Origin of the sequence: Leisingera coralii, assembly GCF_049056525.1 — a bacterium.
Classification (GTDB): Bacteria; Pseudomonadota; Alphaproteobacteria; order Rhodobacterales; family Rhodobacteraceae; genus Leisingera; species Leisingera coralii.
Map to the genome: position 1 here is coordinate 55,095 of NZ_JBHUPT010000023.1, position 53,875 is coordinate 108,969.

At 65.8% G+C, this 53,875-nt stretch carries 55 protein-coding genes, 4 tRNA genes and 1 riboswitch (2 of these 60 only partly in view); of the genes, 32 read left to right on the forward strand and 27 right to left on the reverse strand.

Annotated elements, in window-relative coordinates; all coding sequences use genetic code 11:
• Positions 1-1,690: the 3' portion of a flotillin family protein gene (locus ACFMBG_RS09480; protein ID WP_421054456.1), read on the forward strand. The gene continues 77 nt to the left of window position 1, outside the view; 1,690 of the gene's 1,767 nt are visible here — the last part of the coding sequence; its start codon lies off the left edge, out of view; the stop codon is at positions 1,688-1,690.
• A 139-nt stretch (positions 1,691-1,829) separates the two neighbouring features.
• Here ACFMBG_RS09480 and ACFMBG_RS09485 read toward each other — a convergent pair whose 3' ends face one another.
• The 7 genes from ACFMBG_RS09485 to ACFMBG_RS09515 form a co-directional block, all read right to left on the reverse strand.
• Positions 1,830-3,053: an MFS transporter gene (locus tag ACFMBG_RS09485; RefSeq protein WP_421054457.1), complete on the reverse strand. Its 1,224-nt coding sequence runs from the start codon at positions 3,051-3,053 to the stop codon at positions 1,830-1,832.
• Positions 3,054-3,157: 104 nt separating this feature from the next.
• Positions 3,158-3,778 (reverse strand): YceI family protein, encoded by a 621-nt coding sequence (locus tag ACFMBG_RS09490; RefSeq protein WP_421054458.1) that lies wholly within the window; start codon positions 3,776-3,778, stop codon positions 3,158-3,160.
• Positions 3,779-3,985: 207 nt separating this feature from the next.
• The gene (locus ACFMBG_RS09495; RefSeq protein WP_421054459.1) at positions 3,986-4,753 is read right to left on the reverse strand and encodes an ImuA family protein; all 768 of its coding nucleotides are present in this window, start codon (positions 4,751-4,753) and stop codon (positions 3,986-3,988) included.
• A gap of 205 nt (positions 4,754-4,958) precedes the next feature.
• Positions 4,959-5,234 carry a hypothetical protein gene (locus ACFMBG_RS09500; protein ID WP_421054460.1) on the reverse strand — a complete coding sequence of 92 codons (276 nt, stop codon included), beginning with the start codon at positions 5,232-5,234 and terminating at the stop codon, positions 4,959-4,961.
• A 96-nt stretch (positions 5,235-5,330) separates the two neighbouring features.
• On the reverse strand, positions 5,331-5,573 hold the full coding sequence (locus tag ACFMBG_RS09505; protein WP_421054461.1) for a hypothetical protein: 243 nt from the start codon (positions 5,571-5,573) through the stop codon (positions 5,331-5,333).
• A gap of 20 nt (positions 5,574-5,593) precedes the next feature.
• Positions 5,594-5,995 (reverse strand): rhodanese-like domain-containing protein, encoded by a 402-nt coding sequence (locus ACFMBG_RS09510; RefSeq protein WP_421054462.1) that lies wholly within the window; start codon positions 5,993-5,995, stop codon positions 5,594-5,596.
• 74 nt (positions 5,996-6,069) lie between these two features.
• A complete protein-coding gene (locus tag ACFMBG_RS09515) occupies positions 6,070-6,483 on the reverse strand; it encodes a rhodanese-like domain-containing protein (RefSeq protein ID WP_421054463.1) in 414 nt (137 codons plus the stop codon).
• Positions 6,484-6,658: 175 nt separating this feature from the next.
• Between ACFMBG_RS09515 and ACFMBG_RS09520 the strand changes: the two genes are divergently transcribed.
• The gene (locus ACFMBG_RS09520; RefSeq protein ID WP_421054464.1) at positions 6,659-7,702 is read left to right on the forward strand and encodes an aldo/keto reductase; all 1,044 of its coding nucleotides are present in this window, start codon (positions 6,659-6,661) and stop codon (positions 7,700-7,702) included.
• A gap of 94 nt (positions 7,703-7,796) precedes the next feature.
• Here ACFMBG_RS09520 and ACFMBG_RS09525 read toward each other — a convergent pair whose 3' ends face one another.
• Complete coding sequence (locus ACFMBG_RS09525) at positions 7,797-8,780, reverse strand: GlxA family transcriptional regulator (RefSeq protein ID WP_421054465.1); 984 nt, start codon at positions 8,778-8,780, stop codon at positions 7,797-7,799.
• Between the two features lie 133 nt (positions 8,781-8,913).
• Here ACFMBG_RS09525 and bcoG point away from each other — a divergent pair, with 133 nt between their 5' ends.
• From bcoG to ACFMBG_RS09540, 3 genes are all read left to right on the forward strand, one after another.
• Complete coding sequence (gene bcoG, locus ACFMBG_RS09530) at positions 8,914-9,831, forward strand: 3-dehydrocarnitine:acetyl-CoA trimethylamine transferase BcoG (protein ID WP_421054466.1); 918 nt, start codon at positions 8,914-8,916, stop codon at positions 9,829-9,831.
• A 180-nt stretch (positions 9,832-10,011) separates the two neighbouring features.
• Positions 10,012-11,487: a carnitine 3-dehydrogenase gene (locus tag ACFMBG_RS09535; RefSeq protein ID WP_421054518.1), complete on the forward strand. Its 1,476-nt coding sequence runs from the start codon at positions 10,012-10,014 to the stop codon at positions 11,485-11,487.
• Positions 11,484-12,242, forward strand: coding sequence for an SDR family oxidoreductase (locus ACFMBG_RS09540; RefSeq protein WP_421054467.1), 759 nt, complete (start codon positions 11,484-11,486; stop codon positions 12,240-12,242). The genes ACFMBG_RS09535 and ACFMBG_RS09540 overlap by 4 nt, the downstream gene beginning before the upstream one ends.
• A gap of 165 nt (positions 12,243-12,407) precedes the next feature.
• On the opposite strand, the gene ACFMBG_RS09545 is transcribed toward ACFMBG_RS09540, so the two are convergent.
• Entirely contained in the window at positions 12,408-13,268 is an 861-nt protein-coding gene (locus ACFMBG_RS09545) for a helix-turn-helix domain-containing protein (RefSeq protein ID WP_421054468.1), read from the reverse strand.
• A 114-nt stretch (positions 13,269-13,382) separates the two neighbouring features.
• Here ACFMBG_RS09545 and ACFMBG_RS09550 point away from each other — a divergent pair, with 114 nt between their 5' ends.
• Genes ACFMBG_RS09550 through ACFMBG_RS09560 form a run of 3 tightly spaced genes read left to right on the forward strand, consistent with a single transcriptional unit; the run spans position 13,383 to position 15,417 of the window.
• Positions 13,383-13,589: a DUF2061 domain-containing protein gene (locus ACFMBG_RS09550; RefSeq protein ID WP_027236867.1), complete on the forward strand. Its 207-nt coding sequence runs from the start codon at positions 13,383-13,385 to the stop codon at positions 13,587-13,589.
• Positions 13,590-13,605: 16 nt separating this feature from the next.
• A complete protein-coding gene (locus tag ACFMBG_RS09555; protein ID WP_421054469.1) occupies positions 13,606-14,496 on the forward strand; it encodes a fatty acid desaturase in 891 nt (296 codons plus the stop codon).
• A gap of 18 nt (positions 14,497-14,514) precedes the next feature.
• On the forward strand, positions 14,515-15,417 hold the full coding sequence (locus ACFMBG_RS09560; RefSeq protein WP_421054470.1) for an EamA family transporter: 903 nt from the start codon (positions 14,515-14,517) through the stop codon (positions 15,415-15,417).
• A 93-nt stretch (positions 15,418-15,510) separates the two neighbouring features.
• Here ACFMBG_RS09560 and ACFMBG_RS09565 read toward each other — a convergent pair whose 3' ends face one another.
• Together ACFMBG_RS09565 and ACFMBG_RS09570 are read right to left on the reverse strand one after the other, a co-directional pair.
• The gene (locus tag ACFMBG_RS09565) at positions 15,511-16,242 is read right to left on the reverse strand and encodes an NUDIX hydrolase (RefSeq protein ID WP_421054471.1); all 732 of its coding nucleotides are present in this window, start codon (positions 16,240-16,242) and stop codon (positions 15,511-15,513) included.
• 4 nt (positions 16,243-16,246) lie between these two features.
• Positions 16,247-16,669, reverse strand: a complete 423-nt coding sequence (locus ACFMBG_RS09570) for a DUF983 domain-containing protein (RefSeq protein ID WP_421054472.1) — start codon at positions 16,667-16,669, stop codon at positions 16,247-16,249.
• A gap of 201 nt (positions 16,670-16,870) precedes the next feature.
• Here ACFMBG_RS09570 and ACFMBG_RS09575 point away from each other — a divergent pair, with 201 nt between their 5' ends.
• The 5 genes from ACFMBG_RS09575 (at position 16,871) to ACFMBG_RS09595 (ending at position 19,614) form a co-directional block, all read left to right on the forward strand.
• Positions 16,871-17,347 (forward strand): EF-hand domain-containing protein, encoded by a 477-nt coding sequence (locus tag ACFMBG_RS09575; protein ID WP_421054473.1) that lies wholly within the window; start codon positions 16,871-16,873, stop codon positions 17,345-17,347.
• A gap of 67 nt (positions 17,348-17,414) precedes the next feature.
• Positions 17,415-17,996 carry an RNA polymerase sigma factor gene (locus ACFMBG_RS09580; protein WP_421054474.1) on the forward strand — a complete coding sequence of 194 codons (582 nt, stop codon included), beginning with the start codon at positions 17,415-17,417 and terminating at the stop codon, positions 17,994-17,996.
• Positions 17,989-18,363, forward strand: a complete 375-nt coding sequence (locus ACFMBG_RS09585; RefSeq protein ID WP_421054475.1) for a hypothetical protein — start codon at positions 17,989-17,991, stop codon at positions 18,361-18,363. Before ACFMBG_RS09580 ends, ACFMBG_RS09585 begins: the two co-directional genes overlap by 8 nt.
• Positions 18,364-18,383: 20 nt before the next feature.
• Positions 18,384-18,851 carry a periplasmic heavy metal sensor gene (locus ACFMBG_RS09590; RefSeq protein WP_421054476.1) on the forward strand — a complete coding sequence of 156 codons (468 nt, stop codon included), beginning with the start codon at positions 18,384-18,386 and terminating at the stop codon, positions 18,849-18,851.
• Between the two features lie 235 nt (positions 18,852-19,086).
• Positions 19,087-19,614, forward strand: a complete 528-nt coding sequence (locus ACFMBG_RS09595; protein ID WP_421054477.1) for a GAF domain-containing protein — start codon at positions 19,087-19,089, stop codon at positions 19,612-19,614.
• Here the strand turns inward: ACFMBG_RS09595 and ACFMBG_RS09600 are convergent.
• Positions 19,575-20,969 (reverse strand): diguanylate cyclase domain-containing protein, encoded by a 1,395-nt coding sequence (locus ACFMBG_RS09600; RefSeq protein WP_421054478.1) that lies wholly within the window; start codon positions 20,967-20,969, stop codon positions 19,575-19,577. The genes ACFMBG_RS09595 and ACFMBG_RS09600 overlap by 40 nt on opposite strands.
• A 115-nt stretch (positions 20,970-21,084) precedes the next feature.
• On the opposite strand from ACFMBG_RS09600, the gene ACFMBG_RS09605 reads away from it, so the two are divergent.
• The 6 genes from ACFMBG_RS09605 to ACFMBG_RS09630 all read left to right on the forward strand — a co-directional run bounded on the left by ACFMBG_RS09605 (position 21,085) and on the right by ACFMBG_RS09630 (position 26,844).
• Entirely contained in the window at positions 21,085-21,369 is a 285-nt protein-coding gene (locus ACFMBG_RS09605; RefSeq protein WP_421054479.1) for a DUF3572 domain-containing protein, read from the forward strand.
• A 58-nt stretch (positions 21,370-21,427) separates the two neighbouring features.
• The gene (locus ACFMBG_RS09610) at positions 21,428-22,117 is read left to right on the forward strand and encodes an HAD family hydrolase (protein WP_421054480.1); all 690 of its coding nucleotides are present in this window, start codon (positions 21,428-21,430) and stop codon (positions 22,115-22,117) included.
• Positions 22,118-22,353: 236 nt separating this feature from the next.
• Positions 22,354-23,913, forward strand: a complete 1,560-nt coding sequence (locus tag ACFMBG_RS09615; RefSeq protein WP_421054481.1) for a trimethylamine methyltransferase family protein — start codon at positions 22,354-22,356, stop codon at positions 23,911-23,913.
• 375 nt (positions 23,914-24,288) lie between these two features.
• Entirely contained in the window at positions 24,289-24,876 is a 588-nt protein-coding gene (locus tag ACFMBG_RS09620; RefSeq protein WP_421054482.1) for a heme NO-binding domain-containing protein, read from the forward strand.
• Complete coding sequence (locus tag ACFMBG_RS09625) at positions 24,873-25,931, forward strand: diguanylate cyclase domain-containing protein (RefSeq protein WP_421054483.1); 1,059 nt, start codon at positions 24,873-24,875, stop codon at positions 25,929-25,931. Before ACFMBG_RS09620 ends, ACFMBG_RS09625 begins: the two co-directional genes overlap by 4 nt.
• A gap of 262 nt (positions 25,932-26,193) precedes the next feature.
• Positions 26,194-26,401, forward strand: a riboswitch (cobalamin riboswitch).
• Positions 26,389-26,844, forward strand: coding sequence for a hypothetical protein (locus ACFMBG_RS09630; protein WP_421054484.1), 456 nt, complete (start codon positions 26,389-26,391; stop codon positions 26,842-26,844). (Overlaps the previous riboswitch by 13 nt.)
• A 754-nt stretch (positions 26,845-27,598) precedes the next feature.
• Here the strand turns inward: ACFMBG_RS09630 and ACFMBG_RS09635 are convergent.
• The 8 genes from ACFMBG_RS09635 to ACFMBG_RS09670 all read right to left on the reverse strand — a co-directional run bounded on the left by ACFMBG_RS09635 (position 27,599) and on the right by ACFMBG_RS09670 (position 33,164).
• Positions 27,599-27,673: transfer RNA gene (locus ACFMBG_RS09635), tRNA-Glu, on the reverse strand.
• A gap of 169 nt (positions 27,674-27,842) precedes the next feature.
• Positions 27,843-27,917: transfer RNA gene (locus ACFMBG_RS09640), tRNA-Glu, on the reverse strand.
• Between the two features lie 169 nt (positions 27,918-28,086).
• A tRNA-Glu gene (locus ACFMBG_RS09645) sits at positions 28,087-28,161 on the reverse strand.
• 169 nt (positions 28,162-28,330) lie between these two features.
• Positions 28,331-28,405, reverse strand: a tRNA-Glu gene (locus ACFMBG_RS09650).
• Between the two features lie 104 nt (positions 28,406-28,509).
• Entirely contained in the window at positions 28,510-30,249 is a 1,740-nt protein-coding gene (recJ, locus tag ACFMBG_RS09655; protein WP_421054485.1) for a single-stranded-DNA-specific exonuclease RecJ, read from the reverse strand.
• 116 nt (positions 30,250-30,365) lie between these two features.
• Entirely contained in the window at positions 30,366-31,352 is a 987-nt protein-coding gene (gene glpX, locus ACFMBG_RS09660; protein ID WP_421054486.1) for a class II fructose-bisphosphatase, read from the reverse strand.
• A 155-nt stretch (positions 31,353-31,507) separates the two neighbouring features.
• On the reverse strand, positions 31,508-32,794 hold the full coding sequence (locus ACFMBG_RS09665; protein WP_421054487.1) for a homoserine dehydrogenase: 1,287 nt from the start codon (positions 32,792-32,794) through the stop codon (positions 31,508-31,510).
• A 115-nt stretch (positions 32,795-32,909) separates the two neighbouring features.
• The gene (locus ACFMBG_RS09670) at positions 32,910-33,164 is read right to left on the reverse strand and encodes a hypothetical protein (protein WP_421054488.1); all 255 of its coding nucleotides are present in this window, start codon (positions 33,162-33,164) and stop codon (positions 32,910-32,912) included.
• A gap of 167 nt (positions 33,165-33,331) precedes the next feature.
• Here ACFMBG_RS09670 and ACFMBG_RS09675 point away from each other — a divergent pair, with 167 nt between their 5' ends.
• The gene (locus ACFMBG_RS09675; RefSeq protein ID WP_421054489.1) at positions 33,332-33,919 is read left to right on the forward strand and encodes a TetR/AcrR family transcriptional regulator; all 588 of its coding nucleotides are present in this window, start codon (positions 33,332-33,334) and stop codon (positions 33,917-33,919) included.
• Positions 33,916-34,395, forward strand: a complete 480-nt coding sequence (locus tag ACFMBG_RS09680; protein WP_421054490.1) for a GNAT family N-acetyltransferase — start codon at positions 33,916-33,918, stop codon at positions 34,393-34,395. The genes ACFMBG_RS09675 and ACFMBG_RS09680 overlap by 4 nt, the downstream gene beginning before the upstream one ends.
• Positions 34,396-34,415: 20 nt before the next feature.
• On the opposite strand, the gene ACFMBG_RS09685 is transcribed toward ACFMBG_RS09680, so the two are convergent.
• On the reverse strand, positions 34,416-34,730 hold the full coding sequence (locus tag ACFMBG_RS09685) for an antibiotic biosynthesis monooxygenase family protein (RefSeq protein ID WP_421054491.1): 315 nt from the start codon (positions 34,728-34,730) through the stop codon (positions 34,416-34,418).
• 60 nt (positions 34,731-34,790) lie between these two features.
• Complete coding sequence (locus ACFMBG_RS09690; protein ID WP_421054492.1) at positions 34,791-35,702, reverse strand: pirin family protein; 912 nt, start codon at positions 35,700-35,702, stop codon at positions 34,791-34,793.
• 214 nt (positions 35,703-35,916) lie between these two features.
• Between ACFMBG_RS09690 and ACFMBG_RS09695 the strand changes: the two genes are divergently transcribed.
• Positions 35,917-37,104: an adenylate/guanylate cyclase domain-containing protein gene (locus ACFMBG_RS09695; RefSeq protein WP_421054493.1), complete on the forward strand. Its 1,188-nt coding sequence runs from the start codon at positions 35,917-35,919 to the stop codon at positions 37,102-37,104.
• A 50-nt stretch (positions 37,105-37,154) separates the two neighbouring features.
• Here ACFMBG_RS09695 and ACFMBG_RS09700 read toward each other — a convergent pair whose 3' ends face one another.
• Positions 37,155-38,327 carry a 4Fe-4S double cluster binding domain-containing protein gene (locus ACFMBG_RS09700; protein WP_421054494.1) on the reverse strand — a complete coding sequence of 391 codons (1,173 nt, stop codon included), beginning with the start codon at positions 38,325-38,327 and terminating at the stop codon, positions 37,155-37,157.
• Positions 38,328-38,376: 49 nt separating this feature from the next.
• Positions 38,377-39,252: a LysR substrate-binding domain-containing protein gene (locus tag ACFMBG_RS09705; protein ID WP_421054495.1), complete on the reverse strand. Its 876-nt coding sequence runs from the start codon at positions 39,250-39,252 to the stop codon at positions 38,377-38,379.
• A 121-nt stretch (positions 39,253-39,373) separates the two neighbouring features.
• On the opposite strand from ACFMBG_RS09705, the gene ACFMBG_RS09710 reads away from it, so the two are divergent.
• Both ACFMBG_RS09710 and ACFMBG_RS09715 read left to right on the forward strand, forming a co-directional pair.
• Positions 39,374-40,330: an NAD(P)-dependent oxidoreductase gene (locus ACFMBG_RS09710; protein WP_421054519.1), complete on the forward strand. Its 957-nt coding sequence runs from the start codon at positions 39,374-39,376 to the stop codon at positions 40,328-40,330.
• Between the two features lie 100 nt (positions 40,331-40,430).
• Complete coding sequence (locus ACFMBG_RS09715; protein ID WP_421054496.1) at positions 40,431-40,904, forward strand: hypothetical protein; 474 nt, start codon at positions 40,431-40,433, stop codon at positions 40,902-40,904.
• A 14-nt stretch (positions 40,905-40,918) separates the two neighbouring features.
• Here the strand turns inward: ACFMBG_RS09715 and ACFMBG_RS09720 are convergent, their stop codons facing one another.
• From ACFMBG_RS09720 to ACFMBG_RS09730, 3 genes are read right to left on the reverse strand one after another with little or no spacing between them, the layout of a single operon-like run.
• Entirely contained in the window at positions 40,919-41,545 is a 627-nt protein-coding gene (locus ACFMBG_RS09720) for a TadE/TadG family type IV pilus assembly protein (RefSeq protein ID WP_421054497.1), read from the reverse strand.
• Between the two features lie 3 nt (positions 41,546-41,548).
• Positions 41,549-42,085 carry a TadE/TadG family type IV pilus assembly protein gene (locus ACFMBG_RS09725; RefSeq protein ID WP_421054498.1) on the reverse strand — a complete coding sequence of 179 codons (537 nt, stop codon included), beginning with the start codon at positions 42,083-42,085 and terminating at the stop codon, positions 41,549-41,551.
• Positions 42,082-43,701: a pilus assembly protein TadG-related protein gene (locus ACFMBG_RS09730; RefSeq protein ID WP_421054499.1), complete on the reverse strand. Its 1,620-nt coding sequence runs from the start codon at positions 43,699-43,701 to the stop codon at positions 42,082-42,084. The genes ACFMBG_RS09725 and ACFMBG_RS09730 overlap by 4 nt, the downstream gene beginning before the upstream one ends.
• 348 nt (positions 43,702-44,049) lie before the next feature.
• Between ACFMBG_RS09730 and ACFMBG_RS09735 the strand changes: the two genes are divergently transcribed.
• From ACFMBG_RS09735 to rpoD, 8 genes are all read left to right on the forward strand, one after another.
• Positions 44,050-45,480: a Glu/Leu/Phe/Val family dehydrogenase gene (locus tag ACFMBG_RS09735; RefSeq protein WP_421054500.1), complete on the forward strand. Its 1,431-nt coding sequence runs from the start codon at positions 44,050-44,052 to the stop codon at positions 45,478-45,480.
• A gap of 272 nt (positions 45,481-45,752) precedes the next feature.
• Positions 45,753-47,006, forward strand: a complete 1,254-nt coding sequence (locus ACFMBG_RS09740) for a sarcosine oxidase subunit beta family protein (RefSeq protein WP_421054501.1) — start codon at positions 45,753-45,755, stop codon at positions 47,004-47,006.
• Between the two features lie 90 nt (positions 47,007-47,096).
• Entirely contained in the window at positions 47,097-47,366 is a 270-nt protein-coding gene (locus ACFMBG_RS09745) for a sarcosine oxidase subunit delta (protein WP_421054502.1), read from the forward strand.
• The gene (locus ACFMBG_RS09750) at positions 47,363-50,308 is read left to right on the forward strand and encodes a sarcosine oxidase subunit alpha family protein (RefSeq protein ID WP_421054503.1); all 2,946 of its coding nucleotides are present in this window, start codon (positions 47,363-47,365) and stop codon (positions 50,306-50,308) included. The genes ACFMBG_RS09745 and ACFMBG_RS09750 overlap by 4 nt, the downstream gene beginning before the upstream one ends.
• Positions 50,301-50,846 (forward strand): sarcosine oxidase subunit gamma, encoded by a 546-nt coding sequence (locus tag ACFMBG_RS09755; RefSeq protein ID WP_421054504.1) that lies wholly within the window; start codon positions 50,301-50,303, stop codon positions 50,844-50,846. Before ACFMBG_RS09750 ends, ACFMBG_RS09755 begins: the two co-directional genes overlap by 8 nt.
• A gap of 37 nt (positions 50,847-50,883) precedes the next feature.
• Entirely contained in the window at positions 50,884-51,222 is a 339-nt protein-coding gene (locus tag ACFMBG_RS09760; protein WP_421054505.1) for a hypothetical protein, read from the forward strand.
• 1 nt (position 51,223) lies between these two features.
• Positions 51,224-53,218 carry a DNA primase gene (dnaG, locus tag ACFMBG_RS09765; protein ID WP_421054506.1) on the forward strand — a complete coding sequence of 665 codons (1,995 nt, stop codon included), beginning with the start codon at positions 51,224-51,226 and terminating at the stop codon, positions 53,216-53,218.
• Positions 53,219-53,350: 132 nt separating this feature from the next.
• On the forward strand, positions 53,351-53,875 hold the 5' portion of the coding sequence (rpoD, locus tag ACFMBG_RS09770) for an RNA polymerase sigma factor RpoD (protein ID WP_421054507.1). Its footprint extends 1,458 nt past the window's final position; the window shows 525 of its 1,983 coding nt (coding positions 1-525); its start codon is at positions 53,351-53,353; the stop codon falls past the right edge of the window.

The window sequence follows — 53,875 nt, forward strand, 5'->3', positions numbered from 1 at the left end:
GCTTTACCGGCGGGCCACCCGCGAAATCAGCCTGGTCAAGACCGGGGCGGGCGGCAAGAAGGTGATCATGGACGGGGGCACGATCATCGTGCCGCTGCTGCATGAGGTAAGCCCGGTCAACATGAAGACCCTGCGCCTTGAGGTGAAGCGCGACGGCGACGCGGCGCTGATCACCCAGGACCGGATGCGGGTGGACGTGGGCGTCGAGTTCTATGTCTCGGTCATGGCGACCGCCGAGGGCATCGCCCGCGCCGCGCAGACCCTGGGCGACCGGACCTTTGACGTCGAGCAGCTGCGCGAGATGATCGAAGGCAAGCTGATTGACGGTTTGCGGGCGGTGGCCGCGCAGATGACCATGGACGGGCTGCACGAAAACCGTGCCGATTTTGTCCAGGAGGTGCAGAATGCGGTGTCCGAGGACCTGCTGAAAAACGGCCTGTCGCTGGAATCCGTCTCGCTGACCGCGCTGGACCAGACCCCGTTTGAGGCGCTGGACGAAAACAACGCCTTTAACGCCGTCGGTATGCGCAAGCTGGCCGAGGTGATTGCGGTCTCCAAGAAAGAACGCGCGCAGATCGACGCCGAGGCCGAAGTGGCCGTGCGCCGGGCTGCAATGGAGGCGGAACGCCAGCGTCTGGCCATCGAGCAGGACGAGGAGCAGGCCAAGATCGAGCAGGCCAAGCAGATCGAGACTATGAAGGCCGCGCAGGAGGCCGAGGTCGCCCAGCGGCGCGAGGACTCGATGCGTGAAACCGAACGGGCGCGGATTGCCCGGGAGGAAGCCATCCGCTCGGCCGAGATCACCCGCGAGGCCAAGATCCGCGATGCCGAGATCGCCAAGGAGCGCGCGGTCCGCGAGGCAGAAATCGCCAAGGAGCGCGAGCTGGAAGTGGCCGAGCAGGAGCGCCAGATCATCATCGCGCAGAAGTCCGAGGAAGAGAGCCGGGCGCGTGCCTCTGCCGACCTGGCACGGGCTGAGGCGACCAAGGCGACCGAAGCGGTGGCAACCGCCCGCGAAGTGGCCGAGGCCGAGCGTCAGAAGCAGATCACGCTGATCGAGGCCACCCGCGAGGCGGAGCGCCAGGCGACCGGCATCCGTCTGGCCGCCCAGGCCGAGAAGGAAGCCGCCGCCGACCGCGCCGAAGCGCGGCGTGAGGAGGCGCAGGCCGAGGCGGACGCGCTGAACATCCGCGCCGAGGCCAAGAAGAACGACATGCTGGCCGAAGCCGAGGGCAAGCGCGCAATTGTCGAGGCGGAGAATGCGCTGTCGGGCGAACTGATCCGGATGAAGATCGACATGGCCCGGATCGAGGCGATGCCTGCAATCATCACCGAGATGGTGAAGCCGGCCGAGAAGATCGACTCGATCAAGATCCACCAGGTGAGCGGCATCGGCGCCGGTGCGCCCTACAGCGCGGCGGGGGCCGGGGCTGGCGCGGACAAGCCGGTGGTGAACCAGGCGCTGGATTCGATCATGGGCATGGCGGTGCAGATGCCCGCGCTGAAGAAACTGGGCGAGGAGCTGGGGCTGTCGATGGAAAACGGCGTCAGCGGCGTCGCCAGCCAGGCGCTGGGCGTGGAGCCGGAGGCCGTGGAGCCGCAAGCGGCCGAAGCCATCGGCGCGCCGCGGCTGAACGGCGCCGCGGTGGAAGAGGCCGGCGAGGAAGAAACCGCAGCCGCGCAGAGCTGATTGCGGGTATCCCAAAAGCTAAAAAAGGGGGCGGCGTTTTCCGTCCCCTTTTTTCATGCGTAAACAAATCTTTAAACGGTCAGAAATGCTGCCGGAATGTTTCGCGCGCGAAACATTTGGACAGAGGTGCTGACCTGTTTTACCGCCGTTCGCGCGTCCGTTTCAGCAGGCGGCCGATGGTGAAAGAGGTGCGCGGCGCATAGACGTAGCTGGTGCGCTCTTCCGGGGTCGCCCGGACTTTCATCCGGCTGAGGCCGAACACGATCAGCAGCACATGGCCGCCGGCGACATAGGCAAACAGCGCGGGCGGACCGTAGGCATCGATCAGCGACGAGGAGACATAGGGCGAGGCGATGGCGCCAAGCGCATACCAGAACATCAGCGCCGCCGACAGCTCGACCCGCTCGGCGGAGGTAGCAAAGTCATTGGCGTGCGCGGCTGAGACCGAGAAGATCGGGAAGGTGGTGAAGCCGAAGAACCCCGCGGCCAGCATCACGCCGATTGTGCCGCTGCCGCTGGCTGCCATGGTGATGGCGCAGCTGAGGATGGCGGCCCCCGACAGCCAGATCAGCACCCAGCGGCGGTCGTATTTGTCGGCCAGCCAGCCCATCGGGTACTGCGCCAGCGCCCCGCCCAGCACGAAGGAGGCGAGGAAGAAGGCGATCTGATCGATGGCGAGGCCGACTTCCTGGCCGTAGACCGGGCCGACCATGCGGAAGGAGGCGGAACTGAGCGCGGCGACGATCACGCCCGCCACGCCCAGCGGCGAGCAGCGCCAGGCCAGTTTGGGGCGCAGGCGGGGGGCGTCGGGGGTTTCCGGCTGGTTGGCCTTGGTCAGGGTCAGCGGCAGCAGCGCCGCGCAGCACAGCAGCGCCAGCAGGTTGTAGGAGACATAGGCCGCGGGCGGCAGCACCGCGATGATCAGCTGCGCCGCCAGCGAGGCGCTCATATCGGCAATCCGGTAGGTGCCCATGGCCCGGCCGCGGTTCTCGTTGGTGACCTTGGCGTTGAGCCAGGCTTCGATCACCGTGTAACAGCCTGCCACGCAGAGGCCGGAGGCGATCCGCATCGCCGCCCAGGCATAGGGGTTGTTGGTCAGCGTATGCCCCAGCAGCCCCATGGCGCCCAGCGCGGTGCAGACTGCAAAGGCGCGGGCGTGGCCGACATTGCCCATCAGCCGCGGCGCCCACCAGCAGCCGATGAAGAAGCCGAAGAAATGGGCTGAGCCGAGCAGACCGATCTGCTCCTTGCTGAAATTCAGCGTCAGGCCGGAGATGGCATCGAGCGGGCCGACGCCTCCGGTCGACAGCTGCAGCAGGATGACGGAAAGGAACAGGGCGGCAAATGAGATGATCAGGCGCATAACGGCCCGACCATGACAGGCTGAGGCGGCATTGCCAGCCGGTTTCCGCCAAACCCGTGTCGTATTTTTGCGCGCCGGTGCTTTTCGGCACCCCGGCAGCGGGGTCAGCGGGCCTGCCGGATGCGGGCCCTGACCGCGAGGCTCACCCGGTCGGCGACCAGATTGGCGTATCCGGTGGCGCCAAAGGCCGCGCGGCTGAGATGGCCGGAAAGATGCACGTCCAGTTCCCGCAGGTCGTCCGGCGCGGTGCCGGGGCGGCGGTAGAGCGCGGCCTGCAGGGTGATCGGCCGGGTGGTGCCGCGCAGGGTGAGATCGCCGGTGATCTGCGCGCCGCCGGACAGCCGCCCGCCGGGCCCGAGGCGGATCCGGGTGGAGCGGAAGCGGATCTCCGGGAACCGGGCGGTGTCCAGAATGCCCGGGCTTTTCAGCGCTTCGGTGGCAAAGATCAGCCCGGTCCGGGCGCGCCGCGCGTCGAGGGTGATGTCGGCCTGGCTGCGGGCCAGGTTCTGCGGGTCGATGCGGATGCGGGCCGCGTGGACCGGCATCCGGCCCTGCTGGGGCTGGCCGTTGAGCAGGAAGATGAAGCGGACGTCGGTGGCCTCCGGGATCAGGCGGTACGGCAGCGGTGCTGCCATGAGCGCCTGCGGCGCCAGCAGCACGGCGCTGAGGGTGGCCAGCAGGCGGCGGCGCTGTATCCGGGCAGGCGGTCTCCGGGCTGTTTGCATGCGGCTTTCCCAATCCGTTTTGCGGGCTGCCGTCTGAGCTTATCCGGGTTTTCCGAAGGCGGGGGCTCACTTTCCCGCGTGCATCCGTGAAGGTCTTGGCCCTTTCGCAAAGCTGCGGCGGGCTCCCGCCAGGCGCCGGCTTTTTGGCAAAAGCCATTGCCTGTTGGGCCCGGCACCGGGCTGTGCCCGGTGCCGGGCCCAAAGCCGCTAAGGCGGTGCTGGCGCAGCCAGGGCCGCCTGCGGGTGCGGGAGGGCACTGGTCTGCTCATCGGCCTGGCCGTGGGGCAGAGCTTGGGGCAGGCCTTGGGCGGTCAGGGCAGGATCCGTGGCTGCCGGGGACGCCGGAACAGCCCGCAGCGCACCGCCGGCGGCGGCCTGGAGGACCAGCCAGCTGCAGGGCGGCAGGGTGCGGGCGCGCAGGCGCTGCAGGCTCCAGCAGCTTTGGCTGCCTGCGCTGTCATCACAGGCCAAGCGGTTATGGGCCGCGCGGTGGTGGGCGGGGGCCAGGTGCCAGCGGCTTTCGATGCCCTGGGCGCCGCCCTGGCCGGGCGTCAGCAGCAGGCCCAGCGGCGCCGGGCCGAAGCGCCCGCCGGCCTCCGCCGCCAGGTGCAGCCGCCGCACCGGGGTCATGGCGGGCGGCTCGGACAGTTCGGCCACCACCAGCGCCGCCGCGCCGCTGCGCAGGGCTTCCTCCATGGCCCAGAGCTGATCCTCTGTCCGGGCGGCCTGCACGAACAGGAAACGGGCGGGGCTGGCGCAGGCGGCCAGCCCGTCCGGGTTCAGCTGGCGGCCGCCCCGCGGCGGGGACAGCCACAGCACCGGTCCCGTGGCGGCGGCGGCGAGCCAGAGCGCAAAGCGGTGGCGGGCGGGGCCGCAGGCCTCATGCGTGCGGCCGTGTTCCAGGGCAATCCCCTCCATCAGGGGCAGTGCCGGGCGGGGGCTGTGGCGGCGGCGGTTGAGCAGGTGAGTCGGCATGGGGGAAATGTAGCATGTTCGCTATTTGTTCTCAATTGGCGGATCCGCGGGACAGAGGCTCTCCCGCCCGGACCCGCGCCTCCGCGGGAGGCGCTGTTCCGGTTGGGCCGGGCGCCGCGCGATGCGCGGCGCGGCAGCGCTTGCGGCAGGCCGGTTCAGACCCTGTCAGGCCGGGGCGAGCGCGTCTTCCTGCGTCTGGAAGAACTCAGTCCTTGCATGGGTCTCGATCCAGGGTTTGGGGCGCGCAGCGCTGCAGCAGGCTGAAGCGGAAATCCGGCAGCACCTCCGGCAGGGGCTGTTCAACGCTGTCAGCCGGGTGCGGGTCGTGATCGCCGTGAAGCGCGATCACCGGGCAGCGGATCCTGGCCGCGTCCCGCAACAGCGCGCCGGAGCGGCGCAGCGCCGCAGCCTCGGCCCGGACGCTTTCGAAAATCCTGCGGTCAAAGGAGGGGCGCGGAGGCCGCAGATCCGGCAGCAGCAAATACCCCCTCCGCCTTGTCCCGCAGCTGCACCGCGCGGGCCAGCCCTGTTGCCGTCTCCATGCCGGAGCCGCCAGCAGACAGGCCAGCCAGGCACCTCAGGAAAAGCTGATCAGAACCGCGGGGCCTGCGCAGGCCGCCTCCAGCTGGAGCCGCAATTCGGAGATTTGGCCGCCCACGGAGGCCCCGGACGGCCAGGGTTCCAGCACGTCATAGCCGCGCGCGGCCAGCTCTTGCGCCACCGGGGCTCCCCCGTCGGCGGCGCCCGGGCCGCAGTGCAGAACGGCAGCGGTGAACGGCGGGGCGCCGGGCCGCCGGGGGAAAGGCGCGGCGGGCTGCATTCTGCAACTCCTTGCGCAGCTCAGCCTTCGCGCGGCACCACCGGACCGCCTTGTTTGGCCCATTCGGTGAAGCCGCCCTCCAGATGCACCACCGGTTTCAGCCCCATCTCCATCGCTGCCTTGGCACTCAGTGCCGAGCGCCAGGCGCTGGCGCAATAGAACACATAGGTCTTGTCCTGGTTGAACACCGGCTTGTGATAGGGGCTGTCCGGGTCGATCCAGAACTCCAGCATCCCGCGGGGGCAGGAAAACGCGCCGGGGATCATGCCGCTGCGCTGCAGTTCGCGGATGTCGCGCAGGTCGATGAAGACGTAATTCTCGTCGAGCACCTTCTGCTTGGCGTCCTCCACGCTCATGGTGTCCACAAGGCTGTTTGCCTCGGCCAGCAGCGCCTTGACTCCCTTGGTGATGGTCTGCGGCATTCCGCGTTCTCCCGTTGTCTTACAGGAGACAGGCTGCAGAGTTTTGCGCCCGGGTGCAAGCCGCCGGGGGCTGCTCAATGCATCTGCTGCTCGTCAAACGCTGTAATGCCACCGCCGCCGGCGAGCCAGGCATCCATCCCGCCCTCCAGAAAGAAAACCTGCCGCAACCCCATATGCTTTGCGCTTTGGGCTGCCTGAGAGGCGTGCAAGCCATTGCCGCAGCAGAAAACAAAAACCTTCCTATTGGCAGGGGCGGAGCCGCTGATGGGGCTATCGGGATCGATCCACAGATCCATGAGCCCATGGGGGCAGGGAAAAGCCCCGGGAATGAGACCCGTTCTTTTCATTTCCCACGTCATGCGCAGGTCAACAAAGACAGCGCCGCCGCGGGCATGGACCCTGCGTGCTTCTGCGGGCGACAACCGCGGCAGCGGCGCCTCTGCTTCAATGGCGGGACCACCGCCGTTTTCAAACACTGTAATCGTCATAAGCCACCTCTTGTTTTGCAATTTGCGGCAAATTTGAGTGTATCACATTTGAGGCGAATCATTCTCAGGTTGTTTTTGAATGGTTAATGCCGGTCCGCCGGCAGGACGCAGCGGCTTGCACTTGCTGTCCTGCTGGTTAGGGTCGCAGGCAAATCCGCAGCAGGGGGCAAGTGATATGAAAATGAACCCGTTGGGCCGCACCGGCATCGAGGTCTCCGAACTCTGCCTGGGCACGATGACCTTTGGCACCCAGACGCCGGAGGCGGAAGCCCATGCGCAGATCGGCATGGCGCTGGCCGCAGGCGTGAACTTTGTCGACACCGCCGAGATGTACCCGGTGAACCCGGTCAGTGCAGAGACAATCGGCAACAGCGAACGCATCATCGGCAACTGGAACGCCAGCACCGGGCGGCGCGGCGATTACATCCTGGCGACCAAGCACTCGGGCGAGGGGATGCGGCATGTGCGGGACGGGGCGCCGATTTCGTCGAAGACCATTGCGCCCACCATCGAGGCGTCGCTGAAGCGGCTGCAAACAGACTATATCGACCTCTACCAGTTCCACTGGCCGAACCGGGGCAGCTACATGTTCCGGCAGAACTGGAGCTATGACCCCTCGGGCCAGAACCGCGAGGAGGTGCTGGCCAATATGGAGGACTGCCTGGAGGCGCTGCAGCGCGAGGTGGAGCGCGGCACGATCCGCGCCTTTGGCCTGTCGAACGAAAGCGCCTGGGGCACCGCGCAGTGGCTGCGGATCGCGGAAGAGCGCGGCTGGCCGCGGGTGGCCTCGATCCAGAACGAATACTCGCTGGTCTGCCGGATGTTTGACACCGACCTGGCGGAACTGAGCGTGAACGAGGATGTGGGCCTGATGGCGTTCTCACCGCTGGGCACCGGGCTTCTGACCGGCAAGTATCAGGACGGGGCGGTGCCGGAGGGGTCGCGCAAGTCGATCAATCCTGAGCTGGGCGGGCGCCACTCGCCGCGGGTCTATGATGCGGTGGCGGCCTATCTGGAGATCGCCAAGCGGCACGGGCTGGATCCGGTGCATATGGCGCTGGCCTGGTGCCGGACGCGGCCGTTCATGGCCTCGGCGATTTTTGGTGCGACGCATCTGCCGCAGCTGGAGCATCTGCTGAAGTCGGTGGAGGTGGAACTGAGCCAGGAGGTGCTGGACGAGATCAACGCCGCCCACCGGATGCACCCGATGCCCTATTGACGCGAGCGGAGGAGGGGGCGCTGCCCCCTCTTGCGCTTGAGGCGCAATTCACCCCCGGGATATTTTCAGCCAGATGAATGGGATCCCGCCGGGGTCAATGCGCGGTGGGGCGCGCCTGTTCCTGGCGCAGGTCGCGGGCGGAGGTGCCGTGGGCGGTGCGGAAGGCGCGGGCGAAGCTCGATTGCGAGGTGAAGCCGGTGGCCATCGCCACCTCCATCAGCGGCATGTTGGTGTCGGTGACCAGGCGGCGGGCCTCGGCCAGGCGCAGCTGCAGGTAGTGGTCCTGCGGCGTCGTGTTCAGGCGCAGGCGGAACTGCTGCTGCAGGCTGCGCGGGCTGGTGCCCAGCGTCTCGGCAATGGCGCTGAGCGGCAGCGGCTCGTCCAGCGCCGCCTCCATCAGCGCGTTGGCCTTGGCGGTCAGCGCATTGTGCTTGTGGCCGCCCAGCCGGCTTTGCGGGCGCGGCGCGGCGGCGGGGCCGTCGTAGAGGAACAGCCCGGCCACCCGGGCCGCAAAACCCGCCCCGTGGCGGGCGCCGATGATATGCAGCATCATCTCGATCGCAGGAGTGGCGCCGCCGGAGGTCAGGCGGGACTCAGAAACCGTGAAGCGGTCGTTGCGGGCGTCCACCTCCGGGAAGCGGGCGGCGAAGTTCTCCAGGTCTTCCCAGTGGGTGGTGGCGGGGTGTCCGTCCAGCAGCCCGGCCTCGGCCATCAGCCAGGGTCCGCCGTCGATGCCCGCAATCGTGGCGCCGGTGGCGGCAATGCGGCGCAGGCCTGCCAGCAGGCTGGGGGTGGCGTGGCGCGCGAGCTGGAAGCCGGCCACAACGATCAGCAGCTCGCAGCCCTCAAGCCTGGCCAAGGGAATGCTGGGCACGGTGAGGCCGCTGGTCAGCATCGGCGGTTCCGCCGTGGCGCTGACGTAATCCCAGTCGAAGGCCGCGCGGCCCGCCAGCCGGTTGGCGGCGCGCATCGGGTCCACGGCGGCCGCAAAGGACAGCGTGTTGCATTCATCCAGGACCAGCAGCGCGGTTTTCAGCGGCCGGTTCTCGGGCTGCAGAATGTTTTTTGCGGATTTCATCAACTTCGATTCGCCTGGTGTAAACTGTGCCGCAAAAGGCTGCGGCAGAGTCGCTGTCAGCGCAAATCAGAATCTGGGGAGGAGCCTGGGGATAACCTGAGGCAAAACCCTGTACATCGAAGGGAAAAGCAAAATGCCACTGGAAATGAACCGGGACGTCTTCATCACCTGTGCCGTGACCGGCTCTGGCGGCACCCAGGACCGCAGCCCGCATGTGCCGCGTTCGCCCAAGCAGATCGCCGACAGCGCCATCGCCGCGGCCAAGGCCGGGGCGGCCATCGTGCACTGCCATGTGCGCGATCCGGAGACCGGGGTGCCGTCGCGCCGGCTGGATCTCTACCGCGAGGTGACCGACCGGATCCGCGATGCCGATGTCGATGTGGTGCTGAACCTGACCGCGGGCATGGGCGGCGATATCGTCTTTGGCGGGGTTGAGAGCCCGTTTCCGGTAAATGAGGCCGGCACCGATATGATTGGCGCCACAGAGCGGGTTGCGCATATTGCCGAATGCCTGCCGGAAATCTGCACCCTGGACTGCGGCACCATGAACTTTGCCGAGGCCGATTACGTGATGACCAACACCCCCGGCGCGCTGCGGGCGATGGGGCAGATGATGACCGATCTGGGCGTGAAACCGGAGATCGAGGCGTTCGACACCGGCCACCTGTGGTTTGCCAAGCAACTGGTAAAAGAGGGAATTCTGGACAGTCCGGCGCTGGTGCAGCTGTGCATGGGGGTGCCGTGGGGCGCGCCGGATGACCTCAACACCTTCATGGCGATGGTCAACAACGTGCCGGATGACTGGACCTTCTCGGCCTTCTCGCTGGGGCGCAACCAGATGGCCTATGCCTCGGCGGCGGTGCTGGCGGGCGGCAATGTGCGGGTCGGGCTGGAGGACAACCTGTGGCTCGACAAGGGCGTGCTGGCCGAGAACTGGCAGCTGGTCGAGCGCGCCGGCACCATCGTGTCGAACATGGGTGCACGGGTGATCGGGCCGCAGGAAGTGCGCGAGAAGCTGGGGCTGACCAAGCGCGCTCCGGCGGCGAAGTAAGCGGAAAGGCGGGGGTGCGATGCGTGCACCCCCTGTACACCCCCTGTGCACCCCCTGTGCACCGGGTAGCGTAACATAGGGCCGCGGCCGGCCCTGGGTGGGCGTGCAAGCGCCCTCCCGTGGGGAGGGCCGGGCGCGGCCCGTGCTGCGCACGAGCCAGTAGAATTTCCGAAAGGACAGATCATGAAAACAGCAGCAATCATCGGCGGCGGGGTTATCGGCGGCGGCTGGGCCGCGCGGTTCCTCCTGAATGGCTGGAACGTGCGGGTGTTCGACCCGGACCCGGACGCGGAACGCAAGATCGGCGAGGTGCTGGGCAATGCGCGCCGCTCCTTGCCGGGCCTTGGCAATGTGGCGCTGCCTGCAGAAGGGCAGCTGTCGTTCCATGAGACCATTGCGGAGGCCGTGGACGGCGCCGAATGGGTGCAGGAAAGCGTGCCGGAGCGCCTGGACCTGAAGCAGAAGGTCTATGCCGAGCTGCAGGCCTATTGTGCGCCGGATGCGGTGATCGGCTCCTCCACCTCCGGCTTCAAGCCGTCGCAGCTGCAGGACGGGCGGGAGAACCCGGGGCAGATCGTGGTGACGCATCCGTTCAACCCGGTCTACCTGCTGCCGCTGGTGGAGCTGGTCACCACGGAGGCCAACCCGGCCGGTGTCATCGACCGGGCCAGGGAGATCATCAGTGCCATCGGCATGTACCCGCTGCACCTCAAGAAGGAAATCGACGCCCATGTGGCCGACCGTTTCCTGGAGGCAGTCTGGCGCGAGGCGCTGTGGCTGGTTAAGGACGGCATCGCCACCACCGAGGAGATCGATAACGCGATCCGCTACGGCTTTGGCATCCGCTGGGCGCAGATGGGGCTGTTCGACACCTACCGGGTGGCGGGCGGCGAGGCGGGGATGCGCCACTTCATGGCGCAGTTCGGGCCTTGCCTGTCCTGGCCCTGGACCAAGCTGATGGATGTGCCGGAATTCACCGACGCGCTGGTCGACCTGATTGCAGGCCAGTCGGACGCGCAGTCGGGTCATCTGGATATCCGCGAGATGGAGCGGATCCGCGACGACAACCTGGTCGGCATGATGCGGGCGCTGGGCAACAACGACTGGGGCGCGGGTGCACTGCAGAATGCCCATGACAAGGGCCGCGAGGGAGAAGCCGGGCTGGTGCGATCGGTGGATGACCTGGAGGATCTGAGCCAGCCGGTGCTGACCCAGAGCCGCGTGGTGCCGCTCGATTGGACCGACTACAACGGCCACATGACCGAGAGCCGGTATCTGGATGCCTTTGCGCAATCCACTGACCGGCTGATGATGATCATCGGCTGCGACGCGGACTATATCGCCAATGGCGGCAGCTATTTCACCGCCGAGACCCATATCCGCCACATCGACGAGGTGAATGCGGGCGATCCGATCCAGGTGCGGACCCGGGTGATCATGGGTGCGGGCAAGAAGATGCACCTGTGGCACGAGATGTATTCGGGCGGCCGGCTGCTGGCGACCGGCGAGCATATGCTGCTGCATGTGGACCTGAAGACCCGCCGCTCGGCGCCGCCTGCGCCGCATATCGAGGCCAATCTGGTCAAGCTGGCCGAGGCCCATGCGGCGCTGCCGGCACCGGAAGGGCTGGGCCGTGCAATTGGAGCACCGCGATGAGCCGGGTTCTGATCACCGCCGGCGGCTCCGGCATCGGGCGGGCGATGGCCGAGGGCTTTGCCGCCGCCGGCCATCAGGTCTGGGTCACGGATGTCAGCGCCGTGGCGCTGGCGGATGTGCCGGAGGGCTGGCGCACCACGGCGGTGGATGCCACCGACGAGGCCGGGGTCAAGGCGCTGTTTGCGGAGATCGCCGGGGTCTGGGGCGGGCTGGATGTGCTGTGTGCCAATGCGGGCATCGCCGGGCCGACCGCGCTGATCGAGGACATTGCGCTGGAGGATTGGCGCAAATGCGTGAGCGTCAACCTGGAAGGCTGCTTTCTGGCCGCGAAATACGCGGCGCCGGTGATGAAGGCGGCCAAGAGCGGCTCGATCATCGTGACGTCTTCGACGGCGGGGCAGTACGGCTATCCGAACCGGGCGCCTTATGCTTCGGCGAAGTGGGCGGTGATCGGGCTGATGAAGACGCTGGCGATGGAGCTGGGCCCCTTTGGCATCCGCGCCAATGCGATCTGTCCCGGTGCGGTGGAAGGGCCGCGGATGGAAGGGGTGCTGGAGCGCGAGGCGGCGGCCAAGGGCATGACCCGGGACGAGGTCTATGCGGGTTATGCCGCTGGCACCTCGATGGGCAGCTTTGTCGAGGCCCGCGACATTGCCAATATGGCGGTGTTCCTGGGCTCCGACGGGGCGCGGCTGGTGTCGGGGCAGGTGATTGCCGTCGACGGCCATACGGTGAACCCGGACCCGAAAGTGTAAAGCGGGCTGCGAGGGAACAGGGGGGCGCCTGGCGGGGCGCTTTCCTGTCCCGCGTGTGCCACGGCCCGCAGACGGGCAACGTTTCCCGGCGCGGGAAACGTCCCGGAAAACACGTGTTTTCCGAGCCGGAATTATCGCATAATTCCGGCGCCCCTGCCGGGGCGTTCAGGAAATTGCGGCCCGCAATGCCCGCAGCCGCCCCGGCAATTGCCGCGCGGTGATGTCGGCCTCGCGCACAAGATTGTCGAAATGGCTGGTGAAGGTGGTGATCCGCTCCTTGTCGCGGAAGGCGAGGTAGTGGGTGCCGGCGTAGAACACGCATAGGAGCGGCCCGAAGATGGTGATCGGGGAGGAATAGAGCCGCTTGGCGTCAAACAGGTAGATGCGCAGGCGCGGGTAGAGCTGCTCGCAGAGGCGTTCGAACTGGGTGAGCTGCTCCAGCCGGATCTCCAGCGGCAGGCCCTCGTAATAGCCCACCGCATGCGCGAAGCTGTCGAGCTCGTAGAGCGGCATGGCGATTTCATAGTCCGACGGTGACTGGCGCATCCAGGTGAGGCGGTCCTCCGACGCGCCGATGGCCTGATCGGCGGTGCGGCCCAGGTGGGGGGAATATTCCCACTCCAGCAGTGCCCTGGTTTTCAGCATGTCGGGCAGGGCGGCCGGCACGTGGCGGATCTTGTAGCCGAGCGCCTCCTGATGCCATTCGAAGATCCGCTCATCGACCAGGGCGCGGGGGGCCTCGGTGAGGGTGAGGCTGGAGGCCAGCAGCTCCGCGGCGCTTTCGGGGCGGTCGGAGAGGCTCAGGAGCCAGTCGGCGGAGACCCCGAGCGCACCGGCGCAGGCGCCGACCACGTGGGCGTTGGGCAGCCGCGCGCCCTCATCCGTCAGCAGCTGCGAGATGGTGGAGCGGTCGACCCCGACGGCGCGGGCCAGCGCGCTTTGGCTCAGGCCGCTGTCGCGCAGCGCCCGGTTCAATCTTTGCCGGAACTGCTCTGCCCGCACCCGTTTGTCGATATTTTCTATCATCTGTTGTGAATTATCACGTTCGGTGGATTTTGTTAACTGCATTCGGAATTCTGCACAGCTTCCTGCTGCGGTACTTTGAAAACAAGCACTTATCCAAGAATAGCAGGAGGCGATATGGAAACGCGCAAGCGCTCCATTGTGAAGGCGGTGATTTGGAACGTTCTCGGGCTGGTCTCGATGACGCTGGTGGGTCTTGCGGCCACCGGCTCGGTCAAGGCGGGCGGGGTGATGGCGCTGATCAATACCGGCATCGGCTTTACCGTCTACCTGGTCTACGAGCGGGTCTGGGCGCAGATCAGCTGGGGGCGGCGCCATGTCTGAGAGCTGCCGCGGATATATGCCCCGCAGCGTTGAATGGGGCACCCTGGGGCTGATCCTGGCCTGTTACGGCGGCTGGCTGGCGGCGCTGTGGCTGCTGCCCGGTGTCAGCCTGGGGCTGACGGTGCTGGCGCTGGGCGTGATGGCGGCGCTGCATTCCTCGCTGACCCATGAGGCGCTGCACGGGCATCCGTTCCGCAGCCGCTGGCTCAATGAGGCGCTGATGTTCTTTCCGCTGAGCCTGGCGGTCCCCTATGGCCGGTTCCGCGACACCCATCTGGCGCATCACGAGGATGAGGCGCTGACCGACCCCTATGATGATCCGGAGAGCAATTTCCAGGATCCGGCGGTCTGGGCGCGGCTGCCCGGCTGGCGCAAGGCGCTCTTGCGGGTGAACAACACCCTGCTGGGGCGGGTGGTGCTGGGGCCGCTGGTGGGGCAGGTCTGCTTCATGGCGGGCGACTGGCGGCTGGCGCGCCGGGGGCAGCCGGGCATTGTCCGTGACTGGGCGCTGCACGGGGTTGGCCTGGCGGTGGTGATCTGGGTGGTGTCGCAGGCGCCGGCGCCGCTGTGGGCAGCGGTTGCCGGGGCCTATCTGGGCCTGGCGCTGTTGAAGATCCGCACCTTCCTGGAACACCGCGCGCATGAGACCGCCCGCGGCCGCACCGTGGTGATCGAGGACAAGGGGCCGCTGGCCTTCCTGTTCCTGAACAACAACCTGCATATCGTGCATCACATGCATCCGGGGGTGCCCTGGTATGCGCTGCCGCGGTTGTACCAGGCCCGCAAGGCAGAGTTCCTGGCGGCCAATGACGGCTATATCTACCGCAACTACCTGCAGATTTTCCGCAACTACCTGCTGCGGGCCAAGGACCCGGTGCCGCATCCGCTCTGGCAGCAGGGGGAATAAAGCCGCATAAGCGGGGGCATGTTTGCCTGGATCCCCGTTTCCATTGCCGCTGCCTCATTTCAGACCGTGCGCTTCATGCTGCAGAAGGTCCTCAGCAGCGTGACGCTGACGCCGGGCGGAGCCACCTTCGCCCGGTTTTTCTATTCCGCGCCGTTCATCCTGGCGGGGCTGGCGCTGTATCTGGCGGTGTCCGGGCGGCCGCTGCCGGCGCTGCCGCCTGCGTTCTGGATCTATGCCGCCATCGGCGGCACAGCGCAGATCCTGGCCACGGTCTGTGTGGTGGCGCTGTTCAAGCAGCGCAATTTTGCGGTGGGGATCACCTTCAAGAAGACCGAAGTGATCCAGACCGCCATCGTCGGGCTGGCGGTGCTGGGCGATCCGGTCAGCTATGGCGGCTGGGTGGCGATCCTGATCGGGCTGGCGGCGGTGCTGGTCCTGTCCCGGGCGCCGGATGCGGAGGGCGCCTGGTGGCGGCACCTGACAAACCGCGCGGCGCAGCTGGGGCTGGGGTCGGGGGTGCTGTTTGCCTTCTCGGCCGTCAGCTACCGCGGCGCGTCGCTGCAGCTGGCTGAGCTGGAGCCTGCGTTCCGCGCGGCGGTGACGCTGGCGGCGGTGGTCAGCTTGCAGACGTTGTTCATGGGCGCGTGGCTGGGCCTGCGCGACAAGGGTGAGATCGCCCGGGTCTGGGCGGCGCGCAAAGTGGCGGTCTGGGTGGGGCTGACCAGCATGGGCGGCTCGTTCTGCTGGTTCTGGGCCTTCACGCTGCAAAACGCCGCCTATGTGAAGGCGGTGGGGCAGGTGGAGCTGCTGCTGTCGCTGATGGCCTCGGTGCTGTTCTTCAAGGAGAAGGTCACACCCCGCGAGCTGGCGGGCATGGTGCTGCTGATCGTGTCGATCCTGGTGCTGGTCCTGGCGATCTGACCGGCATCGCCTGCGGCAGGGCGGCCGGAATTATGCGATAATTCCGGCTCGGAAAACACGTGTTTTCCGGGACGTTTTCCGCGCCGGAAAACGTTACCCGTCGGCGGGCATCGGATAGCCCTTGAGGCGCAGGAACAGGCTGGCTTCGTCGTTGTTGTGGAAATAGGGCACGCTTTGCGGCGGTTCGGCATCGCGGACGCGGGCGGTGACCTCGGCCAGCACCACCTCGGTGATGAAGGGCAGGTCGAAGCTGCGCACCTGGCTGAGCGGGATCCACTGCAGATGCGACAGCTCATCCGCGGCGCGGGAGAAATCGTCCAGATCGCCGGTGATCTGATCGGCATCGACCAGGAAGAACCGCGCATCAAACCGGCGCGGGCGGCCCGGCGGGGTCAGCGCGCGGAACACGAACTGCATGGCGCGGGCGGAGGGCACATGGCCGGTGGCGGCAAAGCTCTGCCAGTCTTCGGGCACCTGGCCGGTCCAGCTGCCGGGCTCGCCCAGGATCAGGCCGGTTTCCTCCCACAGCTCGCGCACCGCGGCGACGCTGAGGGGATGGTGCACGCCGTCCGGCGCCTTGTCGGCCAGGCGTTCCTGGCAGACGGGGGAGATGGGCGAGGCCAGCGGGACCTGCGCGTCCGCCACATCCACTGCGCCGCCCGGGAAGACGAATTTGTTCGGCATGAAGGCGGCCTGGGCGCCGCGCTGGCCCATCAGCACCTGCGGGTCAGCGGTCATCCGGCCGCGCATGGCAATAACCGTGGCCGCGTTGCGGATCGCGGTCTTGTCGGTGGTGGTTTCGCCGCAAAGAAATGTGTCGCTCATGCTCTTAGTGCCCTTTCGCTGCCGGGGAGTCCTTGCCGAACCCGTGCATCCGCCGCGCCCATTGATAGGCGATGACGATCCCCTTCATCCGCGGCAGAAGATAGAGGGAAGACGCCAGGCAGCCAATCGTGAACACGGTGAACATCACCATGGGCTCCGGCCGCCAGGAGAAATAGACCACATGCATCAGCGGCGCCATGATGTGGCCGACGATCAGGATCGTCAGGTAAGCCGGCCCGTCATCGGCGCGCGCGTGGGTCAGGTCGAGGCCGCAGTGGCTGCAGCTGCTGTTCACCTTGAGATAGGAATGCAGCAGCTTGCCCTCGCCGCAGTTGGGGCATTTGCAGCGCCAGCCCTTGGCCAGGGCGGGCATGGTGGGGCGGTCGTGTTCGGCGCCGGGGGCCGTAACGGCAGGGGACTCGGTCATGAAAATATCCTGTGTGCTGCGTATATCTTTGCGCGCTTCGGCAGGCCCGCGAAAGGGGAAAGCCCGAATTCTGCGCCGGTTTGCCGCAACGTGCGGGGGCGGGCAAAAAAGTTCGGAAATCTGCGACGGATCTGCGGGGGTGGCGCGTTTTTCCTATGCATCGGGCAGCAAGAGGCTGCCGCAGGACAAAGGAAAGACGATATGAAACACGTCACGTTCATCGCCGCGATCGTTGCCGCTGCTGCTGTGACCGCAGGCGGCGCTGCCCTGGCCCAGGGCTTCGGGCATCATGGGCCTCGGATGTCCTTTGAGGAAATCGACGCGGATGGCAATGGCGAGATCACCAAGGCCGAGATCCAGGCCATGAAGGACGCGCATTTTGCCAAGGCGGATGCCGATGGCGACGGCAAGCTGACGCTGGAGGAAATGCAGGCGCGGGCGCGGGAGCATGCCAATGAGCGCGCCGCCATGATGCTGGAACGCTTTGACAAGGACGGCGATGGCGCGTTGAGTAAGGACGAGCTGCCGCAGCCGCGCCGCGCGGGCAGGATGTTCGACCGGATGGATGCCGATGGCAGCGGCGGGATCTCGAAGCAGGAGTTCGAAGAGGTCCGTATGAAGCACGGCGGCATGCACCGCCATGGGCATTGGCATGAGGACGGAACGGAGCAGAACTGATCGCTGAAGCGTGCTGCATAACGCGGAAATATCGCGGCGCCGGACCCCTGCCGGGGGTCCGGCTGCCATGAGCGCAGCGGCGGAGGAGGCCTCCGACGATGCCTTGCTGGTGCTCTACGCCAATGGCGACGGGCGGGCCGCGGCGGAGCTGACCGCGCGGCTGGGGGCGCGGGTCTTTGGCGTTGCGATGCGGGTGATGGGCAACCGCGCCGAGGCCGAGGACGTGACCCAGGAGGCGATGCTGCGTTTGTGGAAGATGGCGCCGGAGTGGCGGCCGGGGGAGGCGCAGGTCTCGACCTGGCTGTACCGGGTGGCGATGAACCTGTGCATCGACCGCAAGCGGCGCGCCCGCGGCGGCCATGTGGATCTGGATGCAGTGCCGGAGCCGCCGGATCCGGGCCGCTCGGCGGCGGAGCAGATGCAGGAGGGGGCGCGGCAGGATGCGCTGCAGGCGGCGCTGATGCAATTGCCGGAACGGCAGCGGCAGGCGGTGGTGCTGCGGCACCTGGAGGAACTCTCCAACCCGGAGATCGCCGGGATCATGGACATCAGCGTCGAGGCGGTGGAAAGTCTGACCGCCCGGGGCAAACGGGCGCTGGCCGCGGCACTGGCCGGGCGGCGCGAAGAGTTGGGGTATAGCGATGGCTGACACGGATAAAGCATTGCAGGAGCTGGAGGATCTGTTTGCCGCGGCACGCAGCGGGCGGCCCGCGGTGCCGGAGCATCTGAGCGCCGCCATCCTGGCGGACGCGGCACGGGAGCAAGCGGGCTTTCAGGCTGCGCGGCCGGCGCGGGCAGCCCGGCAGCCGCTGTGGCGGCAGCTGATCGAGGCGGTCGGCGGCTGGCCCGCGATGGGCGGCCTGGCAGCGGCCAGCGCGGCGGGCCTGTGGATCGGGGTGGCGCCGCCCTCCTTTGTGCCGGACCCGGTGGCGCTGGCCGGCTATGAGGACAGCGGCAGCGCGTTTGCCGACGAGAGCTATGACATGGCGCTGATGCTGAGCGAGGACCTGCAATGAGTGCGGAGGGAAAACCCGGAATGAAGCTGTGGCTGAAGCTGCTGCTGGCGGCCTCGCTGGCGCTGAACCTGGCGGTGATCGGCATCGCGGCCGGGGCGGCCTGGCGGTTCTCCGGCTCAGACCGGCACTGGCAGCGGCCGCCGTCGGTCGGGGCGATGATCTTCCGTGAGCTGGACCCCGGCACCCGCAAGGCGCTGCGGCAGCAGGCGGGCGGGGATCACGGCAGCTATTTCAAGCGCCGCCATGCCGAGGGCGAGGCGGTGATTGCGGCGCTGCGCAGCGGCAATTTCGACGGCAGCGCGATGCTGGCGATGCTGCGCGGGCATGCGGAAGCGCGCCACGCCTTCCACGCCCGGGTGCAGGAGGCCTGGGTGCGCCAGCTGGAGGCGATGACGCCGGAGGAGCGCGCGGCCTTTGCAGACCGTATGGAAGAGCGGATGCAGCAGCGCGGCAAGCACTGGCACGGGGCCGGGCACCGGCGGGACTGAACCGTCCTCTCCCTCGGTCCCTGCCTGCAAGCTCAGTCCCTGCCTGCAAGCGGTCTCTCCGGTTGCAGCGGGGACTGGTGAATTACATCCCTGGCGAGCGTGACTGATGCCATGCCGGATGGTATCAGCGCCTGCCTCGAAGATGCTGCCGGAAGAACGGTCCGTGCGCATCAGCGGCGGCCGGTCAGGAGACCGGCGGTCCGGGGCCTGGACGTGCGGGCGAGGGAGGGCCGGATTGTCTGAGAAGGAAATGGAAACTGCAACCGTGGCGGCGGTGCAGGGTATTGCGGGCCGCCCGGATCTGGAGCCGCAGGAAAAGATAAGCCTGCTGCTTGCTTCCGGAAACGAATGGTTCAAAACGTCTTCAGCGCTGGTGAGCCAGGTGCTGGGCAGCAGGTATGTCATCGTGAACTGCGTGTCGGAAGAGGCGGAAGTCGATCCTGGCACCGAGTTCGACCTGGAGGATACTTATTGCAGTCATACCCTGGTGGCGAATGGCCCGCTGGCCTTTCACAAGGCCGGCAGTTCGGACATTTCCGGGCACCCCTGCTATGACATGTTCCGGCTGGAGACTTACATCGCCGCGCCCATCATGATCGGCGATGAACCATGGGGAACGGTGAATTTCACAGCTATCGAAGCCCGTGAGCCCTTCCGGCCGCAGGATCTCGACGTGATGACGGCGATCAGCGCAGCGGTCGGCGCGGAGCTGATCGCAGCCGGTCACGCGGCCACGGTGCAGGCCTTGGACAGGGTCACCTGATTGCGGCCGGCGTTCTTGGCGTTGTAGAGCGCCTGATCCGCTTTCTCGACCAGCGCGGTGGTGCTGCCGTCCTGGCCGCCGCCGCCCATCACCGCGCCGATGCTGATGGTGACCTTGACCGGCTCGGCGGCGCCGGGGACCTCGAACGGGGTGCTGTTGATCGCGTTGCACAGGGCAACGGCGGCGATGCCGGCCGCGGCCTCGCTGGCGCCGGGCAGCACGGCCATGAACTCCTCGCCGCCGACGCGGGCCAGCAGATCCGCCGGGCCCAGCACCTGCTGCATGCGGCGGGCGGCCTCGATCAGCACCGCGTCGCCGGCCGGGTGGCCATAGACATCGTTGATCCGCTTGAAGTGGTCGAGGTCGGCCAGCATGACGGCGAATTTCTCGCCGTTGGCGGCGGCGGAGTGCGCCACCCGGTCGAGGAACGGCTTGGCATAGCGGCGGTTGTAGAGCCCGGTCATCGGGTCCAGAACCGCGGCGCGCAACCCGTTGCGGACGCTGTCGCGCAGCCGGTCCTTGCGCGCCTTCTGCTGCAGCTGGGCAGTGAGGCGCAGCTCCAGCTCCTCGACATCGAAGCCGGATTGCAGAACGTCATGGGCGCCGCGGTCCAGCGCCTCGGCGGCAATATGCGGATCGGCCGGGTTGGGCACCGCGATCACCACCGACTGGCGGGTGGCGGCGCGGGCGCGCAGGTCGGCCAGCAGCCGCAGGCCGGGTCCGGCAGAAGCCTCGTTCAGCTCGATGATGATGGCATCGGCCACCGGCGCCTGCATCAGCCCCTGGATGTCGCTGATCGCATGGGTGCGAAGCTCGTAGGGCAGGCGGGCTGAGAGGTGGTCGCGCCACGCCATGGCGGTGCGGGGATCCTGCGCCACCAGGGCAACGGAGGCGCTGCGCAGATCCTCGGCGCAGCAGCGGTCGCTGAGCGGCAGGATGAACCCGTGCGAGGCGTCGCGCTGCAGGTTCAGCTCCTCGTCGGAGCTGCGGGCGCGCAGCAGGCTGCGGATGCGGGCCTGCAGGATCACGTCGTCGACCGGCTGCTGCAGCACATCGTCGATGCCTGCGGCCAGCGCCTGCAGCCGGGCCTTGGAGCCCTCCCAGTCGGAGACCGCGATCACCGGCAGATCGGCCAGCGCCTCATCCGCGGCCAGCTCGCGCTTGATATCGGCGGCGGTACCGTCGGGCAGCGACATGGCGGTGAGCACCAGGTCGGGGCGGTGCTGGCGGGCGGCCTGCAGCACCTCGGCCACGCCGCCGGCCTGGACCACATCGTAGTAGGCAGCCGCCAGCTGCACCTTCAGCATGATGCGGTTGGTGGAGACGCCGTCGATGACCAGGATAGTGCCTTGCACGCGGTATCCTTTCGCCCCTTGCAAATCCTATGCCTTACAGTTTTGCTGAGACTGGTTAAGAAACCCTTTCGGATTTTTACTAAATTGGCCGCAATGCGGCAGGAAAGTGGGCAACATGCAGATTTCCGCCGATGGCGCTGAAACCCTGGCGCTGAAAGCGCTGGCCTGGCTGGCCGGAAATGATGAGCTATTACCGGTGTTTCTGGGCGCCACCGGCGCCAGCGAGGCGGATTTGCGGGCACGGGCGGCAGAACCGGAGTTCCTGGGGTCGGTGCTCGATTTCTTAACGATGGACGACAATTGGGTGATGCAGTTCTGCGATTGCGAAGGCCTGGCCTATGAGATGCCGCTGCAGGCGCGGATGTCGCTTCCGGGCGGTGCGCAGGTGAACTGGACTTGAGATCGGCGGGGCCTGTGCCTAGGGTCCTGCCCGAATCCCGCGGAAAGAAGGACCCGCCATGCCCGTTGATGCCTTCCTGTTCGACAAGGACGGAACCCTGTTCGATTTCGCCGCCACCTGGAACGGCTGGGCGGCCCGGGTGCTTGAGACGCTTTCCAAGGGCGACCGCGCGGTTCTGGAGGCGATGGCTGAGGTGATCAGCTATGACCTGGAGCGGCAGGTGTTCAACCCCGACAGCCTGGTGATTGCCGGCTCCAACGACGAGGTGGCGGAGGTGCTGGCGCCGTTTGTGGCGGAGATGGAAGTCGAAGAGCTGGCGGTGTTCCTGGCCCGGAGCGCGGCCGAAGCGGAGCTGGCGCCGGCGGTGCCGCTGGCGGAGTTCCTCGACGGGCTGCTTGCGCGCGGCAAGGTGCTGGGGGTGATGACCAACGACGCCGAGATTTCCGCCAGGAGCCAGCTGCAGCGGGCGGGCGTGCTGGACCGCTTCGCCTTTGTCGCGGGCTGCGACAGCGGCCATGGCGCCAAGCCGGACCCGGATCCGCTGCTGGCGTTCTGCAGGGTGGCTGGGGTGGCGCCGGAGCGCACCGCCATGGTCGGCGACAGCCTGCATGACCTGGAAGCGGGCGCCGCTGCGGGGATGCGGCGGATCGGGGTGCTGACCGGCATGGCGCTGCGCGAGGAGCTGGCGCCGCACGCCGATATCGTGCTGCCCGACATCGGCCATATCCCGGCCTGGATCGACCGCTGAGCCATTGCTGATTCCCGTGCCCTGAGACGGGCAGGGGCAGTTTCACCGGCGCACGGCCCTTGTGCGCCGGTTTTTGCTGCGGCATACTGGGCACAAGTGTACAGAAATATCCCGCACCGCCGGATTCCAGTGCAAAAACGACAGCCATGGTCGGGAACGGACAGGTTCGGGCTGCCGGGACTGGCACAGTGGATGGCTATCGGCATTTGCGAAACTCGGATCTAGGGGAGACCGGCATGGCAGAGACAGGCGCACGCAAGAGGCGGGGCGGGGGCAGGGCAGGCGCGGCGGCCCGGCGCGGCAGCGCGGCGCTGGAGCAGATGCCCTGGCAGATCCCGGTCAACATCGACCGGCCCACCGAACCATTGACCGAGGAAGGCATCCAGGCGATCCACGAGGGCGCGATGCGCATCCTGGAAGAGATCGGCGTGGTGTTCCTGAACCCTGAGGCGCTGGAGATCTTCAAGCAGGCCGGCGTCAGGGTCGAGGGCGAGCTGGTCAGGATGGACCGGGATTTCGTGATGGAGATGGTGGGCAAGGCGCCCCGCGAATTCTCGATCACCCCGCGCAACCCGGACCGGACGATCCCGCTGGGCGGCAATCACATCCTGTTCGGCAACGTGTCCTCGCCGCCGAACTACTGGGATATGGAGCTGAACAAGAAGGTGGCGGGCAACCGCGAGCAATGCCGCAACCTCTTGAAACTGACACAGTATTTCAACTGCATCCACTTTGCCGGCGGCTACCCGGTGGAGCCGGTGGACATCCATGCCTCGGTCCGCCACCTGGATGTGCTCTATGACAAGCTGACCCTGACCGACAAGGCGATGCATGCCTATTCCCTGGGCAAGGAGCGGGTCGAGGATGTGATGGAGATGGTGCGGATTGCCGGCGGCCTCAGCGATGAGGAGTTCGAGGCCAAGCCGCATATGTACACCAACATCAACTCCACCTCGCCGCTGAAGCACGATTTCCCGATGATCGACGGCTGCCTGAGGCTGGCGCGGCGGGGGCAGGCCATCGTCGTCTCGCCGTTTACCCTGGCGGGCGCGATGGCGCCGGTGACCATGGCGGGCGCGGTGGCGCAGTCGATTGCCGAGAGCCTGTGCGCGATTGCGCTGTTCCAGTATGTGCGCCCGGGCACGCCCTGCGTGATCGGCACCTTCACGTCGAACGTGGACATGAAATCGGGCGCGCCGGCATTCGGCACGCCGGAATACATGCGCTCGACCCAGATGACCGGGCAGATGGCGCGCTTTTACGGGCTGCCGATGCGGTCCTCGGGCGTCTGCGCCGCCAACGTGCCGGACGGGCAGGCGGTCTGGGAGACCTCGAATTCGCTGTGGGCGGCGGTGCAGTCGGGCACCAACATGGTCTACCACGCGGCCGGCTGGCTGGAGGGCGGGCTGATCGCCAGCCCCGAGAAGTTCATCATGGATTGCGAGATCCTGCAGCAGATCGAACGCTACATGCAGCCGCAGATTTCCGCCACCGGGCCGGAGGAGATTGCGCTGGATGCCATCAAGGAGGTCGGCAACGACGGCCACTTCTTTGGTATCCAGCACACCCAGGACCGCTATGCGACGGCGTTTTACCAGCCGTTCCTGAGCGACTGGCGCAACTATGAGGCCTGGGAGGCGGCGGGCGCCACCTGGACCGCGGAGCGTGCCCACAAGCTGTTCAAGGAAATCATCGCCGATTTCGAGGAGCCGCCGATGGATGCGGCGATCCGCGACGAGCTGGCGGATTTCGTTGCCCGCCGCAAGGCCGAGGGCGGGGCGCCCACCGACTTCTGAAACCGGCAGCTGCCCGGGAAAAGCGGAGGGGGTTCCCTCCGCTTTTCTGTTTGGAGACCCGGCGGCAGGACAGATCCTGCCGGTCCGGCAGGCTCGGTCCGCTGCAGGCTTGCCTCCTGGCGCCAGCCGGTCCAGTAGGGGACAGCCGGAGCCGGCCAGGCAAATTGCTGTGCCGGAACTGCTTGGCCAGAGGCCGGCAGCCGGACTATGATCGTAATACGCACGGAGACGGTGTCTGCTGCGCAAGGCGGCGGGCTTGGTTCAAAAGAAAAAATCGGGGGAAATGCGCGCGATAAATCACGCAAATTTGCTTTGTTGGGCCTTTCTTAACCAGCAGGCGTCAAGACTGCAGCATAGGCAAAGAGGGGCCATTGCATGCACGGTCTGATCAACAGGGCGATTCAGGCTTTTGTGACCAGTACCTACGGGGCGGACCGCTGGGAAGAGGTTATGGAAGAGGCCGGGCTCGGGTTTACCGAGTTCGAAGCAATGCTGTTTTACACCGATGAGCAATCGGGCCGGATGCTGACGGCGATGGAAAAGATCCTGGCGCGCCCCCTGCCGGAAATGCTGGAGGACATGGGCACGTTCCTGGTGTCCAACCCGCAGGTGGAGGCGCTGCGGCGGCTGCTGCGCTTTGGCGGCGTGAACTACGTGGAATTCCTGCACTCGCTGGACGACCTGCCGGACCGGGCGCGGCTGGCGGTCTCGGACCTGCACCTGCCCGGGCTGGAACTGGTGGAGCAGGCGCCGCAGCAGTTCGAACTGGTCTGCCAGCCGGGGCTGCCGGGTTATGCCTATGTGCTGATGGGCGTTCTGCGGGCGATGGCCGATGATTACGGCGATCTTGTGTTCCTGGACCACAGCGGCACCCAGGACGGTGCCGAGGTGATTTCCATTACCCTGGTGGAAACCAAGTTTGCCGCCGGGCGCGAGTTCGATTTGGGAGCGCATTCGCTATGATGTCACTCCAGCAGCTGACGCAGATGGCAGGTGTTGTCTGCCCGATGTACGCGATTGTCGATGCCAAGGGGCGTATTGTCTCTGCCGGGCCTACCCTGAAGAAGCTGCGCCCGCAGCTGAACTGGGAGGGGCGGCGGTTCTTCCGGGTTTTCGACCTGTCCCGGCCGCGGTCGGTGCGCTCGGTGGAGGATCTGTTGCGCACTTCCGGCAGCAAGCTGCACCTGCAGTTCCGCGACGCGCCGCAAACCGGGCTGAAGGGGGTTTGTTCGCCGCTGCCGGACGGCGAGGGCGCGTTCATCAACCTGTCCTTCGGGATTTCCGTGCTGGAGGCGGTGCGCGACTATGACCTGACCAGCGCCGATTTCTCGCCCACCGATCTGACCATCGAAATGCTCTATCTGGTGGAGGCGAAATCCGCCGCGATGGAGGCGTCGCGCCAGCTCAACCTGCGTCTGCAGGGGGCCAAGATCGCCGCCGAGGAACAGGCCTTTACCGATACATTGACCGGGCTCAAGAACCGCCGGGCGATGGATCACGTGCTGGGTCGGCTGATTGCCAGCGGCCGCGAGTTTGCGCTGATGCATCTGGATCTGGACTTCTTCAAGCAGGTGAATGACACGCTCGGCCATGCGGCCGGCGATGCGGTGCTGCAGCATGCGGCGCGGATCATGGTGGAATGCACCCGCCAGTCGGACACGGTGGTCCGGGTGGGCGGCGACGAGTTTGTGATGATCCTCGAAGGCGTGCTGGACACGGCGCGGCTGGCGGCCATTGCCAAGCGCCTGATCCAGCAGCTGGAGGAGCCGATCCCCTTTGGCGCCCAGACCTGCCGGATCTCCGCCAGCGCCGGCACCACCCTGTCGACCTGGCAGAAGGTCCCGGATGCGCAGCAGCTGCTGAACCAGGCGGATCTGGCGCTTTATGCGGCCAAACGCGCCGGGCGGGCGCAGCACTGCTTCTACCGTGAAGGCATGGAGAAGGACGACGCGGGCACAGGCGCTTGCGGCAGCGGTGCGGATACGCCGCAGCAAAAGGCCAGCGGCTCCGCTTCCTGACCGGCGGGGTTGCAGCAGGCCAGACTGGACCACAGCGGAAGACTGGCCGGGGTTCAGGGCCGGCAGACCGCGGCGGCTTCTTCAAGAGGGGGAAGCGGATGCCCCGCTGGGGGGCTGCCAGATCCAAGTTTCTTTTCAGGGGGGGCGCTGGTGCTGAAAGTGGCTGACGTTAAGCGCCTTTCTGTGCTGGCGCGGAGGGTGCAGGCGGTTCGGGCTGCCGTGTGCGGTCTTTAACCAGCCTGACAGACTTCAGCAGATTTGCCCGATTGCCGCCGGTTCTGGTCCGGCTGGGAGACCCCCGGTTAAAAAGGAACACGGTGAGGTGTTGCCAGCAGGCGCCGAACCCGTGACTGCCCCCGCAACTGTGAGCGGAGAGCAATGCTGCAACAGGCCGCTGTTCCAAGGGGCGGGAAGGCGCGGCAAAACCCCGGCCCGCGAGTCAGGAGACCTGCCAGGAATGATCCGCCTGTCCGGGTGCGGGGCGCGCCAAGGACAACGGACTTCCGCAGCGGGGGCAGTCTTCACCGTCTGCGGGGGGCAACGCCTGCCAAAGACCAAGAAAATTGAACATGCTGCCCGGCATGGGCCGCCGCTTGGCCTGTGCTTGCTGTGCTGGCGGGAGGAATGGAAAATACGCAAAGCAAGCCTGTCCCTGGCCGCGGCCCTGCAATCGCAACCGCCCTGGAGGAAGAGGCCGCCGATCTGGGAGAGATCATCGTTTCCGGGGGGTACCCCGGCCGAGGCCCGGAAATACGGCCGCTCCGTCCCGGTCCTGGCCAGCGAAGAGATCGAAGGCCGCGGTATCACCACGGTTCAGGACGCGCTGCGTTCGGTCCCTGGCCTGATGTTGAACGGCTCCGGCAACAGCTTTACCAGGTCCGCATCCGCGGTGCCGAAGCAAATCGCACGCTGATCCTGGTTGACGGCGCCGAAGCCAACGGCCCGGACGGGATCCGCCGCCCGGAGCATGAGCTGCTGCTGGGCGCTGCCCTGCAGACTTTCAATGGGCCCGGGTCTGCCGCAACCGATGCGCGGCATGTGGCAGGCAACTGGGATGCCCAGTCCTTTGGCTCTTTCGCGGCTGCCGAACTGCCGGACCCCGCCGCCGCGGATGTCTCCGCTCAGTATGAGCTGACGCCGAAGATGATGCTGACCGGACAGGTCACGCTCACGGCTGCCTCCTCTGCTCTGGTGCAGCAGGCCGCGCTTTTGCCCCGCCCGCCGGACCTGAACATCCCGGTATCACCGGAAGAACCTTCTGCCGCCGCACCCGCGCTTCAGCCCGCGGTGACCGCGGCGCCTGTCCTGCGTTCTGCGGCCGGCACGCCTGCGCTTGCCGCACCGGCCAGAGCGACATCGCGCCTGCACGGCCTGCTCCGCCGTCCCCCCCCGGGTGCGGTGGCTTCTACTGCGCCGCCATTTCCGTCTTCAGCGGCAGTGCAAGAGCAGGTGGCAGGCAGCGAAGGGTTCGCGGAGAACGCGGCTCCGGTGCGGCGCTTCCCGGCAATTCTGCTCAACAGTTCGGCCTCAAGCGGCGATAGGGCGCGGCCATCCTGGTCCGGGTTGAACGCCAGAAGCGCCGCCGCAGCGGGAGGCGCCGCGCAAATAGCGCGCGATACTTCCTTGCCGGAAGCTCAAAAGAAATGCTGTTTCTGGGGAGGAAGAAGTGGCAGCCCGTAGGGGAATCGAACCCCTCTTTCCAGGTTGAAAACCTGGCGTCCTAACCGATAGACGAACGGGCCACTCTGTCTGTGAGGCGGTGTTTACTGATTGCGCCGGGTGGGCGCAAGAGGGTTTTTGCAGAAATGCGAAGATTTTTTGCGCGCTGTTTTGCTGGGGTAAGTCGCTGAAAACAAACGCAAAAAATCGCGCTGTTAGCGCGTCTCGACTGTCTGTCTCTGGCGGGGGAAGTGGCAGCCCGTAGGGGAATCGAACCCCTCTTTCCAGGTTGAAAACCTGGCGTCCTAACCGATAGACGAACGGGCCACTCTGTGCGTGAGGCGGTGTTTACTGATTGCGCCGGGTGGGCGCAAGAGGGTTTTTGCAGAAATGCGAAGATTTTTTGCGCGCTGTTTTGCTGGGGTAAGTCGCTGAAAACAAACGCAAAAAATCGCGCTGTTAGCGCGTCTCGACTGTCTGTCTCTGGCGGGGGAAGTGGCAGCCCGTAGGGGAATCGAACCCCTCTTTCCAGGTTGAAAACCTGGCGTCCTAACCGATAGACGAACGGGCCACTCTGTGCGTGAGGCGGTGTTTACTGATTGCGCCGGGTGGGCGCAAGAGGGTTTTTGCAGAAATGCGAAGATTTTTTGCGCGCTGTTTTGCTGGGGTAAGTCGCTGAAAACAAACGCAAAAAATCGCGCTGTTAGCGCGTCTCGACTGTCTGTCTCTGGCGGGGGAAGTGGCAGCCCGTAGGGGAATCGAACCCCTCTTTCCAGGTTGAAAACCTGGCGTCCTAACCGATAGACGAACGGGCCACTCTGTGCGTGAGCGGGTATTTAGTTATAAGCGCTGGAACCCGCAAGAGGAAAAATACGCATTCGCGCATTTTCTTATCCACAGGCTGCAAGTGCTTGAATTCTCACGCTTCGGCGGCGTCCTCCAGGCGCAGCTGGGGGCTTTGGCGGCCGCCCCAGGTGTTTATTTCCAGCCGTCCGGCAAAATGGAAGCGGGCGCCGCCGTGCTCCAGCAGCCGCGGGCCAAGGGCAGTGTCGAAAGCGCCAAAGCAGATCGCATCCACGCCGCCGCCCATACCGTCGCTGAGCGACAGTTTCAGGTGGCTTTCGCCGATCTTCTTGGCAAAGCGCACCTGCAGGTCGGGCAGCGCATAGCGCGGGGCAGGGGCGCCGGCGCCAAAGGGGCCTGCCTGTTCGATCTGTCCGATCAGGTCCACCGTGGCGGCGCCGGGCATCAGGGCGCCGTCCAGTTTCAGATCCGCTGGGCCGCCCTGGCCTGCGCCCTGTTTGGCCAGCAGCTCGGTCAGCCGCTCCATGGCCGGTTCCAGCTTGTGCCGCATCACGGTGAGGCCCGCTGCCATCTTGTGGCCGCCGCCCTTGACCAGCAGGCCCTCAGCCGCCAGCCGCTGGATCGAGGCGCCAAGGTCGACGCCGGAGACCGAACGCCCCGATCCCTTCCCCTCTTCCCCGTCAAAGCCGATGACAATCGCGGGCCGGTTGGCGGATTCTTTCAGGCGGGAGGCAACGATGCCCACGACGCCAGGGTGCCAGCCCTCGCCGGCGGCCCAGACAAGGGGGGCATCCAGCCCGCGTGCCTCGGCCTGGTCCAGCGCCGCGGCGCGCACCGCGTTTTCGATGTCGCGGCGTTCGGTGTTCAGCTGATCCAGCCGTTCGGCCAGGGCGGCGGCCTCATGCGGGTTGCCGGTGGACAACAGCCTTGCGCCCAGGTCTGCCTTGCCGATCCGGCCGCCGGCATTGACCCGCGGCCCCAGCAGAAAGCCGAGGTGATAGGTGGAGGGCGCCGAATCCATGCGGCTGACGTCGGACAGCGCCACCAGCCCGGGGCGTTTGCGCGCCGCCATGACCTTCAGCCCCTGGCGCACCAGCGCCCGGTTGGCGCCGATCAGGGGGGCCACGTCGGCGACGGTGGCCAGTGCCACCAGATCCAGCAGCGCCATCAGGTCCGGACCCTTTGCGCCTGCTTCGCGCATCTGCCGCCCGGCCTCGACCAGCATCAGGAACACCACGCCGGCGGCGCAGAAATAGCCCAGGTCGCCGCTTTCGTCCTGCCGGTTGGGGTTCACCACAGCGACGCACTCCGGCAGCGTCTCGCCGCCCAGGTGGTGGTCCAGCACGATCACATCGGCGCCCTTGGCGGCGGCGATCGGCTCATGGCTGAGGGTGCCGCAGTCGACGCAGATGATCAGGTCGTGAGCCGCGGCCAGCTCCTGCATGGCGGGCACATTGGGGCCATAACCCTCGTCGATGCGGTCGGGGATATAGAGCGTCGCCTCCAGCCCCATCTGGCGCAGCCAGACCAGCAGCAGCGCGGCGGAGCTGCCTCCGTCGACGTCATAATCGGCAAAGACCGCAATCCGCTGCTTCAGCCGCACCGCCTGCAGGAAGCGGGCGGCGGCGGCTTCCATATCTTTCATCTCGCGCGGGTCGGGCAGCAGCTCCTTCAGCTTCGGCTCCAGGAATCCCTTGGCCTCCATCGCCGGAACGCCCCTGCGGGCCAGCACCTGGCAGACCGAACGGGGCAGGCCGGTCTGCTGCGCCATCATCTCCGACGCCCGGTCCACCTCCACGCCGGGCCCGACCCAGCGGCGCCCGCTCAAGGACTGCTCAACACCCAAAAAGCTCATCTTCTGCCCCCATGCGCAAAGGCCGGACCCAATGCGGATCCGGCCCTTTCATCTTTCTTCAAATACTCCCGCCGGAGGCAGCGGCGCAAGCCGCTTCCCGCCCGCGGAGGACCGGCTTACATCTGATGCGGCGCCACCGGCGTGCGGTAGGACATGCGGCGCACCGAGCCGGTCTTGGAACGCATCAGCAGGGTGGTAGTCTCAACCCAGCCGGGTTCGCGCTTGATGCGCGGCAGCAGCGAGCCGCCGGTCACGCCGGTGGCGGCAAAGATCACGTCCTGGGTGACCATCTCGTCGCGGGAATAGATGCGGTCCAGGTCGGTGATGCCCGCCTTGGCAGCGCGGCCTTTTTCGTCCTCGTTGCGGAACAGCAGCCGGCCGAAGATCTGGCCGCCCATGCATTTCAGCGCAGCGGCTGCCAGCACGCCTTCCGGGGCGCCGCCCTGGCCCATGTACATGTCGATGCCGGTCACTTCGGATTCGGCGCAGTGCATGACGCCGGCCACGTCGCCGTCGGTGATCAGGCGGATCGAGGCGCCGGTTTCGCGCACTTCCGCAATCATCGCTTCGTGGCGCGGGCGCTCCAGGATGCAGACGGTGATATCCGAGGGCGCGCAGCCCTTGGCCTTGGCCAGGGCCTCGACACGTTCGCGCGGGGACATGTCCAGCGACACCACGCCGTCGGCAAAGCCCGGGCCGATGGCCAGCTTGTCCATGTAGGTGTCCGGCGCGTGCAGCATCGAGCCGCGCGGGCCCATGGCAATCACGGTCAGCGCGTTGGGCATGTCCTTGGCGGTCAGGGTGGTGCCTTCCAGCGGATCGAGCGCGATGTCGACGCCGGGGCCGTTGCCGGTGCCGACTTCCTCGCCGATGTAGAGCATCGGGGCCTCGTCGCGCTCGCCTTCGCCGATCACCACCACGCCGGCGATGTCCAGCAGGTTCAGCTGCTCGCGCATGGCGTTCACGGCGGCCTGATCGGCGGCCTTTTCGTCGCCGCGGCCGATCAGCGAGGCAGAGGCCAGAGCGGCCTGCTCGGCAACGCGGGCGAGGCCCAGCGACAGCATGCGGTCATAAAAGGGCGCGTCAGAGGTGTTCGAGGTCATACCGGAAATCCTGTCTCAACGGGAAAGATGTGAATGGGCGTTTCAAGCCGAATAGCGCGGGCCGGGGCCGGGTCGCAAGGGGCGATAGCGCTTGCCGCGGCGGGAAAACCCCGCCGTGGCGCGCAAACTGGCCGTTTTCTGCGGTTGCGGACGGTTCAGACCTCTTCGATGCGCAGGGCGACGGGGGTGCCGTCGACCACATCGGTGGTGGTGAGGCCTTCGAGGGCTGCGTCCAGCGTGGCGCGGGTGCATTTGTGGGTGACGATCAGCACCGGTGCAACCGGCGCGGAGTGGCCGTACTGGCGCATCCGGTCGATGGAGACGCCGGCTTCGCCCAGGATTGCCGCCACCTTGGCCAGCGCGCCGGGTTTGTCCAGCAGCCCCATGCGCAGGTAGAAGGGCGCGGGCAGGCCGGTCTGGGCGGCGGGGGCCTCCTGCAGGGTTTCGGCCGGCTGGCCGAAGGTGGAAATCCGCAGGCCGCGGGCCAGGTCCAGCACATCGCCCATCACCGCGCTGGCGGTCGGGCCTTCGCCGGCACCGGGGCCGCGCAGCACCACCTGTTCGATCGAGTCGCCCTCGATCACCACCATGTTGGTGCCGCCTTCCAGCTGGCCCAGCGGCGAGTCGGCGGGCACCAGGCAGGGCGACATCCGCTGCTCCAGCCCGCGGGGAGAGCGCTGCGCCACCCCCAGAAGCTTGATGCGGTAGCCCATGTCGGCGGCGGCGTGGATGTCTTCCAGCTGGATGCGCTGGATGCCTTCCAGCTGCACGCTGTCAAAGTCGGGTTTGGTGCCGAAGGCGATGGAGGCCAGGAGCGCCAGCTTGTGGCCCGCGTCGATGCCGCCCACGTCCAGGTTCGGGTCGGCCTCCAGATAGCCCAGGCGGCCGCATTCCTCGAACAGCGCGTTGTAGCCCTGCTCGGTGGCCTGCATCTGGGTCAGGATGTAGTTGCAGGTGCCGTTCATCACACCCATGACGCGGGTGATTTCATTGCCCGCCAGGCCTTCGGTCAGCGATTTGATCACCGGGATGCCGCCGGCGACGGCGGCCTCGAAGCGGATCACCCGGCCTGCGGCCTCGGCCTGTTCCGCCAGCGCCTGGCCGTGGATCGCCAGCAGCGCCTTGTTGGCGGTGACCACATCCTTGCCCGCGGCCAGCGCGGCCTCGGTCGCGGCCTTGGCGGCGCCGTCATGGCCGCCCATCAGCTCGACGAACACATCCACGTCGTCGCGCACGGCCAGCGCCACAGGGTCGGTTTCCCAGGCGTAGTCGCTCAGCGAGACGCCGCGGTTCTTGTTGGCGTTGCGGGCCGATACCGCGGAGATCACCACAGGGCGCCCGGTCCGTGCCTCCAGCAGCGCAGCATGGCGGCGGATGATCTTCACCACGCCGATGCCAACCGTGCCCAAACCTGCAATCCCAAGACGAAGCGGTTCTGTCATAGCTGGAGGTCCTTTATTCCGAAATGCTCAGCCCCGCCTTATCGGGTTCGGCGCGAGCGTGCAACGCCGCTGCCGCATGCAGCGGGGAGAAGCAGAGGAGAATGCCGGGAAGCGGTCAGAATTCGGCGTTTTTCACCGCTTCGGCGCGGCGCTGCAGCCGGGCGCTGCGGGCATCGAGCTCTTCCTGCAGCTCTTCGCCGGCCTGCTGCGGCGGCTCCAGCGGCTCCAGCGCGTCATCCAGCGGCAGCAGCCTGGGGTAGCCCGCGTTGCGCAAGTCGGGGGTCAGCCGGTCCTCCAGCTCGGGCACCCGGGTGCAGGCGGCAGCACCTGCCAAAGCCAGGAGGAAAGTGATCCGTGCCCACGTCTGCATTGCCTAAACCCCTTGTTCCGCTTTGCCGGTTCTAGGGGCTCCGGCGCGCCGGTACAATTGATTTCCCGCCGCAGCGGGGCGTTGGCTTTGCCGGCCGCTGCGGTTACAGAGGACGGCGGCTGCATTCGCTCTTTTATATGAACACTTGTTCAGTTATTGTTGCGGGCATGGCACGCACCCAAGGTTCCCATTCCGATATCACCGGCCCCCGCATCCGCGAGGCGGCTTTGCGGCTGTTTGCCCAGCATGGCTATGCCGCCGTGTCGATGCGCCAGATCGCCAAGGAGGTCGGAGTGCAGGCCGGGGCGCTGTACAATTACACGCCGGACAAGCAGAGCCTGCTGTTCAGCCTGATGTCCAGCCACATGGAAGAGCTGCAGGCCGCCTGGGACGCGGTGCCGCGGGCGGCAGGGGCGATGGAGCGGCTGCGGGCCTTCACCGGGTTCCACATCCGCTTTCACCTGGAACGCCCGGATGCGGTGTTCATCGCCTACATGGAGCTGCGCAACCTGACGGAGGAAAACTTCACCGTCATCGAATCGCTGCGCCGCGACTATGAAAACGGGGTGGAGGGGATCCTGAAGGAAGGTGTGGAGCAGGGGGTGTTCTCCATCGCCGACACCAAGATCGCAACGCTGGCGGTGATTGCGATGCTGAACGGGGTCAACACCTGGTACCGCTCCGAAGGGCGGCTCTCGCTGGATGAGGTGGAGCGGGTCTATTGGGACATGGTGCAGAAGGCGGTCAGCGCATGAGCCTGCTGGAGCTGCAGACCAGCCGCCTGCGCGCGGGGCGATGGCAGGATCTGACGGCAGCGGATCTGGCAGGGCTGTTTGCGCCGGAGGTGGTGCAATGGCTGCCGGAGGGCTTCCAGGCGCAGGGCAGCGATCAGGCGCGGCGGGACTTCCTGGCAGCGGTGGCGCAGCAGGCTGAGGTGATTGGATTGCGCGCGGCGGAGGGGCAGGGCATCGGGCTGCTGATCCTGTCGTACCCGGAGGACGGCAGCAAAACCCGCAACCTGGGCTATCTGTTAGCCGAGGCTGCCTGGGGCCAGGGGCTGGCGAGCGAACTCCTCAGCGGGTTGCAGGCGCATTTCAGCGGCAGCGGCATTTGCCTGAGCGGCGGTGTCATGCAGGAGAACGCGGCCTCGGCCCGGGTGCTGGAGAAGGCGGGTTTCACGCCGCAGCCTGCGGGCGGGGAGACTGTCTACAGCTGGTGCGCGGACGGCTGAGGCTCGCAAGGGGGCGGGTTTCAGCTCAGCAGGCCGATCATGTCGTAGTGGTCGATCTGGCGGCTCAGCACCATCGGGTCCTCTTCCGGCAGCACGTGAGGCTGCTCCCAGTCCTCGCCGGCGAAGGCCTGCAGGGCTTCGATGCTCTCCCACACCATCACCACGCAGAAGGTGGCCGGCGAATCCGGCCGCGGCAGGCCGGCCGTGACCGAGACCAGCCCCGGCTGGCGGCGCACGTGCGGCACGGCGGTGTTGGTCAGGAAGTCCTTGAATTCTCTGATCTTGTCGTCGCGGACGGTGGCGCGGAACACCCGGATGATCATGTCTCCCCCCATCTGATCGTTGGACGGAGGGAGTATATCACATCACGGGCCCGATTGGCGGCCCGCGGCCGGTCAGTGCGCGGGTTTGATGAAGGTCCCGTTGCGCAGGTCGCGGAAAGCCTGGTGCAGTTCGGCCTGGGTATTCATGACGATCGGCCCGTGCCAGGCTACCGGCTCATTGATCGGCGCGCCGGAGATCAGCAGGAAGCGTACGCCTTCGGGGCCTGCCTGCACGGTGATCCCGTCGCCGGTGCCAAAGCGGATCAGGGTGCGGTCGCCGGACAGGTCGCGGATGTTGACCTCCTGTCCTGCGACCTCCTTCTCCAGCAGCACCCCTTGCGGCGCTGAGGCATCGGCAAAGGCACCCTCGCCTTCGAACACATAGGCGAACGCCCGGCGGTAGGTGTCGACCGGCAGGGTCTTTTTGACGCCCGCCGGGACGTAGACGTCCAGGTACTGCGGGTCGGCGGCAATGCCGTCCACCAGGCCGCGCTTGCCCCAGAAGTCGCCGGCGATCACCTTCACGCGGGTGCCGTCATCGTCGATGATCTCGGGGATGTCGGTGCCCTTCACGTCCTGGTAGCGCGGCGTGGTCATCTTCTGGCTGGCGGGCAGGTTGCCCCACAGCTGGAAGCCGTGCATCTGGCCCCTGGCGTTGCCCGAGGGCATCTCCTGATGCAGGATGCCCGACCCGGCGGTCATCCACTGCACGTCGCCCGCCCCGAGGGTGCCGGCGTTGCCCAGCGAGTCGCCATGTTCCACGGAGCCGGCCAGCACATAGGTGATGGTTTCGATGCCGCGGTGCGGGTGCCAGGGGAAGCCGCGCAGGTAGTCCTCCGGGTTCTCGTTGCGGAAGTCGTCGAACAGCAGGAACGGGTCCAGCTCCGACGGGTCCTGAAAGCCGAAAGCACGGTGCAGCTTGACGCCGGCGCCCTCGGTATGGGGCTGGGCGGCGCGGGTTTCGAGAATGGGTCTGAGGGACATCTCAATGCCTCCTGTAAACGTTGACTGCGGCTAAGATAGGATGTGCGCGCCACCCTGAAACCTGTTGCCGGACACGGGGGCTGTGCGCAGGTGAACAGATGCCCCCGCAGCCCGCAGGGCTGCCCGGCCCAACGGGACGCGGTGCCGCAGGCACCAAGGACGGGCGGGAGCATTGCCGTTGCCGGGTGCAGGCCCTGCGGGGTAGCCTGAGCAGATGACACAAGCTCCCGATCCCCTGCTGCAGCTGCCGCCGGACCGCCTGCTGGGCGCCTTGCGGCTGATCTCCTACATGCTGGAGGAGGGGCGCTCCGCCGCGGATCCGGATCAGGTGCTGGAGAAGATGTGCGATATGATCCGGGCGGTGGGGGTGCCGCTGCAGCGGGCCGCCTCCATCGTGCAGCTGCTGCATGCCGAGGCGGTGGCCAGCGCCCGCTTCTGGGAGCACGGCAAGGGCACCCGCAGCGAATTGTTCCCGTTCAACGAGGACAGCGGCGACGGCTATGCCCGCTCGCCGGCTGCCGATGTGCACCGTACCGGCGAATGGGTGATCCTGTGGCTGCCGGACACGCCGGACGGCCGCTATGGCATCGTCCCGGACCTGAAGGCGGAGGGATACACTCACTACATCATGGCGCCGGTGTTCATGGGGATCGGCACGGCGGGCATCTTCAGTTTTGCCACCCAGTCAGCGGAAGGGTTCTCTGACGAAGACATCCGCTTTCTGCGTGCGGTGTTTCCGGCACTGGCCGCCTGCCAGGAGGTTCTCTCCACCGCCCGCACCATGAAGGAAGTGCTGCGGATCTACGTCGGCGAGGAGCCGCAGCGGCGGATTATGTCGGGCGATGTACACCGGGGCGAGGTGATGCGGATCCGCTCCGCCATCCTGTTTGCCGACATGCGCCGCTTTACCGAACTGACCGCAGGCATGAGCGCGGAACAGGCGACCGGCCTGCTCAATGCCTATTACGACTGCATCGTGCCGCCGGTGGAGGCCGCGGGCGGCGAGGTGCTGAAACTGATCGGCGATGGCATCCTGGCGGTGTTCCGCGCCGAAGAGGACGGGGCGCGGATCTGTGCCCAGGCGCTTGCCGCGGCGCGTGAAGGCCTGGCGCGGGTCGCCGCCCGTTCTGACCCGCCGCAATTCGAGGTTGGCACCGCGCTGCACTTCGGCGAGGTGGCGTTTGGCAACGTGGGGTCGGGGATGCGGCTGGATTACACGGTGATCGGCCGCGACGTGAACCTGGCGGCGCGGGTGGCGGAGCTGTGCGGCGCCAGGGATGAACCGCTGCTGGTGTCGTCGGAGTTCCGGCAGCGGGCGGGGCTGGAGGGGCGGTCTCTGGGAGAGCAGCGGCTGAAAGGGCTGCAGGCACCGGAGGAGGTGTTTGCGGTTGCGCTGGAGTGAGCGCTGTCTGGGAATTCGACAAAGGGCCGCAAGCGGCCCGGGCAATGATTTCAGGCTTCGTTCCACCACTCTGACGGTTTGCGCCGCTGCCCGTGTTTTCCTGCCAGCCGCAGCGCCAGCTTGCGCAGCGGGCCAAGTGCCAGCTTCAGCCACAGCCGGTTGCGCCGTTTGGAATAGTCGCGGTTGAACGGGCAGACCCGCATGCAAATGGCGCAGTCAGAGGCCATCTTGGCCCAAAAGGAGAAGCATTTCTCGGCATCCGAGGTCCATTTCCTGACCCCCTTGATCGCCGAGACATTGGCGGTTTCCGTTGAGGGCGGCCCGTAGGGCAGCGCCTTCACCGGGCAGGCATCGGCGCATTTGGTGCAGATATCGCAGAACGCCTTCACCCCCAGCGGTTGCGGGGCGTCATGGGCCAGCGGCAGGCTGGTGAAGATCTTGGAAAACCTGAGGCGCGGCCCGAATTCCGGGGTGATCACCATCTGGTTGCGGGCGTATTCGCCCAGCCCCGCCTTGACCGCATAGGGGATCACCAGGCCGGTGTCGTTCATCGACGGCACCGCCTCATAGCCCAGGTTGCGGATATAGGCGGCCAGCTGCATCACGATGGAGGCCTCGTGGCTGTACTCCCGCCCCGTAGCGGCGCCTGCCAGCGCGGAGGGGTAGGTGGCGACCAGCTCCTTGTCCATCTCGTGGCCGAGCACGATCACGCTAGTCAGCCCCTCCGGCAGATCATGCGGGGCCTCGGACATGTCGCGGGCATCGACCCGCGCGGTATAGAGCCAGCGTTCGTCCAGATCGGTGATACCGCAGAGATCGGCGCCGAAGAACCTGGCGATGCGTTTCACCTCGGCGGACATCTTGGCTGGATCGCCGATCTCCAGCGCTTCCTTGGCCACCGGCGTGCCGGGGCGGATGGCGGCCTGGAACCCCTCGCGGATGCCTTCCTGCGCCCGGCGGGAGGAGACCACGTCTGAGATCAGCCAAGCCGCGTTGCGCAGGGCAAAGTCACGCTGGGTGAAGCCGTCGCCGCGCCGCGGGGCGGCTTCCATCCGGTAGGAGGCAAAGAACTTGGCGGTGTGTTTGGACTTCACCCGCTCGTCCCAGAAGGCGCGGGTGAAGATGTCGTTGCGCTGCGAGAACCGCTCGAAATCGCCGGTGACGTCGATCCCTGCGGCGGCATCGCCGTCGCGCTGGGGCGGGGTGTTCTGGGGCCAGGGCATGGGCGGACGCTAGCGGCCAATCCCGGACCCGGCAAGGGCCGGCAGTGCCTCAGGTGAACAGCGACACGATCCAGTCCCGCACCAGGGCGGTCTCGGCGCTGTTCGGGGCCTCCCCGGCGGCGGGCATCAGGTAGTGGCCCTGGCCCATGGGGATTTCGGCGTCCAGAACCTGCGCCAGCCGGCCTTGCGACAGCGGCAGCTCAGCGTAGCGGCGCATCAGCATCGCAACCCCGGCGCCGGAGGCCGCCATCTCAATCGCCGCAAGCGAGGTATCCACGTAGAGCGGCGCGGTGCGGTCCTTGAGCGGCACGCCCTCCTGCTCCGACAGCCGCAGCCAGTGGTCCTGGTAGCCGTGGATGTGGATCAGGGTCTGGCCGAACAGCTGGTCAATTGAGTGCAGCTTTGCTGCCAGTTGCGGCTGCGCCACGGGTATTACGCTTTCAGTGGACAAGAGGTGCGCACGGCGGTCGAACCAGCCGGAAGGGCCGAGCCGCAGGTCGATATCCACGTCTTCGTCCTGGGTGCTGTCGGCCCAGACCGCAGAGATCAGCCGGATGCGGATATGCGGGTGGGCGCTGTGAAACGCCCCCAGCCGCGGCGCCACCCACAGCACCGCGGTTGAAACCGGCGCCCGCAGGGTCACGGTCCGGGTCTGCGCGTGGCCAAGCAGGCCGCGGGTGGAATAGGCAATATCCGTCAGCGCCTGCGCCACTGAAGGGTAGTAGGCGTGGCCCAGCTGGGTCAGCTCCAGATGCCGCGCCCGGCGCAGGAACAGGGTGATGCCAAAGCTCTTTTCCAAGCTGCGCACCTGGTGGCTGACCGCGGCCTGGGTCAGCCCCAGCTCCTCGGCGGCGGCGGTGAAGCTTTGCAGGCGGGCGGCGGCCTCAAAGGCGCGCAGCCAGACGAGATTGGGCAGATCGGACATTTGTGCTGCAAAAAATTCAGGGGTCAGGACGCGTTATTATTCGTTTTTGTTTTGGGTGAGGTCAAGCTAGCCATATCGCAGACGATACCCCCGGGAGGAGAAGCGGGACATGAAAACGGATATGAAGATCGGCTTCATCGGCCTCGGCAACGTCGGCGGCAAGCTGGCGGGCAGCCTGGTGCGCAACGGGCTGGACGTGGCTGTGCATGATCTGGATGCGGCGCTGGTCGGGAAATTCGTCGCCCGCGGTGCCAAGGCGGGCGGCAGCCCGGCGCAGATGATGCAGGACTGCGATGCGGTGATCACTTGCCTGCCGAGCCCGGCGGCCTCGGATGCGGTTGTCAGCGAGATGCTGCCGCATGTGCAGCCGGGCAAGATCTGGATGGAGATGTCCACCACCGACGTGGAAGAGGTGAAACGCCTGGGCGCCCTGGTGGCAGAGCGCGGCGGTGCGCCGGTCGACTGCCCGGTTTCCGGCGGCTGCCACCGGGCCGACACCGGCAATATCTCGATCTATGCGGGCTGCGAGCGGGAAACCTTCGACCGGATCCTGCCCATCCTGACCACCATGGGCCGCCGCATCCTGCATGTGGGCGAGATCGGCAACTCCAGCCTGCTGAAGGTGATGACCAACTACCTGGCCAACATCAACCTGCTGTCGCTGTGCGAGGCGCTGACGGTGATGAAGGCCTGCGGCATGGACATGGGCATGACCTATGAGGCGATTGCGATGTCCTCGGGCAACTCGTTTGTGCATGAGACCGAGAGCCAGCTGATCCTGTCCGGCTCGCGCGATGTCAGTTTCACCATGGATCTGGTGATGAAGGATATCGGCCTGTTCCAGACCCTGGCCGACCGCCACAACGTGCCGCTGGAGCTGTCGCCGTTGATGATCGAGATGATGAAGGACGGCCAGCGCCGCTATGGCGAGCGGGCGCAGTCCGACCGGATGATCGAGCGTCTGGAGGAGGCCACCGGCCTGTCGGTCACAGCACCAGGCTTCCCGCAGGAGCTGATTGACGATGAGCCCGAAGAGCCGGGGTATGAGGTGTCCGTGCGCCGCGCTGCGGCGGAATAGGCCTCCCCGGGGTGCGCTGCATTCAGCCCCTGCCTTGGCGGGGGCTGTTTTCTTTTGCAAATCCGGTTTATGCCCGGCTGAGCAGTAAGGGGAGCAGCTGATGAGCAACGAAATCCTGGCCACGATCGAGGCCTCTGCCGCGCGCCGGGTGATGGGGACAGCGATGCTGGGCCTGACCGGCGGCCTGCTGGTTTATGTGGCGTTTTCGGCGCCGCCGTCGCCGGCCTGGCTGGTGTTCCTGCTGGCGGTGGGCGCAGCGGCGCTGTGGCTGGCAGTGCGGATGTGGCAGGCCACTGTGCACCGGATCGAGCTGACCGCCGAGGAGCTGCGCTGCTCTGACGGGCAGCTGATTGCGCGGGTGGAGGATATCGAAGCCATCGACCGCGGCTTCTTTGCCTTCAAGCCGTCAAACGGCTTTCTGATCCGCACCGGCACCCCCGGGGGCAGAACCTGGATGCCGGGGCTGTGGTGGCGGTCCGGCCGCCGGGTTGGCATCGGCGGGGTGACGCCCGGGTCGCAGGGCAAGGCGATGTCGGAAATCCTGGCCGCGATGCTGGTGCAGCGCGGCCAGTAAGGCCGTTGCGGGTGTCAGTCGGTGCCTTCACCACCATCGTCATGGCTGCCCGAACCGGTCGCGGTGCCTTCAAAAACAACCAGCGGCGCAAAACGCGGGCGGGTGAAGATGAAGTTGTCTAGCGTCAGGGTCGGCAGCCCGATATTGAAGGCCGGTTCCATCTCGTTGAAGGTCTCAACCAGAATGACCCGCTCCTGATCCGGCATTGTTGGCAGCTTGCTTGAGACGTTGTTGATCGTGGCATCAGTCCAGATTGTATTGGACGTGCCCCGGACCGACGACCAGTCGACATAATACTTGGAGTCGCCCTCGTCCCAGTGAACCACCGACACGCGCAGGCCCAGCTGTGAATCCGAGCGGATCAGCAGTTTGGCCATTTCATACATGCTGTCGAGGTAATCGTCGTTTATCGCCGTGGTTTCGCGCGAAATCATGTCGGATACGGTATAGGCGGCTTTGAGGTTGACGCTGTCCCGGCGGAAAGCGTCGAAGTATGTGTAGATGGCTGCAAACAGGCCCAGCAGTAGCGGCGCATATAAGGCGAATTCGATAGAAACATTGCCATCTGTTCCGCGAAGGAAGGCGTTCAGCCTGCGCGGCAGGATATTGCGGGAAAGGTTGCGTGTCAGGGCAGTCAGCATGGCTTACCTCGGTTCCTGAACAAATGCGGATGACGCAATCAGGCTGATCCTGCCGTCTGCGTCCTTGTAGAGGCTGCCGCCGAGACCCCAGGTCGGGAAAACCGGGTTGAACTTCATGCAAGCGCGGATCAGCATCAGCTCGTTGGATTGGCCGCTGACGAAGTTGCGGACGGGCTGCACATCTTCGATGCGGTTCACGCAGTCGGGGTCCGGATCAATTGGTGACCAGTTGAACGGGTCGACCTGGACCATCTCCAGCCGTAGCGATGTTGCGCATTCGTCAATGAAGCCAGAACGTTCACACACATCGTCCCTGAGGCCGTTGTGATCTTGCACCGAGCCGGTTGTTAGGCGGATGTCGCGGACAGTTTCATCCAATGCCCGTTCGAGTTGCGAGTGGCGGAGGTTGATCAGCCCCAGCTCCACGGTCGACATCAGGATCATGATAAAGGCCGGGATGACAATGGCGAACTCGACAGTCGAGTTGCCGTCCTCAAGAGCGCGGAAAAGGCGCAGGATATGCAGGGCGCGGCGGCTCATTGGGTCAGCCTCAGCTGGCGGATGGAAGTTGCGATCGAGGCAAAGGCGTCGCTGATCTCCAGCCCGTCCACATCGAAGTAGTGCGAGTCGGAGCTGGCGCAGTCCTGCAGTACCGCGACACCGTCGCTGGGCGCCTCAAAGCCGATTGTATAGACGATGATGCCCTGGTCCTTGGCCGCCTGGCAGATGCTGCGGGTCCGGGCGTTCTTGGTCGAGTTGCCGTAGTAATCGTAGACACCATAGTACCAGGTGGACTTGGCGGATGACGTCCCCATCCAGTCGCGGTACAGGTAGTAGTAGACGTATTTGAGCGGGGTTCTTGCAAACAGCTCTGTGTAGGTGAGCCGCTCGGCGTCACCATCGCCATAAGGGGTTGTGTACCAGCTGCTGTAACCGTCTCGCCAGTACTTCCCGTTGGCAGGGTTGTAGGTCGAATACTTCACAGAGGAAGAGCCAGGTGTGGACTGGTAGGCCCAGACATCGGAGTAGCCCTCACGGTGGTCGCTTTCAACATAATATTGCGAGGTGTTCTGACCATCCGTCATCAGCACAATAACCTTCACCGTGTCCGCATCCGAATAGTCGGACGGGCGGGCCGAAAAATCACTGGGGACAGGCGCGCCGACACCGGTGGTTAAGGCGCTGATAGCGGGCCGTGCGGACGGATCCAGCAGGGTAGTGCCCCACTTCATGCCAATGTCGATGGACGTGTTTCCGCCGCCCCAAAGAGAATCGATGAAACTCTTGAGCGTAGTAGCATCCTTTTGAAACGGCAGGATTTCGCGGGAGTTGTCAGATGCCTCGACGCAGACAGGTGAGTAAACGAGGTTCGAGTATCTGCGACGATCCGTGCTGGACCATGGCGTGAAGTGCATTGTCTGTTCCAGCGAGGAGGTTGTCGACAGGCTGGTTGTATTGAAGTCAGACGAGTCGAAGTTCACGCAGTTAGAGAAATCGTGCACACGGTCCAGGTTGTACTGATTTATCAGATCCTCGGAAACCGACACCTGGGTCGCATAGGGAATGATCGACATCGACATCTTGCCGTCGGTGGTATTGGCCACCATGGTGTCGACAAATTCCTTGGCCGCGATCTGCAGATTAGTCAGGCGGTTGTTTGAATTCATTGAACCAGAGACATCCAGCACCAGAGAGATTTCCACCCCGTCGATGCTCTCTTCGGCGCGCGACGTTGCGTAAAGCGGCATGTCGTCGCCGCCGGCAAATTTCAGCAGATGGGTCGGGAAGGTAGTGTCGATCGTCGCTTGGACCTTCTTGAAGCCAAGGCCGGATTCCCACCATGGTGCCTGATAATATTCTTCCAGACCTGATTTAGTGAGGTAGTCCAAAACCACTGTGTCTGGCGACAACTGCTGATCCAGGTCCGCCGCCGCCAGGGCCGCACGGTCCAGAGTATATTGCAGCATGGTGCGGTCGCGCTCCATCCGCATCAGGTCGACCCCGATGCCGCCGACCGCAAGCATGGCCAGGAATGTTCCGATCATCGGCTTCGCCAGCACGCCGTCTTCTTCGCGCAGGAAACTTTGCGCTTTGGACAGGCCGCGCTGCAGGAGCGGATTGCTCAGCGCTGTGGAATTCTTGTGACGCATGCTCATGTAAACACCCCCTGAATACCCCGGCCGGCTTTGGAACAGGTCAGCACGGCTTTGGCAGCGGAATTTACACTTATTAATGCTTGGTAAACGTGGCGGAAATGGGGCGCCATTTTGCCGGAATGGCTACGATTTTAACGGGTCGGGTTTTCAATCCCTTTCGGAATTTCAGCGTTGTTGCGGGGCTGGGGACAATGGTCTCTGCGCAAGCTGCGAATCGTGAACCGTTGGATAAAATGCGAATCTTTTTGGCTGGGAATGGTCAAAAAGGTCGCACTCCTTAAGTATCTCTGCATAGAGTGAGGGCACCATCGGCAGCGAGTCGATGTTTGAGCACGGAGAACTTTTTAAATGAGCAGCCGCACAGAGCCGAGCTTCCGCGAAAGCGTGGACCTGATGTTTAACCGGGCCGTATCCTTGATGGATCTGCCGCCGGGGCTGGAGGAAAAGATAAGAGTTTGCAACGCGACCTATACGGTGCGGTTCGGGGTGCGCCTGCGCGGCGCGATGCACACCTTTACCGGCTACCGTTCGGTCCATTCAGAGCACATGGAGCCCGTGAAGGGCGGTATCCGCTACGCCACCGGCGTGAACCAGGACGAGGTTGAGGCGCTGGCGGCGCTGATGACCTACAAATGCGCCCTGGTGGAGGCGCCATTCGGCGGCTCCAAGGGGGGCTTGTGCATCGATCCGCGCGAATATGATGAGTATGAACTGGAGCTGATCACCCGCCGCTTTGCCTATGAGCTGGCCAAGCGCGACCTGATCAACCCGTCCCAGAACGTGCCCGCGCCCGACATGGGCACCGGCGAGCGCGAAATGGCCTGGATCGCCGACCAGTACGCGCGGATGAACACCACCGACATCAACTCCAGGGCCTGCGTCACCGGCAAGCCGCTGAACGCGGGCGGCATTGCCGGCCGGGTCGAGGCCACGGGGCGCGGGGTGCAATATGCGCTGCGCGAGTTCTTCCGCTATGAGGAGGACAAGGCGGCCGCCGGCCTCACCGGCAAGCTGGACGGCAAGCGCATCATCGTTCAGGGCCTCGGCAACGTGGGGTATCACGCGGCCAAGTTCCTGGCCGAGGAAGATGGCGCCCTGATCACTGGTATCGTCGAGCATGACGGGGGGCTGTACAGCGCCGACGGCCTGGACGTGGAGGCGGTGCGCAACTGGATCGTCAAGCACGGCGGCGTGACCGGCTACCCGGATGCGCAGTTCCTTGAAAACGGCACGCTGCTGCTGGAAGAGGAATGCGACATCCTGATCCCGGCGGCGCTGGAAGGGGTGATCAATCTCTCCAACGCGGAGCGGATCACCGCGCCGCTCATCATCGAGGCTGCAAACGGCCCGGTGACGGCCGGCGCCGATGAGATCCTGCGCAAGAAGGGCACCGTGATCATTCCCGACATGTATGCCAACGCGGGCGGTGTGACGGTGTCCTACTTCGAGTGGGTGAAGAACCTCAGCCATATCCGCTTTGGCCGGATGCAGCGCCGTCAGGAGGAGGCGCGCCACCAGCTTGTTGTCGACGAGTTGGAGAAGCTGTCGGAAAGCCTCGGCAAGACCTGGACGCTGGACCCGCGCTTCAAGGACAAGTACCTGCGCGGCGCGGATGAGCTGGAGCTGGTGCGCTCCGGCCTCGATGACACCATGCGGGTGGCCTATCAGTCGATGCGCGAGGTCTGGCACAGCCGCGACGACGTGACCGACCTGCGCACCGCCGCCTATCTGGTGTCGATCGACAAGGTCGCCAAGAGCTATCACGCCAAGGGCCTCTGACGAGGCGCAAGGCCGGGCCGGGATAAGCGGGGCGGAGGGGAAACTCTCCGCCCCGGTCTTTTTTGCGCCCGGTATGCAATACGTCATCCGCTGTCGCAATTAGCACTAGACACAAGTGATCAGTTCATGTGATTTGCAGCAAAGCCGTGCTGATGTGCCGCAAATTGAGCCTTTGGGCTAGGAGCGGCAGGCGAAAGCGGGTAGCAATGCCGCCAAGGCCCGGGCCAGCAATTTTCCGGGCGCGGACAAGTGATTTGACGGGGAGGGACGACATGCGGTTTTCGGGCTGGCGTGTGCTCCGGGAGGGGCTCACCGGAAACAAGGGGTGGACGCCCCATTGGCGGGACCCTGAGCCCAAATCCGAATATGATGTGGTGATCATCGGCGGCGGCGGCCACGGGCTGGCAACGGCCTATTACCTGGCCGAGGAGCACGGCATCACCAATGTCGCGGTGCTGGAGAAGGGCTACCTCGGCGGCGGCAACGTGGGGCGCAACACCACCATCGTGCGTGCCAACTACTACCTGCCGGGCAACTCCGAATTCTATTCCCATTCGCTGAAGCTGTGGGAATCCATGGAGCAGGACCTGAACTATAACGCGATGATGTCCCAGCGCGGCATCATCAACCTGTTCCACAATGACGGCCAGCGCGATGCGGCGGTGCGCCGGGGCAATTCCATCGTCAACCAGGGCGATGACGCGGAACTGCTGAGCCGCGAGCAGGTGCGCGATCTGGCGCCATTCCTGAACTTCGATAACAACCGCTTCCCGATCATGGGCGGGCTGATGCAGCGCCGGGCGGGCACCGCGCGCCACGATGCGGTGGCTTGGGGTTTTGCCCGCGGCGCCGACATGCGCGGGGTGGACCTGATCCAGAACTGCGAAGTGACCGGCATCGACGTGGAGAACGGCAAGGTCACGGGCGTGCAGACCGCGCGCGGCCCGATCCGGGCGAAGAAGGTGGCGCTGGCCGCCGCGGGCCGCTCCGGCCAGGTAGCGGCGATGGCGGGGCTGACCCTGCCGATCGAAAGCCACGTGCTGCAGGCCTTTGTCTCCGAAGGGCTGAAGCCGATTGTCGACCACGTGATCACCTTTGCAGAGGGGCACCTGTACATCAGCCAGTCGGACAAGGGCGGGCTGGTGTTTGGCAGCTACCTTGATTTCTACAGCTCCTATGCGGCGCGGGGGAACCTGCCGATGGTGGAGCACACGATGGAGACCTTCGTGGCGATGGTGCCTGCGGTCAGCAAGGCGCGCCTGTTGCGCAGCTGGGGCGGCATCATGGACATGACCCCGGACGGCTCCCCGATCATCGACCATTCACCGATCGGCGGGCTCTACCTGAATTGCGGCTGGTGCTACGGCGGCTTCAAGGCAACGCCGGGCTCGGGCAGCGTTTACGCGCATCTGATCGCCACGGACCGCCCGCACGGGGCGGCCACGAAATTCAAGCTCGACCGCTTCCGCAGCGGGGTTGGCCTGATGGACGAGGAGGGGACCGGTGCGCAGCATAACCTGCATTGATTTCGCCTCTGCCGCGGCGGGGGGCGCTGCCCCCTCGGCCTTGCGGCCTCACCCCCGGAGTATTTTTGCAAAGAAGAAAGGGCGCTGGTCATGAGGATCACATGTCCGCTTTGCGGTGAGAGGGACCGCCGCGAATTCTATTACAAAGGTGCCGCGCTGGTGCGCCCGGCGGAGGGCGCGGATCTGGATGCCTGGCATGAATATGTGAACCTGCGGGAGAACCCGGCGGGACCGCTGGATGAGCTTTGGTATCACGAGATGGGCTGCAATTCCTGGCTGAAGGTCACCCGCGATACCGCGACGCACGAGATTCTGGCGGTGCAGCTGGCCTCTGAGGCCGGGCTGGGAGGTGAGACATGAGACTTCCCGGAAAAGGTCTGAACCAGGGCGCGAAGCCGATCACCTTTGCCTTCAACGGCCGCCACATGATGGGGCTGGAGGGCGATACGCTGGCCTCGGCGCTGCTGGCCAACGGTGTGCATCTGATGGGGCGCTCGTTCAAGTACCACCGCCCGCGCGGAGTGCTGACCGCGGGCAGCGAGGAGCCGAACGCGCTGGTAACGATCGGCACCGGCGGCCAGCAGGATCCGAACGTGCGCGCCACCCAGCAGGAAATATTCGAGGGGCTGGAGGCGCGCAGCCAGAATTGCTGGCCTTCGGTCGAGCGCGACGTGATGGCGGTGAATGATCTGGCGGCGCCGTTCTTTGGTGCGGGGTTTTATTACAAGACCTTCATGTGGCCGGCGGCGTTCTGGGAAAAGGTCTATGAGCCGCTGATCCGCAATGCGGCGGGGCTGGGCGCCTTGTCGGGGGAGGCGGACCAGGACCGTTACGAGAAAGCCTTTGCCTTCTGTGATGTGCTGGTGATCGGCTCCGGTCCTGCGGGTCTGATGGCGGCGCTGACCGCAGGCCGGGCCGGGGCGGATGTGATCCTGGCGGAAGAAGACAGCCGCATGGGCGGCCGCCTGCTGGCGGAGCGCGAGGAGATCGGTGGCAAGCAGGGCCATGAATGGGCGGCAGAGGTGCTGGCTGAGCTGGAGGCGATGGACAATGTGCGGCTGATGACCCGCACCGCCGTCACCGGCGCGTATGACCAGGGCACTTATGGCGCGCTGGAGCGCGTTTCGCACCACTTGCCGCGGCGCCATTCGCTGAAGGGCAGCCATCTGCCGCGCGAATGCTTCTGGCGGATTGCGGCCAAGCACGCGGTGCTGGCGGCGGGCGCCATCGAGCGCCCGGTGGCGTTCCGCAACAACGACCGGCCCGGCATCATGATGGCGGGCGCCGTGCGTGCCTATCTGAACCGCTGGGGCGTGGCGCCGGGCGAGCGGGTTACCGTCTTTGCCAACAATGATCAGGCCCACCGCACCGCGCGAGACTTGCATGATGCGGGCGTGCATATTGCAGCGGTGATCGACAGCCGCCATGACGCGCCAGACAGCGGTCCCTATCAGGTGATCCGCGGCGCGCAGGTTTGCGACAGCGCCGGCCGTCAGCGGATCGAGAGCATCACCGTGCGCTCGGTCAAGGGTGAGGAGAAGATCCAGACCGACTGCCTGGCGATGTCCGGCGGCTGGAACCCTTCGGTGCATCTGACCTGCCACCTGAACAGCCGCCCTGCGTGGAACCGTGAGGCGCTTGCCTTTGTGCCCGCCGAGGGTGCGGTGCCGGGTATGGTCGCGGCAGGTGCCTGCAACGGCATCTTCTCCACCGCAGGCGCATTGCGCGAAGGCGCGGAGGCGGCTGGCAAGGTGCTGGAGGCGCTGGGCCTGAAGTCCGCCGCCGCCGATCTGCCGCAGGCGGAGGACGATCCCTACCGTATCGCCGCGCTGTGGGCGGTGCCGGGCAAGGGGCGCGCCTGGCTCGACTTCCAGAACGATGTGACCGTGAAGGATGTGAAGCAGGCAGCGGTGGAGAACTTCCGCTCCGTCGAGCATATGAAGCGCTACACCACCCAAGGCATGGCGACCGATCAGGGCAAGAATTCCAACGTAGCGGCGCTGGCGGTGCTGGCGGATGCCACCGGGCGGACAATTCCGGAGACCGGCACCACCACCTTCCGTCCACCGTTTGTGCCGGTCTCCATCGGGGCGATGGGGGCAGGGGCCACGGACGAGGGCTTCAAGCCGCAGCGCTTCCTGACCTCGCACGCCGAGAGCGATGCGCGCGGCGCGCATCAGCTGGAGGTCGGCCTGTGGTACCGCGCGGCCTATTACCCGAAGCAGGGCGAGACCAATTGGCGCCAGTCCTGCGACCGGGAAGTCACCCTGGTGCGCAAGGCGGTGGGCATCTGCGATGTCTCCACCCTGGGCAAGATTGACATTCAGGGTGCGGATGCGGGCAAGTTCCTGGACTTCCTCTACACCAACACTTTCAGCACGCTGAAGGTGGGCAAGGTCCGTTATGGGCTGATGCTGCGCGAGGATGGCTTTGTCATGGACGACGGCACCACCGCGCGGCTGGGCGAGAACCATTTCGTGATGACCACCACCACCGCTGCCGCGGGGCAGGTGATGGCGCATATGGAGTTCGTTTCCCAGGTGCTCTACCCGGAATGGGATGTGCGCTTTACTTCGGTGACCGAGCAATGGGCGCAGTTTGCTGTCGCCGGCCCCAAGTCGCAGGAGCTGCTGGACGGGCTCTTGGACGAGGATGTGAACGGCGAGACCTGGCCCTTCATGGGTTGCGGCGCGGCGACCGTTCTGGGCGTCAAGGGGCGCCTGTTCCGGATCTCCTTCTCGGGCGAGCATGCCTATGAGGTGGCCGTGCCCGCGCGCTATGGCGAGAGCCTGTACCGCGAGCTGCTGAAGCGGGCCGAGGCGATGGGCGGCGGTGCCTATGGCATGGAAGCGCTCAATGTGCTGCGGATCGAGAAGGGGCTGATTACCCACGCCGAGATCAATGGCACGGTGACAGCTTTTGACTTGGGCCTGCAGGGGATGATGTCCAAGAAGAAGGACTTCCTGGGCAAAGCGATGTCCACCCGTGAAGGGCTGATGGCCGAGGACCGGATGCGCCTGGTGGGCCTGAAGCCTGTCGGCGCGGCCAAGGAAATCACCGCCGGCGCGCATTTGTTCACGCCGGGTGATCCGGTCGAGCGGATCTATGACCAGGGCTATGTGACCTCGGCTGGGTACTCGCCGACGCTGGGGCACCCGATTGGGCTGGCCTTTCTGAAAGAGGGGCCAGAGCGGATCGGCGAGACCGTGCGCCTGGTCGACCATATGCGCGGCGTTGATACCCTGTGCGAGGTCGTTTCCCCTGTGTTCTTTGATCCGGAAGGAGACCGTGCCCGTGGCTGAACTGATTGCAAAGAGCCCCTGTGAGGGGCTGGTTCCGGCAACCATCGGCGGTATGACCCTGACCGAGGAATACCCTGGCAGTATGTGGGCCGTGGCGCCCTTCAAGGGTCAGGAAAAGGCGCTGAGCAAGGCGCTGGAGGCCGCCCACGGCATGGCGTTCCCGGCACCGAACCGCGCCACCGGCAAGGCGGGCAGCCGGGCTGTCTGGTTTGGCCGGGACATGGCACTGCTGATGGGGCCTGCGCCCGATGCCGGGCTGGCAAAGCACGCAGCGCTGACGGACCAGAGCGATGCCTGGGCCGTGGTCAAGCTGGAAGGCACGGGCGCCGAGGACGTGCTGGCGCGACTGGTGCCAGTGGACTTGCGCGGGCCAGTCTTCAAGCGCGGCCACACCGTGCGGGCGGAACTCAAGCACATGATGGCCTCGGTCACCCGTACCGGCCCGCGGGCGTTTCAGATCATGGTGTTCCGCTCGATGGCGAAGACGCTGGTGCATGATCTGAAAACAGCCATGGAAGCTGTCGCGGCGCGGGGGTAATCTTCGGGAATCACCAACTGATTCCCGGAGCGCATCTATGATCCGCATCGCCCTCGCAGCCGCCTTGCTGGCGGCTCCGGCCTATGCTTCTGAAACCAAAGAAGAAAGCTGCAAATACCAGGGCCAGGTCATGGCCGCAGTGCAGCAGGCGCGGCTGGACCGGGTGAAGCAGGAAGAGGTGGAGCAGACCATTCTGGACAGCGGACCGGAATGGCCCGAAGCCTATTCCAAGGCGATCCCGCAGCTGACGGCCCACGTCTATGCAATGAAGCGGCGCGACCTCAAGGACACCGACCTCGGCGCGCGGTTCGAAGAGCAGTGCCTGCAGAACTGGGACCAGATCCAAGCGATGCAGAAACAGCTGAAGTCGAACTGACATGTCCCTGCCGCCCGGTTTTCTGGATGAACTGCGCACCCGCATCAGTATTTCTGATGTTGTCGGGCGCAAGGTCATGTGGGACCAGCGCAAATCACAGCCAGGCAAGGGCGACTACTGGAGCCCGTGCCCCTTCCACCATGAAAAGACCGCATCGTTCCACGTGGAGGACCGCAAGGGGTTCTATTACTGCTTCGGCTGCCACGCCAAGGGCGACGCGCTGAAGTTTGTCCAGGAGACCGAGAATGTCGGTTTCATGGAAGCGGTGGAGATCCTGGCGGGCGAAGCGGGCATGGAGATGCCCAAGCGCGACCCGCGCGCGCAGGAAAAGCAGGACCGCCGCGCGCTGCTGGCCGATGTCATGGAGCAGGCGGTGCAATTCTTCCGTCTGCAGCTGAAAACCAACGCTGCCCGCGATGCCCGTGCCTATCTGCAGCGGCGGGGCCTGACGGCGCAGGCGCTGGACCGCTGGGAGATCGGCTTTGCCCCCGACGGCTGGCAGAACCTGTGGGACGCGCTGCGCGGCAAGAACGTGCCTGAGGACCTGATCATCGGGGCGGGGCTCGCCAAGCCGTCGAACAAGGGCGGCAAGCCTTATGACACCTTCCGCAACCGGATTATGTTCCCGATCCGTGATGCGCGGGGGCGGGCGATTGCCTTTGGCGGCCGGGCGATGGACCCGAACGACAACGCCAAATACCTGAACTCGCCCGAGACCGAGCTGTTCGACAAGGGCCGCAGCCTTTATAACCACGGGCCCGCGCGGGCGGCTTCGGGCCGCGGCGCACCGTTGATTGTGGCTGAAGGCTACATGGATGTGATCGCGTTGGCGGAGGGCGGCTTCCCATCCTCCGTGGCGCCGCTGGGCACTGCGATCACCGAAAACCAGCTGCAGATGCTTTGGCGGATGTCGGATGAGCCGATCATCGCGCTGGACGGCGACAAGGCTGGCCTCCGCGCCGCCATGCGGCTGATCGACTTGGCGCTGCCGCTCTTGGAAGCCGGTAAGTCCCTGCGCTTTGCCATCATGCCCGAGGGCAAAGACCCGGATGACATGATCCGGAGCGAAGGCCCGGAAGCGGTGCAGGCGGTGCTGGACCAGGCAATGCCGATGGTCAAGCTGCTGTGGCAGCGCGAGACCGAGGGCAAAGTCTTTGACAGCCCCGAGCGCAAGGCGGCTCTGGATAAAAGCTTGCGGGAGAAGATCAGGCTGATCCGCGACCCGTCGATCCGCAAGCATTACGGCGAAGACGTCAAGGAAATGCGCTGGCAGCTGTTCCGCGGCAGCCGCGGCGGCGAAGGCGGGTTCCAGCAACGCGGGGGCAAGGGCGGCGGCTTCCGCGATGGCGCCCGCGCGCCCTGGAAGCCGGGCAAGGGCTTTGGCCCGATCCCCCAGCCGCGCGCAACCACCCGGGCCTCGCTGGTGGCTGGGGCCGATGATGAATCCTTTGCCGCCATGCGCGAGGCGGTGATCCTGGCCACGGCGATCACCACGCCGGCGGTGATCCCGGAATTCGAGACCAGCCTGGAGCGCCTGCAATGCGCCGATCCGGACCTGGCGGCGCTGCGCGACCTGGTGCTGCGCCACGGCATCGACGCGCCGGAGCGGCTGCGGGAAGAAATCGACTGGGCTTTGGGGCCTCATGCCCTTGAAAACCTGTTTGGCCTTCGCCACGTTGCAATCATCCCCTGCCTGCGAAAACCCGGCGACACCGAACTGGCCAGCATGACCCTGGCCGAGGAACTCGCAAAACTCGAAGCGCGGCGCGGATTGGATGCGGAACTGGCAGAAGCCGAAGAGGATTTGGACGGTCTGGCGGATGAGGCCCTGACCTGGCGGTTGCGCCAGGCGGCAGAGGCCAGGAACAAGGCCGTGCGCAGCGAAAATGAGGACAAGGCGACATACGACGTGGGCAAGAATGGCGCGCGGCTCAACCGGGATGAGCGCGATGCCTTCGGTGCCCTTTTGGACCGAATCGGCTTTTCCGAGAAGTAACACGCAGGCTGATTCTGCGTTTTGCTAAGGAAGAGCACAGGAAAATTGGGTAAACGGGGTGACGAATCGGATGATCGCGCTAATGATTCGCGTGATTCGCACCGCCCCGCAGCCCCTGAGTAGGAGCATTGAATGGCCGCCAAAGACACCGACGACCGCAAACCTGACGATCAGGACGCCGAAATCTCCCTCGACATGAGCCAGGCTCAGGTCAAGAAGATGATCGCGGAAGCCCGCGAGAAAGGCTACATCACCTACGATCAGCTCAATCAGGTTCTGCCGCCGGATCAGGTCAGCTCGGAACAGATCGAAGACGTGATGTCGATGCTCAGCGAGATGGGCATCAACATCATCGAGGACGAAGAGGCCGAGGAAGAGGAAAACAAGGGCACCACCGACCTTGTGACCACCGAAGGCCCGCGCGAGGTTGCGCTCGCTGGCGCCCAGACCGAGAAGCTGGACCGCACTGACGACCCGGTGCGCATGTACCTGCGCGAAATGGGCTCCGTTGAGCTGCTGAGCCGCGAAGGCGAGATCGCAATCGCGAAGCGCATCGAGGCCGGCCGCAACACCATGATCGCGGGCCTCTGCGAAAGCCCGCTGACCTTCCAGGCGATCACCATCTGGCACGACGAACTTCTGTCCGAGGACATTCTC

Excerpts from the sequence above, each read along its gene's own strand:
- ACFMBG_RS09695 (WP_421054493.1), top strand. The coding sequence starts at position 35,917 with ATGACACAAGCTCCCGATCCCCTGCTGCAGCTGCCGCCGGACCGCCTG.
- ACFMBG_RS09505 (WP_421054461.1), bottom strand. The coding sequence starts at position 5,573 with ATGCAGCCCGCCGCGCCTTTCCCCCGGCGGCCCGGCGCCCCGCCGTTC.
- ACFMBG_RS09575 (WP_421054473.1), top strand. The coding sequence starts at position 16,871 with ATGAAACACGTCACGTTCATCGCCGCGATCGTTGCCGCTGCTGCTGTG.
- ACFMBG_RS09750 (WP_421054503.1), top strand. The coding sequence starts at position 47,363 with ATGAGACTTCCCGGAAAAGGTCTGAACCAGGGCGCGAAGCCGATCACC.
- ACFMBG_RS09745 (WP_421054502.1), top strand. The coding sequence starts at position 47,097 with ATGAGGATCACATGTCCGCTTTGCGGTGAGAGGGACCGCCGCGAATTC.
- ACFMBG_RS09525 (WP_421054465.1), bottom strand. The coding sequence starts at position 8,780 with ATGAAATCCGCAAAAAACATTCTGCAGCCCGAGAACCGGCCGCTGAAA.
- ACFMBG_RS09570 (WP_421054472.1), bottom strand. The coding sequence starts at position 16,669 with ATGACCGAGTCCCCTGCCGTTACGGCCCCCGGCGCCGAACACGACCGC.
- ACFMBG_RS09630 (WP_421054484.1), top strand. The coding sequence starts at position 26,389 with ATGATCCGCCTGTCCGGGTGCGGGGCGCGCCAAGGACAACGGACTTCC.
- ACFMBG_RS09490 (WP_421054458.1), bottom strand. The coding sequence starts at position 3,778 with ATGCAAACAGCCCGGAGACCGCCTGCCCGGATACAGCGCCGCCGCCTG.
- ACFMBG_RS09690 (WP_421054492.1), bottom strand. The coding sequence starts at position 35,702 with ATGTCCCTCAGACCCATTCTCGAAACCCGCGCCGCCCAGCCCCATACC.
- ACFMBG_RS09670 (WP_421054488.1), bottom strand. The coding sequence starts at position 33,164 with ATGCAGACGTGGGCACGGATCACTTTCCTCCTGGCTTTGGCAGGTGCT.
- ACFMBG_RS09510 (WP_421054462.1), bottom strand. The coding sequence starts at position 5,995 with ATGCCGCAGACCATCACCAAGGGAGTCAAGGCGCTGCTGGCCGAGGCA.
- ACFMBG_RS09545 (WP_421054468.1), bottom strand. The coding sequence starts at position 13,268 with ATGATAGAAAATATCGACAAACGGGTGCGGGCAGAGCAGTTCCGGCAA.
- ACFMBG_RS09730 (WP_421054499.1), bottom strand. The coding sequence starts at position 43,701 with ATGAGCATGCGTCACAAGAATTCCACAGCGCTGAGCAATCCGCTCCTG.
- ACFMBG_RS09590 (WP_421054476.1), top strand. The coding sequence starts at position 18,384 with ATGAAGCTGTGGCTGAAGCTGCTGCTGGCGGCCTCGCTGGCGCTGAAC.
- dnaG (WP_421054506.1), top strand. The coding sequence starts at position 51,224 with ATGTCCCTGCCGCCCGGTTTTCTGGATGAACTGCGCACCCGCATCAGT.
- glpX (WP_421054486.1), bottom strand. The coding sequence starts at position 31,352 with ATGACCTCGAACACCTCTGACGCGCCCTTTTATGACCGCATGCTGTCG.
- bcoG (WP_421054466.1), top strand. The coding sequence starts at position 8,914 with ATGCCACTGGAAATGAACCGGGACGTCTTCATCACCTGTGCCGTGACC.
- ACFMBG_RS09485 (WP_421054457.1), bottom strand. The coding sequence starts at position 3,053 with ATGCGCCTGATCATCTCATTTGCCGCCCTGTTCCTTTCCGTCATCCTG.
- ACFMBG_RS09580 (WP_421054474.1), top strand. The coding sequence starts at position 17,415 with ATGAGCGCAGCGGCGGAGGAGGCCTCCGACGATGCCTTGCTGGTGCTC.
- ACFMBG_RS09540 (WP_421054467.1), top strand. The coding sequence starts at position 11,484 with ATGAGCCGGGTTCTGATCACCGCCGGCGGCTCCGGCATCGGGCGGGCG.
- ACFMBG_RS09700 (WP_421054494.1), bottom strand. The coding sequence starts at position 38,327 with ATGCCCTGGCCCCAGAACACCCCGCCCCAGCGCGACGGCGATGCCGCC.
- ACFMBG_RS09585 (WP_421054475.1), top strand. The coding sequence starts at position 17,989 with ATGGCTGACACGGATAAAGCATTGCAGGAGCTGGAGGATCTGTTTGCC.
- ACFMBG_RS09685 (WP_421054491.1), bottom strand. The coding sequence starts at position 34,730 with ATGGGGGGAGACATGATCATCCGGGTGTTCCGCGCCACCGTCCGCGAC.
- ACFMBG_RS09710 (WP_421054519.1), top strand. The coding sequence starts at position 39,374 with ATGAAGATCGGCTTCATCGGCCTCGGCAACGTCGGCGGCAAGCTGGCG.
- ACFMBG_RS09615 (WP_421054481.1), top strand. The coding sequence starts at position 22,354 with ATGGCAGAGACAGGCGCACGCAAGAGGCGGGGCGGGGGCAGGGCAGGC.
- ACFMBG_RS09610 (WP_421054480.1), top strand. The coding sequence starts at position 21,428 with ATGCCCGTTGATGCCTTCCTGTTCGACAAGGACGGAACCCTGTTCGAT.
- ACFMBG_RS09565 (WP_421054471.1), bottom strand. The coding sequence starts at position 16,242 with ATGAGCGACACATTTCTTTGCGGCGAAACCACCACCGACAAGACCGCG.
- ACFMBG_RS09520 (WP_421054464.1), top strand. The coding sequence starts at position 6,659 with ATGAAAATGAACCCGTTGGGCCGCACCGGCATCGAGGTCTCCGAACTC.
- ACFMBG_RS09605 (WP_421054479.1), top strand. The coding sequence starts at position 21,085 with ATGCAGATTTCCGCCGATGGCGCTGAAACCCTGGCGCTGAAAGCGCTG.
- ACFMBG_RS09740 (WP_421054501.1), top strand. The coding sequence starts at position 45,753 with ATGCGGTTTTCGGGCTGGCGTGTGCTCCGGGAGGGGCTCACCGGAAAC.
- ACFMBG_RS09735 (WP_421054500.1), top strand. The coding sequence starts at position 44,050 with ATGAGCAGCCGCACAGAGCCGAGCTTCCGCGAAAGCGTGGACCTGATG.
- ACFMBG_RS09550 (WP_027236867.1), top strand. The coding sequence starts at position 13,383 with ATGGAAACGCGCAAGCGCTCCATTGTGAAGGCGGTGATTTGGAACGTT.
- ACFMBG_RS09620 (WP_421054482.1), top strand. The coding sequence starts at position 24,289 with ATGCACGGTCTGATCAACAGGGCGATTCAGGCTTTTGTGACCAGTACC.
- ACFMBG_RS09515 (WP_421054463.1), bottom strand. The coding sequence starts at position 6,483 with ATGACGATTACAGTGTTTGAAAACGGCGGTGGTCCCGCCATTGAAGCA.
- ACFMBG_RS09680 (WP_421054490.1), top strand. The coding sequence starts at position 33,916 with ATGAGCCTGCTGGAGCTGCAGACCAGCCGCCTGCGCGCGGGGCGATGG.
- ACFMBG_RS09495 (WP_421054459.1), bottom strand. The coding sequence starts at position 4,753 with ATGCCGACTCACCTGCTCAACCGCCGCCGCCACAGCCCCCGCCCGGCA.
- ACFMBG_RS09705 (WP_421054495.1), bottom strand. The coding sequence starts at position 39,252 with ATGTCCGATCTGCCCAATCTCGTCTGGCTGCGCGCCTTTGAGGCCGCC.
- ACFMBG_RS09725 (WP_421054498.1), bottom strand. The coding sequence starts at position 42,085 with ATGAGCCGCCGCGCCCTGCATATCCTGCGCCTTTTCCGCGCTCTTGAG.
- ACFMBG_RS09675 (WP_421054489.1), top strand. The coding sequence starts at position 33,332 with ATGGCACGCACCCAAGGTTCCCATTCCGATATCACCGGCCCCCGCATC.
- ACFMBG_RS09560 (WP_421054470.1), top strand. The coding sequence starts at position 14,515 with ATGTTTGCCTGGATCCCCGTTTCCATTGCCGCTGCCTCATTTCAGACC.
- ACFMBG_RS09625 (WP_421054483.1), top strand. The coding sequence starts at position 24,873 with ATGATGTCACTCCAGCAGCTGACGCAGATGGCAGGTGTTGTCTGCCCG.
- ACFMBG_RS09720 (WP_421054497.1), bottom strand. The coding sequence starts at position 41,545 with ATGCTGACTGCCCTGACACGCAACCTTTCCCGCAATATCCTGCCGCGC.
- ACFMBG_RS09555 (WP_421054469.1), top strand. The coding sequence starts at position 13,606 with ATGCCCCGCAGCGTTGAATGGGGCACCCTGGGGCTGATCCTGGCCTGT.
- ACFMBG_RS09665 (WP_421054487.1), bottom strand. The coding sequence starts at position 32,794 with ATGACAGAACCGCTTCGTCTTGGGATTGCAGGTTTGGGCACGGTTGGC.
- recJ (WP_421054485.1), bottom strand. The coding sequence starts at position 30,249 with ATGAGCTTTTTGGGTGTTGAGCAGTCCTTGAGCGGGCGCCGCTGGGTC.
- ACFMBG_RS09715 (WP_421054496.1), top strand. The coding sequence starts at position 40,431 with ATGAGCAACGAAATCCTGGCCACGATCGAGGCCTCTGCCGCGCGCCGG.
- ACFMBG_RS09760 (WP_421054505.1), top strand. The coding sequence starts at position 50,884 with ATGATCCGCATCGCCCTCGCAGCCGCCTTGCTGGCGGCTCCGGCCTAT.